General features: G+C 42.2%; 59 protein-coding genes, 1 tRNA gene, 1 riboswitch and 2 other annotated features (2 of these 63 cut by a window edge). Of the genes, 9 read left to right on the top strand and 51 right to left on the bottom strand.

Annotated features, from left to right (window positions below; genetic code table 11):
* Nucleotides 1-351, bottom strand: the 5' portion of a protein-coding gene (locus ACSR9O_RS20320) for a DUF2087 domain-containing protein (protein ID WP_491724980.1). 405 nt of this gene lie to the left of the window's left edge; only the first 351 of its 756 coding nucleotides appear in the window; its start codon is at nt 349-351; its stop codon lies off the left edge, out of view.
* Between the two features lie 281 nt (nt 352-632).
* On the opposite strand from ACSR9O_RS20320, the gene ACSR9O_RS20315 reads away from it, so the two are divergent.
* Entirely contained in the window at nt 633-893 is a 261-nt protein-coding gene (locus ACSR9O_RS20315) for a hypothetical protein (protein WP_491724979.1), read from the top strand.
* A 247-nt stretch (nt 894-1140) separates the two neighbouring features.
* Here the strand turns inward: ACSR9O_RS20315 and ACSR9O_RS20310 are convergent, their stop codons facing one another.
* The 16 genes from ACSR9O_RS20310 to ACSR9O_RS20235 all read right to left on the bottom strand — a co-directional run bounded on the left by ACSR9O_RS20310 (nt 1141) and on the right by ACSR9O_RS20235 (nt 14291).
* Nucleotides 1141-1341 carry a hypothetical protein gene (locus tag ACSR9O_RS20310; protein ID WP_048688856.1) on the bottom strand — a complete coding sequence of 67 codons (201 nt, stop codon included), beginning with the start codon at nt 1339-1341 and terminating at the stop codon, nt 1141-1143.
* Between the two features lie 191 nt (nt 1342-1532).
* A tRNA-Arg gene (locus ACSR9O_RS20305) sits at nt 1533-1606 on the bottom strand.
* Between the two features lie 172 nt (nt 1607-1778).
* The gene (locus ACSR9O_RS20300) at nt 1779-2291 is read right to left on the bottom strand and encodes a metallophosphoesterase (protein ID WP_491724978.1); all 513 of its coding nucleotides are present in this window, start codon (nt 2289-2291) and stop codon (nt 1779-1781) included.
* A 2-nt stretch (nt 2292-2293) separates the two neighbouring features.
* A complete protein-coding gene (locus ACSR9O_RS20295) occupies nt 2294-2905 on the bottom strand; it encodes an XTP/dITP diphosphatase (RefSeq protein ID WP_491724977.1) in 612 nt (203 codons plus the stop codon).
* 213 nt (nt 2906-3118) lie between these two features.
* Nucleotides 3119-4240, bottom strand: coding sequence for a Ger(x)C family spore germination protein (locus ACSR9O_RS20290; RefSeq protein WP_230176781.1), 1122 nt, complete (start codon nt 4238-4240; stop codon nt 3119-3121).
* The gene (locus ACSR9O_RS20285; protein ID WP_491724976.1) at nt 4237-5712 is read right to left on the bottom strand and encodes a spore germination protein; all 1476 of its coding nucleotides are present in this window, start codon (nt 5710-5712) and stop codon (nt 4237-4239) included. Before ACSR9O_RS20285 ends, ACSR9O_RS20290 begins: the two co-directional genes overlap by 4 nt.
* Complete coding sequence (locus ACSR9O_RS20280) at nt 5709-6791, bottom strand: GerAB/ArcD/ProY family transporter (protein ID WP_101222831.1); 1083 nt, start codon at nt 6789-6791, stop codon at nt 5709-5711. Before ACSR9O_RS20280 ends, ACSR9O_RS20285 begins: the two co-directional genes overlap by 4 nt.
* A 225-nt stretch (nt 6792-7016) precedes the next feature.
* Nucleotides 7017-8096 (bottom strand): GerMN domain-containing protein, encoded by a 1080-nt coding sequence (locus ACSR9O_RS20275; RefSeq protein WP_101222832.1) that lies wholly within the window; start codon nt 8094-8096, stop codon nt 7017-7019.
* A gap of 62 nt (nt 8097-8158) precedes the next feature.
* Entirely contained in the window at nt 8159-8401 is a 243-nt protein-coding gene (locus ACSR9O_RS20270) for a dihydrofolate reductase family protein (RefSeq protein WP_491724975.1), read from the bottom strand.
* A 148-nt stretch (nt 8402-8549) separates the two neighbouring features.
* On the bottom strand, nt 8550-9353 hold the full coding sequence (gene racE / locus ACSR9O_RS20265; protein WP_101222834.1) for a glutamate racemase: 804 nt from the start codon (nt 9351-9353) through the stop codon (nt 8550-8552).
* Between the two features lie 10 nt (nt 9354-9363).
* The gene (locus ACSR9O_RS20260) at nt 9364-9807 is read right to left on the bottom strand and encodes a MarR family winged helix-turn-helix transcriptional regulator (RefSeq protein WP_101222835.1); all 444 of its coding nucleotides are present in this window, start codon (nt 9805-9807) and stop codon (nt 9364-9366) included.
* A 221-nt stretch (nt 9808-10028) separates the two neighbouring features.
* Entirely contained in the window at nt 10029-10253 is a 225-nt protein-coding gene (locus tag ACSR9O_RS20255) for a helix-turn-helix domain-containing protein (RefSeq protein ID WP_028392149.1), read from the bottom strand.
* A 122-nt stretch (nt 10254-10375) separates the two neighbouring features.
* Complete coding sequence (locus ACSR9O_RS20250) at nt 10376-10840, bottom strand: acyl-CoA thioesterase (RefSeq protein ID WP_230176778.1); 465 nt, start codon at nt 10838-10840, stop codon at nt 10376-10378.
* A 229-nt stretch (nt 10841-11069) separates the two neighbouring features.
* Nucleotides 11070-11843 carry a succinate dehydrogenase iron-sulfur subunit gene (sdhB, locus tag ACSR9O_RS20245; RefSeq protein WP_048689018.1) on the bottom strand — a complete coding sequence of 258 codons (774 nt, stop codon included), beginning with the start codon at nt 11841-11843 and terminating at the stop codon, nt 11070-11072.
* A 17-nt stretch (nt 11844-11860) separates the two neighbouring features.
* The gene (gene sdhA / locus ACSR9O_RS20240) at nt 11861-13612 is read right to left on the bottom strand and encodes a succinate dehydrogenase flavoprotein subunit (RefSeq protein WP_095390769.1); all 1752 of its coding nucleotides are present in this window, start codon (nt 13610-13612) and stop codon (nt 11861-11863) included.
* 70 nt (nt 13613-13682) lie between these two features.
* Entirely contained in the window at nt 13683-14291 is a 609-nt protein-coding gene (locus tag ACSR9O_RS20235; protein ID WP_034308986.1) for a succinate dehydrogenase cytochrome b558 subunit, read from the bottom strand.
* A 384-nt stretch (nt 14292-14675) separates the two neighbouring features.
* Here ACSR9O_RS20235 and ACSR9O_RS20230 point away from each other — a divergent pair, with 384 nt between their 5' ends.
* Complete coding sequence (locus tag ACSR9O_RS20230) at nt 14676-15146, top strand: YslB family protein (protein WP_101222837.1); 471 nt, start codon at nt 14676-14678, stop codon at nt 15144-15146.
* 63 nt (nt 15147-15209) lie between these two features.
* Here ACSR9O_RS20230 and ACSR9O_RS20225 read toward each other — a convergent pair whose 3' ends face one another.
* The 13 genes from ACSR9O_RS20225 to zapA all read right to left on the bottom strand — a co-directional run bounded on the left by ACSR9O_RS20225 (nt 15210) and on the right by zapA (nt 30596).
* A complete protein-coding gene (locus tag ACSR9O_RS20225) occupies nt 15210-16442 on the bottom strand; it encodes an aspartate kinase (RefSeq protein WP_101222838.1) in 1233 nt (410 codons plus the stop codon).
* A 90-nt stretch (nt 16443-16532) separates the two neighbouring features.
* Nucleotides 16533-16709, bottom strand: a riboswitch (Lysine riboswitch).
* A gap of 61 nt (nt 16710-16770) precedes the next feature.
* Nucleotides 16771-18543: an excinuclease ABC subunit UvrC gene (gene uvrC / locus ACSR9O_RS20220; protein ID WP_230176777.1), complete on the bottom strand. Its 1773-nt coding sequence runs from the start codon at nt 18541-18543 to the stop codon at nt 16771-16773.
* Between the two features lie 103 nt (nt 18544-18646).
* On the bottom strand, nt 18647-18961 hold the full coding sequence (trxA, locus tag ACSR9O_RS20215; RefSeq protein ID WP_101222840.1) for a thioredoxin: 315 nt from the start codon (nt 18959-18961) through the stop codon (nt 18647-18649).
* A 186-nt stretch (nt 18962-19147) separates the two neighbouring features.
* On the bottom strand, nt 19148-20125 hold the full coding sequence (locus ACSR9O_RS20210; protein WP_491724974.1) for an electron transfer flavoprotein subunit alpha/FixB family protein: 978 nt from the start codon (nt 20123-20125) through the stop codon (nt 19148-19150).
* 71 nt (nt 20126-20196) lie between these two features.
* Nucleotides 20197-20970 (bottom strand): electron transfer flavoprotein subunit beta/FixA family protein, encoded by a 774-nt coding sequence (locus ACSR9O_RS20205; protein ID WP_101222842.1) that lies wholly within the window; start codon nt 20968-20970, stop codon nt 20197-20199.
* Nucleotides 20971-21095: 125 nt separating this feature from the next.
* Entirely contained in the window at nt 21096-21869 is a 774-nt protein-coding gene (locus tag ACSR9O_RS20200) for an enoyl-CoA hydratase (RefSeq protein ID WP_427571797.1), read from the bottom strand.
* Nucleotides 21870-21994: 125 nt separating this feature from the next.
* The gene (gene fadR / locus ACSR9O_RS20195; RefSeq protein ID WP_101222845.1) at nt 21995-22582 is read right to left on the bottom strand and encodes a fatty acid metabolism transcriptional regulator FadR; all 588 of its coding nucleotides are present in this window, start codon (nt 22580-22582) and stop codon (nt 21995-21997) included.
* A 201-nt stretch (nt 22583-22783) separates the two neighbouring features.
* On the bottom strand, nt 22784-24481 hold the full coding sequence (locus ACSR9O_RS20190; RefSeq protein ID WP_491724973.1) for a long-chain-fatty-acid--CoA ligase: 1698 nt from the start codon (nt 24479-24481) through the stop codon (nt 22784-22786).
* Nucleotides 24482-25005: 524 nt separating this feature from the next.
* Nucleotides 25006-25413 (bottom strand): DUF350 domain-containing protein, encoded by a 408-nt coding sequence (locus ACSR9O_RS20185; protein WP_034309012.1) that lies wholly within the window; start codon nt 25411-25413, stop codon nt 25006-25008.
* Between the two features lie 65 nt (nt 25414-25478).
* A complete protein-coding gene (locus ACSR9O_RS20180; protein WP_491724972.1) occupies nt 25479-27833 on the bottom strand; it encodes an endonuclease MutS2 in 2355 nt (784 codons plus the stop codon).
* A gap of 35 nt (nt 27834-27868) precedes the next feature.
* Nucleotides 27869-29587, bottom strand: a complete 1719-nt coding sequence (gene polX, locus ACSR9O_RS20175) for a DNA polymerase/3'-5' exonuclease PolX (protein WP_491724971.1) — start codon at nt 29585-29587, stop codon at nt 27869-27871.
* A 198-nt stretch (nt 29588-29785) separates the two neighbouring features.
* A complete protein-coding gene (locus ACSR9O_RS20170; protein WP_101222851.1) occupies nt 29786-30331 on the bottom strand; it encodes a CvpA family protein in 546 nt (181 codons plus the stop codon).
* 4 nt (nt 30332-30335) lie between these two features.
* Nucleotides 30336-30596, bottom strand: a complete 261-nt coding sequence (zapA, locus tag ACSR9O_RS20165; RefSeq protein WP_048678967.1) for a cell division protein ZapA — start codon at nt 30594-30596, stop codon at nt 30336-30338.
* Nucleotides 30597-30769: 173 nt separating this feature from the next.
* On the opposite strand from zapA, the gene rnhC reads away from it, so the two are divergent.
* Complete coding sequence (rnhC, locus tag ACSR9O_RS20160) at nt 30770-31729, top strand: ribonuclease HIII (RefSeq protein ID WP_230176771.1); 960 nt, start codon at nt 30770-30772, stop codon at nt 31727-31729.
* A gap of 239 nt (nt 31730-31968) precedes the next feature.
* Here rnhC and pheT read toward each other — a convergent pair whose 3' ends face one another.
* The 3 genes from pheT to ACSR9O_RS20145 all read right to left on the bottom strand — a co-directional run bounded on the left by pheT (nt 31969) and on the right by ACSR9O_RS20145 (nt 36556).
* A complete protein-coding gene (gene pheT, locus ACSR9O_RS20155; protein WP_491724970.1) occupies nt 31969-34383 on the bottom strand; it encodes a phenylalanine--tRNA ligase subunit beta in 2415 nt (804 codons plus the stop codon).
* Nucleotides 34384-34412: 29 nt separating this feature from the next.
* Entirely contained in the window at nt 34413-35453 is a 1041-nt protein-coding gene (gene pheS, locus ACSR9O_RS20150) for a phenylalanine--tRNA ligase subunit alpha (RefSeq protein WP_098370018.1), read from the bottom strand.
* A 58-nt stretch (nt 35454-35511) separates the two neighbouring features.
* Nucleotides 35512-35754: a binding site (T-box leader), on the bottom strand.
* A 43-nt stretch (nt 35755-35797) separates the two neighbouring features.
* Nucleotides 35798-36556, bottom strand: coding sequence for a TrmH family RNA methyltransferase (locus ACSR9O_RS20145; RefSeq protein WP_101222854.1), 759 nt, complete (start codon nt 36554-36556; stop codon nt 35798-35800).
* Nucleotides 36557-36678: 122 nt separating this feature from the next.
* Between ACSR9O_RS20145 and sspI the strand changes: the two genes are divergently transcribed.
* A complete protein-coding gene (gene sspI, locus ACSR9O_RS20140; protein WP_057911488.1) occupies nt 36679-36888 on the top strand; it encodes a small acid-soluble spore protein SspI in 210 nt (69 codons plus the stop codon).
* A gap of 16 nt (nt 36889-36904) precedes the next feature.
* On the opposite strand, the gene ACSR9O_RS20135 is transcribed toward sspI, so the two are convergent.
* The 7 genes from ACSR9O_RS20135 to ACSR9O_RS20105 all read right to left on the bottom strand — a co-directional run bounded on the left by ACSR9O_RS20135 (nt 36905) and on the right by ACSR9O_RS20105 (nt 45565).
* Nucleotides 36905-37288: a general stress protein gene (locus tag ACSR9O_RS20135; RefSeq protein ID WP_101222856.1), complete on the bottom strand. Its 384-nt coding sequence runs from the start codon at nt 37286-37288 to the stop codon at nt 36905-36907.
* 393 nt (nt 37289-37681) lie between these two features.
* Complete coding sequence (locus tag ACSR9O_RS20130; RefSeq protein WP_491724969.1) at nt 37682-38494, bottom strand: general stress protein; 813 nt, start codon at nt 38492-38494, stop codon at nt 37682-37684.
* A gap of 168 nt (nt 38495-38662) precedes the next feature.
* Nucleotides 38663-39592, bottom strand: a complete 930-nt coding sequence (locus ACSR9O_RS20125) for a YsnF/AvaK domain-containing protein (RefSeq protein WP_230176768.1) — start codon at nt 39590-39592, stop codon at nt 38663-38665.
* Nucleotides 39593-39837: 245 nt separating this feature from the next.
* The gene (locus ACSR9O_RS20120) at nt 39838-41163 is read right to left on the bottom strand and encodes a (Fe-S)-binding protein (RefSeq protein WP_230176767.1); all 1326 of its coding nucleotides are present in this window, start codon (nt 41161-41163) and stop codon (nt 39838-39840) included.
* Nucleotides 41160-42572, bottom strand: a complete 1413-nt coding sequence (gene glcD / locus ACSR9O_RS20115) for a glycolate oxidase subunit GlcD (RefSeq protein WP_230176766.1) — start codon at nt 42570-42572, stop codon at nt 41160-41162. Before glcD ends, ACSR9O_RS20120 begins: the two co-directional genes overlap by 4 nt.
* 117 nt (nt 42573-42689) lie before the next feature.
* A complete protein-coding gene (locus tag ACSR9O_RS20110; RefSeq protein ID WP_491724968.1) occupies nt 42690-43802 on the bottom strand; it encodes a PucR family transcriptional regulator in 1113 nt (370 codons plus the stop codon).
* A 74-nt stretch (nt 43803-43876) separates the two neighbouring features.
* Nucleotides 43877-45565 (bottom strand): L-lactate permease, encoded by a 1689-nt coding sequence (locus tag ACSR9O_RS20105; protein ID WP_491724967.1) that lies wholly within the window; start codon nt 45563-45565, stop codon nt 43877-43879.
* 254 nt (nt 45566-45819) lie between these two features.
* Between ACSR9O_RS20105 and ACSR9O_RS20100 the strand changes: the two genes are divergently transcribed.
* From ACSR9O_RS20100 to ACSR9O_RS20085, 4 genes are all read left to right on the top strand, one after another.
* A complete protein-coding gene (locus ACSR9O_RS20100; protein WP_101222867.1) occupies nt 45820-46539 on the top strand; it encodes a FadR/GntR family transcriptional regulator in 720 nt (239 codons plus the stop codon).
* 191 nt (nt 46540-46730) lie between these two features.
* Nucleotides 46731-47447 carry a (Fe-S)-binding protein gene (locus tag ACSR9O_RS20095; protein WP_101222868.1) on the top strand — a complete coding sequence of 239 codons (717 nt, stop codon included), beginning with the start codon at nt 46731-46733 and terminating at the stop codon, nt 47445-47447.
* A 24-nt stretch (nt 47448-47471) separates the two neighbouring features.
* Entirely contained in the window at nt 47472-48902 is a 1431-nt protein-coding gene (locus ACSR9O_RS20090; RefSeq protein WP_230176764.1) for a LutB/LldF family L-lactate oxidation iron-sulfur protein, read from the top strand.
* Nucleotides 48896-49600, top strand: a complete 705-nt coding sequence (locus ACSR9O_RS20085; protein ID WP_491725493.1) for a LutC/YkgG family protein — start codon at nt 48896-48898, stop codon at nt 49598-49600. The genes ACSR9O_RS20090 and ACSR9O_RS20085 overlap by 7 nt, the downstream gene beginning before the upstream one ends.
* 63 nt (nt 49601-49663) lie before the next feature.
* On the opposite strand, the gene ACSR9O_RS20080 is transcribed toward ACSR9O_RS20085, so the two are convergent.
* Nucleotides 49664-50749 (bottom strand): M42 family metallopeptidase, encoded by a 1086-nt coding sequence (locus tag ACSR9O_RS20080; protein WP_101222873.1) that lies wholly within the window; start codon nt 50747-50749, stop codon nt 49664-49666.
* Nucleotides 50750-50813: 64 nt separating this feature from the next.
* Entirely contained in the window at nt 50814-51302 is a 489-nt protein-coding gene (locus ACSR9O_RS20075; RefSeq protein ID WP_491725492.1) for a dUTP diphosphatase, read from the bottom strand.
* A gap of 108 nt (nt 51303-51410) precedes the next feature.
* Here ACSR9O_RS20075 and ACSR9O_RS20070 point away from each other — a divergent pair, with 108 nt between their 5' ends.
* Nucleotides 51411-51791: a sigma-w pathway protein ysdB gene (locus tag ACSR9O_RS20070; RefSeq protein WP_101222875.1), complete on the top strand. Its 381-nt coding sequence runs from the start codon at nt 51411-51413 to the stop codon at nt 51789-51791.
* A 54-nt stretch (nt 51792-51845) separates the two neighbouring features.
* Here ACSR9O_RS20070 and ACSR9O_RS20065 read toward each other — a convergent pair whose 3' ends face one another.
* The 9 genes from ACSR9O_RS20065 to ytxC form a co-directional block, all read right to left on the bottom strand.
* A complete protein-coding gene (locus ACSR9O_RS20065) occupies nt 51846-52415 on the bottom strand; it encodes a TVP38/TMEM64 family protein (RefSeq protein ID WP_101222877.1) in 570 nt (189 codons plus the stop codon).
* 60 nt (nt 52416-52475) lie between these two features.
* Complete coding sequence (locus ACSR9O_RS20060) at nt 52476-52751, bottom strand: DUF1294 domain-containing protein (RefSeq protein WP_101222879.1); 276 nt, start codon at nt 52749-52751, stop codon at nt 52476-52478.
* A gap of 68 nt (nt 52752-52819) precedes the next feature.
* The gene (gene rplT / locus ACSR9O_RS20055; RefSeq protein WP_101222880.1) at nt 52820-53179 is read right to left on the bottom strand and encodes a 50S ribosomal protein L20; all 360 of its coding nucleotides are present in this window, start codon (nt 53177-53179) and stop codon (nt 52820-52822) included.
* Between the two features lie 35 nt (nt 53180-53214).
* Nucleotides 53215-53415: a 50S ribosomal protein L35 gene (gene rpmI / locus ACSR9O_RS20050; RefSeq protein WP_034309070.1), complete on the bottom strand. Its 201-nt coding sequence runs from the start codon at nt 53413-53415 to the stop codon at nt 53215-53217.
* 34 nt (nt 53416-53449) lie between these two features.
* Nucleotides 53450-53950: a translation initiation factor IF-3 gene (gene infC / locus ACSR9O_RS20045; protein ID WP_034309072.1), complete on the bottom strand. Its 501-nt coding sequence runs from the start codon at nt 53948-53950 to the stop codon at nt 53450-53452.
* Between the two features lie 98 nt (nt 53951-54048).
* Nucleotides 54049-54185 (bottom strand) — a sequence feature (ribosomal protein L20 leader region).
* Between the two features lie 125 nt (nt 54186-54310).
* On the bottom strand, nt 54311-54805 hold the full coding sequence (locus tag ACSR9O_RS20040; protein WP_230176763.1) for a GNAT family N-acetyltransferase: 495 nt from the start codon (nt 54803-54805) through the stop codon (nt 54311-54313).
* Nucleotides 54806-54858: 53 nt separating this feature from the next.
* Nucleotides 54859-55029, bottom strand: coding sequence for a hypothetical protein (locus tag ACSR9O_RS20035; protein WP_157831018.1), 171 nt, complete (start codon nt 55027-55029; stop codon nt 54859-54861).
* 107 nt (nt 55030-55136) lie between these two features.
* The gene (gene thrS, locus ACSR9O_RS20030) at nt 55137-57068 is read right to left on the bottom strand and encodes a threonine--tRNA ligase (protein ID WP_101222884.1); all 1932 of its coding nucleotides are present in this window, start codon (nt 57066-57068) and stop codon (nt 55137-55139) included.
* Nucleotides 57069-57457: 389 nt separating this feature from the next.
* Nucleotides 57458-57671: the 3' end of a sporulation protein YtxC gene (ytxC, locus tag ACSR9O_RS20025; RefSeq protein WP_491724966.1), read on the bottom strand. It continues 647 nt past the right edge of the window; only the last 214 of its 861 coding nucleotides appear in the window; its start codon lies beyond the right edge, outside the window — the gene reads right to left on this strand; the stop codon is at nt 57458-57460.

Genomic DNA, 57671 nt, shown 5'->3' with positions numbered 1-57671 from the left:
CACAAAACGATGGTTCCGAATGGTGGACGGACTGCCTATCCCCATTTCCTCCTGAACCTCAGCATCATTCTTCCCTTGGTAAAATAGGCGAAGAAGGCGGTTTTGATGGTCCGTGAGACCTGTAAGTTTTTTATCGAGATCGATCAAGTATTCAAAAACGGAGTTGTGTGCATGTTCAATATGAATCCGCATATACCTCTTTGCTTCATAAAGAACCCCATCTTTCGGGTATACCACCCCCTTTTCAACTGCATTTCCGCACAGCAAACAAACATATTGGTTCTCACCTTCTATATACCCTTGTTTAAGCTCATCCTGAGATGCGCTCCAAAACATTTCAGCGTCCTTCATAAAACAAACACTTCCCTATAAAGTTTATAATATAATAAACATAATATTAATTCGTTTGCATTATGTCAATGTTTTTTCTAATTTAACTCCAGCAAATTATCCAAAGATGAACTTGATGGCCAGAGGGCTTCATAACATACAATACAGCTGACAGGCGCTACACCATCCATTAAACGAAACGATCCCCATGACACTATGCCGTATAGCACATTGAATAATAAGCTTAATTTCCCCAATAATATGCTATATAAGCGTGAATAAGCTTTAGAGGAGGATATATATTGAAAGATGAAAGCAATGCAATTGTTCCATCAATCCATAACACCGATTTACACAAGGCAATACAACATTTATCTGAACAATTCAAGGTATCACTGCCAGAATTACGCGATACGATTGAATTACTTATACAAAACCAATCAAGTGGGATGCAGCTTAGTTTAGGAGATGAGAAAAGTTCACCCGTCGAAGAATTGAATACGGCAATAATCAAAAACCGTGAAATCATTAAAAAAAATCTCCAAACATTAAATAGAATTTGATATAGAAAAAAGGCATCCGATTATGGATGCCTGAATTTGTAGACAAACTCGATAATAATTGGTTTTTGTAAATCGAACGTTGATTTCCACTCGAGGCACGCGCTTTCCCTGCAGGAGTCTCGCACACCCGCTCCAATCAACTTTGCTTTAAAATTCAGATACAAACTCAGGCATCCAATCATGGATGCCTGAGTTTGTGGAACATATGAAATTCCTAATATAAGTCCTTCGTTGAGCTCTTTAAGTATTAGCTAGGCACAAACTTAAGTATCCCTTCCAGATAAACACCTTGCTCTTTTCGTGTGCATTCCCTCAACTTGATTCTTCCTTCTTTTTCTAACTCCTTGGCTAATTGGACCACTTCTGTTCCATCTTCGGTTATTTCGACTGAGAAGAAATTGCCCCGAGTGGAAGTTTGAATGAACTTGAATAATCTATCTTTATTCATTTAAACATCTCCTTATTTATAACAAGTTCGACATAAAAGGTCATCCACCTGCGATAAATATGAAATAAAAAACTTCTTGTCGTCATACGAACTTTAACAGTTAAAAGGATAGCAAATTTAAATTACCCTCGTTGTCTTAAGCCAAAAGTAAAAAAGCCAAAACCTTTGAAGGTTTTGGCTTTTTTTAGTAGTGTCCCAGGAGAGATTCGAACTCCCGACCGACGCCTTAGAAGGGCGTTGCTCTATCCAGCTGAGCTACTGAGACGTTTATGATATAAGTTGCGGTAAAACTTATGTATTACCTTAACTGTTCCCTTAGGACACTTCTTATTATAGTAGGATATCAAAAGAAAGTCAACGCTTTTTCAAAAAAAGTTTTTTCTTTTTTTAATAACCAGGAAGCGGGGAAAAACGCTTCCTGTTCATTATACATGAAGTCATTCCATTTGATAAGCATTTCTTAGTTCTTCAACGATTTTTCCTTCAAGGTCATAATAGATGATTTCAAGTTGGTCATTTCCGATTTCCAAAATGGCATAGGTTTTTTCTTTTCGTCCACGCGGCTGACGTATGCTTCCCGGGTTGATGAAGAGCTTGCCGTCAATCAATTCAGAGCCTGCAGCGTGGGAATGACCAAAGCAAACAATATCCGCCCCAAGCTCTTCACTTTTATAAGATAGGTTCATCAAGGTCATATTTATGTTATAGAGGTGTCCATGTGTAAGGAAGAAACGCTTGCCTGCGATGTTCTCCACAATGTCATTCGGATATGCCGAATCATAGTCACAATTCCCGCGTACGGCTAAGAACCCCGACATGTGAGGGTCATTTCTTTCCAACTCTGAATCACCGCAATGGATCATGGCTGCAACCTCTTGTTTATGACGGTCGGTAATCATGCTGATTTCATGAGTTAAGCCATGACTGTCACTCATTATTAGCACTTTCATCGTCACATTCCTTCTTCCCTTTTTAGAAATAGATCAAGTTTTTCATCTAGAGCCCTCAATGCATTGGCACGGTGGCTGATTTTGTTTTTTTCCTCTTTTGTCAAATCTGCGTTTGTTTTACCCTGTTCCTCAACAAAAAAGATGGGATCATAACCAAATCCATTCGCTCCTGAAGGCCGTTCTGTAATCAAGCCTTCCATCGTTCCCGATACCGTAATCGTTTCCTGGTTGGGTGACGCTAGTGCCAATGCGCAATAAAACCTCGCCGTTCTATCCTCTTTTGGCACGCCTTCCAGTTCCCGGAGGACTTTTTCCGTGTTCGCTTCATCACTCTTGGACTCTCCAGCATAGCGCGCAGAATATACGCCTGGACGGCCCTCCAATGCATCTACAATCAATCCGGAATCATCAGCAATGACAAAACGGCCTAGCTGATGGGCAATGGCCTCTGCCTTCAGGATCGCATTTTCTTCAAATGTCGTCCCTGTTTCCTCAACATCCGGAGCATCCGGTACATCAAGAAGTGTTTTGACTTCATATCCTTTAGCAGAGAATAAGCTTTCGAACTCCTTTGCTTTCCCTTTATTTTTCGTTGCAATTATTACTGTCTTCATTTTTCATTTCACCCTTTTTCATTTTATCGGCATGTGAGCTCTTTTCGGTCTAAGAAAGAATTTGCTGTACTCATTAATGTTAAGCCGCTTATTCTCCAGTGCCAAACGGACGAATTCAGCGCTGCCTTCCATGATCAATAACGGCCGCTGAATTTTCCAGATAAGTTAAGTCTAACACAACTCCCTCATCTGAAATAACCTGAAACTTATAAACTAACGTTTGTAATTTTCACTATGTTCAATATGGATATTAACTTTTATGTTATTTATTGAAGTCTTATCAAAGGAATTAATAATTCTGTTATCCCACTTATTGACATGGTATCTGTATGCCTTTTCACTTATGTTAAATAGGTCTGTATTGATTTTCTCCCCCGTCTCCAATGTCTTCAAAATATCATGCTTAACTTTTGTTTCTACCTTTTTTTCGATTTTTTCCATATCCAAGTTAGCTATATTTTGTTTCAATATTCCATTTGCTCTAACCTCTAAGTCATATAAGGGTTTCTTTTGTTGTTCCAATACTATGATGTTTGTTTTAGGGTCCATGATTTCAACACTTACCTTTTGTTTGTTCAGGGAAAAAAACATTACTGTCGCCTTGTTTTCAACCCATTTTAAACCTATCAAATCTTGTTTACTTACGTACCCTTTATATTGTTGTTTTGATAAAACATAGCCGCCATTCAACGTTGGTATCTTCTTTTCTTTCCCGCCCTCTGAGTAATGATGCTCATTTATGACCAAAGAGGGAATTAAAATGGAACCAACCGGTTGATAAAACTTCGAAACCAGTTCACTGAATTTTAACGGGGAAATGAAATAGTTCTCGTTAATAACGGTCTCTGGCCTTTGAATGATCGTGAATAAGTTAGGAAGATTAAAGAAACTATCACTGTCAAACACCTTTTTAATATCCTTGTTCGTAACGAACAGCCATGAATTGTATCGCAATAAGGGCTCTTTTCCTACATATTCAATGAAATCCTTCATTTTATTCTTGATTACATTCTCACTTAAAATGAAGGAGTTAATATGCCCGATATAAAGCGGTAATGCGGCATGTTGTTCTAATTCGGTAAATGCTTCCTCGATACTTTCCCCTTTACCTTCCCCAATGACAACAGTAGATCTTTCTTGTAATGCAGTGGCCCCCTCTTGTTTTGCTATATCCGCAAAATTCAACGCTTGAAAGTATAAGATGAATTCACCCTCTTTATAATCGATCCCTAGAGCGGATCCATATGTTTGAGCTTGAATTTCCTTCATTCCCCAGCATCCTGTCGTCAATAAAAGTTGACAGCCAATAACCATGACTGCAATTAGCTTTCTCATTTGTTCGACTCCTTTTGCGGTTCATTATCACTGGACTGTATAGCTTGATTCCGCTGCCTTAACATCCCATACGGAAGCTTGAATAAGACTTTTAACATATCCGATTTACTTGGTTTGGAAAATGGATTCACAAAAGGCTGTCCGAAACTTTCCAAGGAAACCACAACAATCAAGATAAGGAATATTCCCATGAAGAATCCAAACAAGCCTAAAAACGCTGAACAAGCAAATATGAATAACCTTATAAGAACGATATTTCCAGCAATATTCTGATTGATTAAGGTATAGCTTGAGAGAACTGTAACAGCTATTACTACTAACATGGAGGGTGAAGTCAGCCCTGCCCGAATCGCTGCATCACCTATAATCAATCCACCCAACACAGAAACCGTCGGACCTACAGCTTTTGGCAGGCGAAGACCAGCTTCTTTAAATAGTTCAAACAATATGATCATCATGAATGCCTCTAAAGAAGCAGGTATCGGTAATCCTTGTCTCGTGATTGAAATCGTCGCAAGAAGCGAAAAGGGAATTTGGTCGAATTGATAGGAAACTAACGCTATAAAAAAACCCGGTAACGCAACCGTTACAAATAAGGCGACTACACGAATGATGTGCATAAAACTAATGTAAAAAAAGCTTGCATGTGCGTCATCAGCAGAATAAAGTAACTGATTAATACTGGTCGGTCCGATTAAGCATGTGGGATTCCCGTCCACCAGGATGGCAAAGCGTCCTTGATTCAAGGATTCAACAACATAGTCCGGTCGACCGATATAATCCATTAAAGGGAAGATGGAAAGTTGAGTATCATATAGGAGTTCTTCAACTTGGTAACTGCTGACTATGATATCAACATTTAATGAATCCAATCGTTTTTTAATATCCAAAAGAATCGAAGGATTAATAATGTCATCTATATAAAGTAACAATATTTTGGTTTTACTTCTTTTCCCGATTGTATATTCAATGCATTTAAGTGTTGACGTTTTTAACCTTTGGCGAATTAAAGACATGTTATCCGATATATTCTCAATAAATCCATCTCTAGGTCCGCGAATGGAAGATTCTATATTGGACTCTTCCGGACTACGCTTAGGGGAATTAGCTAATGGAGTATAGTAAATTTCATTAGAAGATTCATTAATAATGATTAGGTCTCCTGAAAATAGAATGCTTTCTACTTCCTCTTTTAAATCGGCGTCTTTTTTTAGCGTACTGATCTCCATAATATTGCTTAATTGATCAATTGTTAATTCCCCATTTTCTTGAACCGCTTTTGATATTGTAGGCAGTATCACTTCATTGATAAATTGCATATCGACTAAGTTTGGCGCATATAAAAACCCCAACAAATAACGACCTTCAGGATCAAATGTTTTTTTTCTTAAAACAACATCAGAGGAATGTTCGAACCATTTTTGGATTTGGTCAATGCAAGAAGGAGTTCCATTCAATTTTCCCTTCCTCATAATGTTTCACCTTTTCCTTTTCCCTTTTTTATAATAAGGAATAACAGTATAATTGCAGCACTCAAGAGAAACAGACTACTGATCGGAAAGAAATATTTGTATATAAAATAAAAAAATGAAGTGGCATCCCAATGGATTAGCGTTCCAATAACAATTAATGAATATAGTGAGAGCAGTATCCACTTCTGATGTTTTGAATTTGAGATTAATTTATATCCTATAAATAAACATAAACTTATTCGAATCATGGCACCTGAAAGCCATTGGAAAATGGACAGGAAATCGAGTCGAGTAATATAATAGCCAAACCTTAACAGCTTCCACTGTTCATAAGCTGGATTCCTCATTTTCACTGCTTCCACGGAACCAAATTCTGCAATCGCCCCCATCAGGGGTCCTAACGTAAGCATGATTAAAATTACACTAACTAATAAAAGCCACTTGGCTTTTAGCTTATCTTTCAGGTAAGGAGTCAAAAATAAAAAAACGATAATTTCTAAATATCCTGCACTCGTATACAAAATACCATTTAGAGTATTGCGATACCCGCTTTCAAATATCGGGAACAATAATTCGTAATTCTTATTACTCGTATTCCCCAGCCCCACAAATATCCCAAAAAAAGTGACGAACGGAAGAAACAGGAGAGCCAAAGTACTTATGGTGCGTATTCCTTTATAAGTTGCAAAAATACAAATAAAAGTGAATAGGCTAACGACTACAATGTTCGGTATGTCATGAGTATAATTAGCTTTTGCCCAAATCACTGTAAACTTGACGGTAATGAAGGCGTTAAATATAAAGTACAACCCAAATGCTATTGTGAAAATATATGTAACAAAAGGTGTAGACCATTTTTTTAGAAAAGCGATTATATCTTCTTTATCTAGTTTTTTATAAATATAAAAAATAAATAGGGTCCAAACGATACATGGAACAACACTTATTATGACACTTATCCATGCGTCGCGTTGAGATGCGGTCAATATATTGGGAAGGAGTAGGACATGTACCATGAATCCTGTATTCATGATGATTAAAACATAGATGTGTAAAGCCTGAATGATCTTTTGATCCATAATATCCCCCCATTAATTACACGATTAAAAGTAATTTCCCCTTTTAAAAATTTATTTATGTAAAAACTTTCTCTTGATACTAGAAATGCTTGGCGGCGGTATTAGTATTCAACTAAAAACAATGTATACAACAGGTGCAATAACAGCGTGGTAATTCAATTGTGGAATAAAAAATAGAGGCAGCTGCAGGCTGCCTCATTGTGATTTCCAGATATAAATTGCTCTTTAAAAACTACCTGTGTTGACTTTCTCTGGACGGACCACTGGTTCGGATAATTTCTTGCCTTCTTCATTAAGAACATCTGCGCTGCCCTGCACTTGCACTTCAACGCTTTCAATTCCTTTCTGTTCCGTTAAGGAAAGGACCAAGGCATCAAGGACTTCTTGTGATACCTTTTTCTCTTTAAAGCTTCCAAGGATATTTTCATTAAAATTGAGGCTGACCTTACCTTCTGCGACTTTAGGCTCGTCAAGTAAAGCTACATCACTCATGAACCCTGTTTGCAGGCTTGAACCTGAAGGACTCTTCGTTAATTCCTGAATGACCGCTGTTACATTATCAGACACCGTTTCGCTGATCCTGCGTGTCACCGGAACATAATAGGTGTACTCCTCGTCACCGCCTACATAATAAACGGTCAGTGATTTGGTATTGGAAATGTCGACTACGTCACTCGTATCGATATTGATTCCTGACGACCTTGAGACATTCTCATCTATCGGTGTGCCATTGACAGGCATTTCGGATATATCTTCCCCATTAATTCTCATTTGGATTTTCTCGACCGAGTCGAATTGTGTCAGTGTCCATGTAATGGCTTGGAGGATTTTAAGTTCATCCTCTTTTTGATAATTTTTGAACTCCGGCGAAAAGTCCGCCACAGCCACTCCGTCTTTAATGTTCACGCTTATTTGGGTATCGGCAGGAATGACGGCCCTGAATCCATTCGGAAGTTTATCCGTGACAGGTCCGTTAGTGACAAGGTAATCAAGGGCCTGTTTGGCGACAGCTTCCGATTTAGGAAGTTCCAATGTTTGTGGAACCACATACCCGCTTTTATCAATTAAATATAACTCCGTCTTCACTGTTTTCGTTTCAACAGCGCCCTCTTCTCCATCAGTCGCGGGCTTTTCCTCACCATTCATTTCTGTTTCTTTTAATGAAGATTCATCCTCGACTAATGAAACATCCTTTGGCGGATCTATTTCCTTTTTCTCTTCACCGCCAAATAATCCGCAGCCTGAAAGCCAAAAAGAAGATGCCAGAATGGTCACAGCCATTGTTACTTTTGATTTATTGGACATAAAATCACTCCTAGGACAGTTTGTACTCCTATTTATACGAGCCCTAGGGGAAAATAGACCAATTATATTTCTCTTTGATAATGGGGCTGGGCAATTTGCCCGTTTGTCAGCTTCACTGGGATTTCGGGACTACCTGAATGGAACAATCGAATCCGATTCCCCAATATAACCGGAATGATGGACAGAATCATTTCATCCACCTGCGTTTCCCTTATGAAATCACTCACTAATTCTGCACTGCCGACAAGCCAGATCCTTGAACCTTCTTTCTGTCTTCCGATGAAATCACCTACATCTTCATCCATAACCCTTTCGCACTTCTTGAAAGCAGGCTTTATGTTGATAGGGAAATTCTTGTTCCAAAATATGAATCTGTCATATGTCTCATAATCACCGTATCGATACTAACACCGTCTGTTCAAGACAAGAAAAAAAGACTTCCAAATGGAAGTCTTATAAGTGATCGATTTTAATTGTTTCAATGGTATTGACATGAATACCGAGCCAGCTCGACGCGATGGAACCAAACATGTCTCTGGAACCGGTTGTATAAAAGCGATGAACTGGGCGGAGCTTGCTTTTATTGATTAATTTATAGTAATCCAAAATGACACTTGCCTCACGGGCGGTTTCTTCCCCAGAGGAAATGACTTGTACTTCATCCCCCATATAGGAAGAGATTACAGGCCCCAGCAGTGGATAATGGGTACATCCAAGGATCAATGTATCGATCTTCGTTTTCTTCAACGGGTTCAAGGTTTGTGCCACGACCCTATTGACGATACCCCCTTCAAACTCCCCGCTTTCTACGATTGGGACAAATTTCGGGCATGCTAAACTATCTACTTTCACATCGGAATTGATGGAGGCAAGCGCGTCGTCATATGCTTTGCTTTTCACCGTGCCTTCCGTACCAATCACGCCAATATGCAAGGAATCAGAAACTTTCAATGCCGCCCTTGCCCCTGGATGGATGACACCCAACACCGGAATCGGAAGTGTTGCCCTGATTTCATCCAGTACAGCTGCAGTCGCTGTATTGCAGGCGATGATCAGCATTTTTATTTCCTTCTTCATCAAAAACCTCGTCATTTGCCATGTAAAGGTTTGGACATCTTTTTTGGTCCTCGGCCCATAAGGGCATCTTGCTGTATCACCTAAGTAAATTATATTTTCATTTGGAAGCTGACGCATGACTTCTTTAGCTACTGTCAAACCGCCTACCCCTGAATCAATGATGCCTATCGGTTGTTTCAAAAAACTCGCCTCATTTTTCTTTCATTTCTTGATGTAGTTTTACTAGAATCCCTTTGAGGGACATGATGTCAGATTCGTTAAAATTGACTAACACGCCACTCAAGTACTGCTGCCGCTTATTAATCACTTCTTCGATTATCCGTTCACCTTCTTCAAGAAGGTGAATTCGAACCACACGCCGGTCCTTTTCATCCCTGACACGCTGGACAAGCTGATGTTTCTCCATGCGGTCAATCAGATCCGTCGTTGTGCTGAAGGCGAGAAACATCTTCGTGGACAATTCGCCAATCGTCATGTCACCTGATTCAAAAAGCCATTGCAAAGCCACGAATTGAGGAATGGTAATTTTATAATCATGGAGAATTTCTCTTCCCCTTTGTTTAAGCCATGACGATACATAGCGCAATTCCCTCTCGATATCGGCTACATATGCCGCCTGCTTCTCTTCATCCATACACACAGCTCCCCACTTCATGAAACTTATCATACTACCATTTTGGATGAAAGTGAAATGATTTTCAAGATTGATTACCTGGAATCATAATGAAACGCTCTCATAAAAATAAGCAGCATCCAAAGAAGTCAAAACAACCAAATTGTTTTGCCCTTCCTTATATGCTGCCAATGAACGGGAGAGAAAATATTTATTAGGCTTACGTATTAAGAGTTAACACATTAAAGCTTAAGTTCTCCCATACGAAGGAGTTCTATGACTGCCTGCGAACGTCCTTTAACTCCAAGCTTCTGCATCGCATTCGAAATATGGTTTCGAACTGTTTTTTCGCTAATAAACAATTCACCTGCGATTTCTTTTGTTGTTTTGTCTTGTACTAGTAACTCAAATACTTCTTTTTCTCTTTTGGTGAGTAGTGGCTTATGAGTGAATTCGTTCTCCTTCAAGTAATGTTACCCTCCTTGCCTTCACCAGCATAAAACCCGGAGTGGGTGTCTATTTAGTCAAGATATAGTATGTCGGCTGGGGCAATGGAGTGACTATTTTACTTGTCTAAATGGAAATATTTTTAGGAATGTTCCAGCACAGTTTGCCACATCGAGTGCTTCATCTCTTCCGTCCAAGGTATCGGCTTTCCGGTGGCCTTGGAGACTTGCACAATCGTCCCCCTGCCCGTTAAACAAATTGATCCATCCTGTTTGGTCCCCATATAATGTATGTCCACTGAAGAATTTCCGATATGGTCAGCTTTCACATGGATCGTCAATCGATCATTGAAAAAAACCTGCTTCAGGTAATCACACTGTAAGTTAGCAACAACCGGCATCTCACCGCATTCAGCAGAGGTCCAATCCGACATGAATCCCATGCTATTGAAATACTCAATCCGTGCTTCCTCAAAATAAGTAAAAGGAATCGTGTTATTCATGTGCCCAAACATATCAGTTTCTGAAAAGCGGACCTTAATCTCATGTTTAAAGGAAAAATCATTGATCCACTCCGTTATATTATCGATATATGATATTTTGCCCAACTTGTGCACACCCTTTCTGAAATGAATGACTATTCACTCATTTTATAAGAAAAAAGCCATAATGAAAAGTATTTTATATTGGAAGATGTTTAATTTTATCATTCTCACTTCATTAATTTAGTCATTCAGCATTTGCGGGTGCCACAAATCATTTTACACATCAATCCAAGCTATCAATCGATAAAAAAAGAACCCATATCAAAAGATATAGGTTCTTTCATGTTCATTATTAAACTTCATCGCTGCCGAAGAAGTTACGGAATTGTTGGATCGTAGTATCACGGTTCAACGCTGCAATCGAAGTAGTTAATGGAATGCCTTTAGGGCAAGACTGCACACAGTTTTGTGAGTTACCGCAGTTTGCAAGTCCTCCATCACCCATGATTGTATTTAAACGTTCAGCTTTGTTCATTGCACCTGTTGGATGTGCGTTGAACAACCGAACTTGTGATAATGGTTGTGGCCCCATGAAGTCTGAATTGCTGTTTACGTTCGGACAAGCTTCCAAACAAACACCGCAAGTCATACATTTAGATAACTCGTAAGCCCATTGACGTTTCTTTTCTGGCATACGCGGTCCCGGTCCAAGATTGTACGTTCCATCGATTGGAATCCATGCTTTTACCTTTTTCAATGAGTCGAACATACGGCTGCGATCGACTTGCAGGTCACGAACAACAGGGAATGTACGCATTGGAGCTAGACGAACTGGCTGCTCCAATTGATCGATAAGAGCTGTACATGATTGTCTTGGTTTACCATTGATAACCATTGAACAAGCACCACATACCTCTTCAAGACAGTTCATGTCCCATGCGATTGCTGTAGTGTGCTTGCCTTGTACAGTTACCGGATTACGACGAATTTCCATAAGAGCCGAAATTACGTTCATATTCGGGCGGTATGCTAATTCGAATTCCTCATCATAAGGAGCTGAATCCGGTGTATCTTGACGAGTGATTATAAAACGGACTGTTTTAGTCTCAGATTTAGTTTCAACCATTTTTTTGCTCCCCCTCTTTAGTGTTTCGTAGTGTAGTCACGTTTACGCGGTGCGATCAGTGATACATCAATATCTTCATAATGGAATTCAGGTGCTTGATCCAAGCCTTTGAATGTTGCCATAGTAGTTTTCATGAATTCCTCATCATTACGTTCTGGGAAATCAGGTTTGTAATGCGCTCCGCGGCTTTCGTCACGGTTTAACGCACCAATTGTGATTACACGAGCCAATTGCATCATGTTTTGCAGCTGTCTAGTGAATGCAGCTCCTTGGTTACTCCATTTAGCCGTGTCATTGATGTTAATTTTCTTGTAACGTTCCATCAGTTCAAGAATCTTGTTATCCGTTTCTTTCAGCTTGTCATTGTAACGAACTACAGTAACATGCTGTGTCATCCACTCACCAAGTTCTTTGTGAAGGACGTACGCATTTTCGTTACCATCAAGAGACATGACTTCATTCCATTTCTCTTGTTCTTGTTTTTCGTACCCTTCATACAATGAAGAAGGAATGGATTCTGAAGTTTTATCAAGGCCTTCAATATATTTAACGGCGTTCGGTCCAGCGACTGAACCACCATAGATTGCAGAAAGAAGTGAGTTAGCACCAAGACGGTTACCGCCATGTTGTGAGTAATCACACTCACCTGCAGCGAATAAACCTTTGATGTTTGTCATTTGGTCATAATCCACCCAAAGTCCGCCCATAGAATAGTGAACGGCAGGGAAAATTTTCATTGGAACTTTACGAGGATCTTCACCCATGAATTTCTCGTAGATTTCAATGATTCCGCCAAGTTTAATATCAAGTAATTTCGGATCTTTATGTGATAGATCCAGGTAAACCATGTTTTCTCCATTAATGCCAAGCTTCATGTTCATGCAGACGTCGAAGATTTCACGAGTCGCGATATCACGAGGTACTAGATTACCATAAGCAGGGTATTTTTCTTCAAGGAAATACCAAGGTTTTCCGTCTTTATATGTCCAGATACGTCCACCTTCACCACGAGCGGATTCACTCATTAGACGAAGTTTGTCATCTCCAGGGATTGCTGTCGGGTGAATTTGAATGAACTCACCATTTGCATAATTTACACCTTGTTGATAAACGATGGAAGCTGCTGAACCTGTATTGATCATTGAGTTAGTTGATTTACCGAAAATGATTCCAGGGCCGCCGCTCGCCATGATGACTGCGTCTCCAGGGAATGATTTGATTTCCATTGAAGTCAGGTTTTGAGCTACGATACCGCGTGCTGTTTGCTCATCATCGATTACAGCTCCAAGGAATTCCCAGCCTTCATATTTCGTTACAAGACCTTCAACTTCATAACGGCGAACCTGCTCGTCCAATGCGTAAAGTAATTGCTGACCAGTTGTTGCACCAGCGAATGCTGTACGGCTATGTTGAGTACCACCGAAACGACGGAAATCAAGAAGACCTTCCGGAGTACGGTTGAACATAACACCCATACGGTCAAACATATGGATGATCGATGGTGCTGCTTCGCACATCGCTTTAACCGGCGGTTGGTTAGCCAAGAAATCTCCGCCATAAACTGTATCGTCGAAGTGGATATATGGAGAATCCCCTTCACCTTTTGTATTTACTGCCCCGTTGATTCCGCCTTGGGCACAAACTGAGTGAGAGCGTTTAACAGGCACTAAAGAAAATAAATCAACCTGTTGTCCCAGCTCTGCTGCTTTGATCGTAGCCATTAATCCAGCTAGACCTCCACCAACGATAACTATTTTACCTTTACCCAATTCTGTCACTCCCTTATTTCCATTAGCCAAGCTATGTTTTTCCTAATTCTTATAAATGAACTCTATCTTCTTATACGAAAGCGAAAATTGCGCTGATTCCGATATAAGAAAGAAGAACGAAAACGATCAATGTAAAGTAAGTCATGATTCTTTGCGATCTTGGTGAAACTGTAAGACCCCAGCTAACTGCAAATGACCATAATCCATTAGCAAAGTGGAAGATTGCCGAGATAATACCAACAATATAGAACACAATCATAAATGGACTAGAGAAAATTTCAGCCATCATGTCAAAGTTAACTTCAGCACCCATAGCTGCTTGAATTCTAGTTGCCCATATATGCCAAACAAGGAAAATCAACGTTATGATTCCAGTTAGACGTTGTAGCATGAACATCCAGTTACGGAAGAAACTAAATCTGCCTAAATTGTTTTTTGCTGTAAAGGCAATATAAATTCCGTACACAGCATGGAAAATGAGCGGTAGATAGATGACGACCCATTCTACCAGAATCTTCACGGGCGTATACTCAATTAAATGAACTGCCCCATTAAAAGTCTCTTCTCCTTTTGTTGCCATAAAGTTTACCGATAAATGAAAAATTAGGAATAGACCAATTGGAATTACTCCTAGAAGTGAATGAAGCCTGCGATTCCCAAACTCACGATTTTTTGCCACTAAGTGCCCCCCCTTAATTTGTGAAAAATCATGCAAAGATAAACTGGTGGCTACCTTTTATCTCCGCGTGAAAATACAGTATAGAGTCAAAAAAACTCCTCTATACTTCCTTTACAATTATGTGACATGTCCATTTTACTCCTGACTTCTATATGCGTCAAGAAAACGGATACAAGAAATCTCTTTTTCAGAATAGATTTTATTGGATTAAATTAGCTATTTTTTGTATGTCAAGATGATATTTTGAATAAATTTCTAATTTAACTATTAATATCTCGATATAATTTCTCATTTTTTTCCAATTGTTATTTAAATAAATAAAAAACAGTATAATTTGCAAAAGAAATACGTTTATAATAGATTTACAGAAAGAGGCGATAAATTATGAAAAAAAATATTGCTGCTGCGATAGAAGAAGAGATTCAAACTGAAGAAATTCAAACTGAAGAATTCCTGGTTCCAGCTTTCGGATACGAATTAATCAGAGAAGTTCTATTGAACGATATTCTCGGAAAAGACTCTAATCAAATCCTCTATTGGGCAGGTAAACAATTAGCAAGAAAATTCCCATTGAATGGCGATCAGGAAGTGATTGAATTTTTCCAAAGCGCTGGATGGGGCAATCTGGAAATCTTGAAATATACGAAACACGAGATGGAATTATCCCTGACGGGTGAAATAATCAGCCGCCGCCTGGATTTACACCCTGATTGTCACTTCCAACTTGAAGCCGGTTTCCTTGCCGAGCAGTTTACACTGCAAAAAAAATTCCTCAGCGAATCAACGGAAGAAATTAAACGCCGCGCAAAAAAAGTGATATTCACCATCCAATGGGATCCCAGAGATCCAATCTAATGAGCCCTTAAAACAGACTTACCCTTTTTACCGGAAGTCTGTTTTTTATTGGACTCCTGACACTTAAGCTAGCACATTTGCATGCTGACCTAGTTTAAATGCTTCATGAAGAGATTCGACCGCCTTCACCATTTCCTTTTCATTGACGACAGTCGAAACTTTAATTTCCGATGTGCTGACCATTTTCACCTGGATGCCTGTATTGGCCATCACTTCAAACATCTCGGCAGCCACTCCCGGATTGGATACCATACCAGAACCGACGATGGACACTTTTGCCAATCCGCTCTCCGTTTCGACTCGGTCGAATCCCAATTGTTCTTTATTATTTTCCAGCACGATCAAGGCCGCTTCCGTATCTTCACTTTTTGTGGAAAAAGATAGATTGGTCGTATCCTCGGCAGTCATGCTTTGAATGATGATGTCCACATTAATCCGGTTTTTCGCAAGTGTTGTGAAGATTGTGGATAATGCACCAAGTGATTGGGGCAAACCATATATTGTGACCCTCGTAATACTGTCTTCAAAAGCAATCCCGCGTACAATTAAGTTTTCTTCCATAGTTGCTTCCTCCTCAATGATCGTTCCTGATTCTCTCTCCATGCTTGAACGGACTTCAAGCGGTATTTGATAATTTTTTGCATATTCGACAGCCCTTGGATGAAGGACGCCCGCCCCCAAGTTGGCAAGTTCCAGCATTTCATCATAAGAAATCGATTGGAGTTTTCGTGCGCCTTTTATGTAGCGAGGGTCCGTTGTGAAAACACCCGTTACATCCGTATAAATATCGCATCTATCCGCATTCAGCGCTGCAGCGATGGCAACCGCTGTCGTATCGGAACCGCCTCGCCCTAAGGTAGTGATTTCCCCATTTGCATCGTTCCCCTGGAAACCAGCCACGACCACTATTTTCTTCTCCTGAAGCTGAGCTTGGATCCTCGTGGCATCGATGTTTAAAATCCGGGCATTCCCATGAACGGATTCCGTTTGCATGCCAGCCTGCCAGCCAGTATACGAAATGGCTTCATGTCCTTCTTCAATCAATGCCATCGTTAACAGGGAAATCGTTACCTGTTCCCCCGTAGTCAATAGCATATCCATTTCCCTCTTGCTCGGGGTTCCGGAAATATCCCGGGCCATGGAAACCAATTGATCCGTGGTTTTCCCCATGGCTGAAACAACGACGACTACCTCATTTCCATTCTGCGCTTCCTCGATTACCCGATTGGCAACATTTTTGATTTTTTCTACGCTTCCGACGGATGTTCCGCCAAATTTTTGAACGATTAATGCCATCCTCATGCACCCTCTCTACCTTTTTAGGCAATAAAAAAAGCAATGAGAAATATCTCATTGCTGTGATCACATATCTAAATACTGTAAACACAGTGAGATAGCTCTCCAGGGTATAAACCCTGACAATCCGCCATTTATTAAATGTCGGACCAGGAAAACAAGGTATGAGTCTTGTCTTCCTTCGGCGTCATCCCCTTTCAAAACCTTTCATGGAAGCTCATACTTCTCCAGGTTTTTACTCTTGAATTCCGCACCTCTATCAGCACTTTTAAGTTGTCTAGTTAAAAATTCTTTTTAATCATAGCATAGAGATTTATCGGTAGCAAGATTATTCTTGTAATTTTCTAACGATTCCCTCTGCTACCCCTTTTGGCATGCCAGCTTCCATGATTTCCTCGGCGGTTGCCTCTTTGATTTTCTTCAATGATCCAAAATGCCTTAATAATTGCTTCCTTCGCTTTTCCCCGACTCCTGGAATATCATCAAGCTGGGAGTGAACTGCATTTTTCCCGCGTAGCTGACGATGGAATGTAATCGCGAACCGATGCACTTCATCCTGAATTCTTTGCAATAGGTAAAATTCCTGGCTCCGTGAATCAAGAGGTACGATTTCAAGCGGATTTCCGATCATCAATTGCGAGGTCCTATGCTTTTCATCCTTAATGAGGCCTGAAAGTGGAATATCAAGGCCCAATTCATTTTCCAGAATATCCCGTACAGCTTCCACATGTCCCTTTCCGCCATCAATGATGATCAAGTCCGGAAGCGGCAGCCCTTCTTTCAATACCCGTGAATACCTTCTTCTGACCACTTCACGCATCGATTCATAATCATCAGGCCCTTGGACCGTCTTGATCTTATATTTGCGGTACTCCCTTTTTTCCGGCTTTCCATCAATGAACACGACTAAAGCGGAAACTGGGTCACTTCCCTGGATGTTGGAGTTATCGAAAGCTTCAATTCGATGCGGGGTGTAGATACCCAGTTGCTTCCCGAGGTTTTCCACCGCATTGATCGTTCTTTCTTCATCCCTTTCAATCAAAGAGAATTTTTCCTGAAGCGCGATGGAGGCATTTTTATTCGCCAATTTAAGCATGTCTTTTTTCGCTCCCCGTTTCGGGTGAATCGTTTTGACACCAAGCAGCCCTTCGGCCATTTCGGCATCCACTGATTCAGGCAGCAAGATTTCCTTTGGTTTAAAGTGGTTCGTAATCTCGTAAAACTGACCGAGGAATGTAAGAAGTTCCTGTTCTGGTTCATCGTAGACCGGAAAAAGTGAAACATCCCTTTCTATTAATTTACCCTGCCGGACAAAAAATACCTGAACGCACATCCAGCCTTTATCATAGGCAAAACCAAATACATCCCTGTCGATGAAATCTGTCGTCATCATTTTCTGCTTCTCCATCGTAATATCGATATGGGCAATTTTGTCACGGAACTCCTTGGCCCTCTCGAAATCGAGATCTTCCGATGCCTCCAGCATTTTTTCAGTCAGTTCTTTTTTTATTTCAGTATGCCCGCCGTTCAAGAACCTGTTGATATCATCCACCATTTTTTTATATTCCTGTTCCTCTACATCATATACACATGGGGCCAGGCACTGGCCAAGGTGATAGTAGAGACAAACGCGATCAGGTAAAGTATTGCATTTTCTAAGGGGATAGATGCGGTCGAGCAATTTTTTCGTTTCGTTAGCTGCAAATGCATTCGGATAAGGACCGAAATATTTACCTTTGTCTTTTTTGACTTTTCGCGTAATGATTAGACGTGGGTGGCGTTCCGCAGTCAGCTTTATGAAGGGATACGTCTTATCATCCTTTAGCATGACATTATATTTTGGGTCATGTTTTTTGATTAAGTTCAACTCTAAAATAAGAGCCTCGATATTGGAAGAGGTGACAATATATTCGAAATCCTCAATTTCATTCACGAGCCGGAATGTTTTTCCGTCATGAGATCCCGTGAAATAAGAACGGACACGATTTTTCAACACTTTCGCTTTGCCTACATAAATGATCGTTCCCTGACGATCTTTCATTAAATAACAACCAGGTTGATCGGGAAGAAGGGCAAGTTTATTCTTTATTTGTTGATTCATGCATTCAGCCTCCTGTTCTCCCTTTTTTACAATTATTATATATCAAGATAGCGAAAAAAGCTTCAAGTCCGCAGACTTGAAGCTTTTTTTAGCTAACCTACTATTACGCGTGTTTTGAAATAAGTTCAGCAAGTGCTTCTTTAGGTTGGAAACCAACAACCTTATCAACCACTTCACCGTCTTTAAGCACGATTAATGTCGGGATGCTCATCACACCAAATTTTCCAGCTGTTTCTTGGTTTTCATCCACATCCACTTTTACGATTTTTGCTGTATCGCCAATTTCAGTATCAAGCTCTTGAAGAACAGGAGCGATCATTTTACAAGGTCCGCACCATGGAGCCCAAAAATCTACAAGAACGACACCTTCGCTAGTATCTGTTGTGAACGTTTGGTCAGTTGCATTTATAATTGCCATATATATTTCCTCCTCAAATTTACTCAAATAACTAAAAACAGTATATCATTGTTGCTCGAATCGATGCTAATATTTTGCTTCAGTGGTAGGATGTCCAAAAAAAGAGTAAATATGCAGGCCAAATAAAGGGGCAAGACATGTATCGGCTTATGCCAAATGTCTTGCCCCTCATCTGTATTATTTCTATTACGCGTTAACTTTAAGTTTTTTGAATTCTTCCGTTAATAACGGAACGACTTCGAAAAGGTCTCCGACAATTCCATAATCCGCCACATTGAATATGTTAGCTTCCGGGTCTTTATTGATCGCAACGATAACCTTGGAGTTGGACATCCCAGCTAAATGCTGGATCGCACCGGAAATTCCGCAGGCGATATAAAGGTCAGGTGTTACGACTTTACCCGTTTGCCCGATTTGCAGAGAGTAATCGCAATAATCCGCATCACATGCTCCGCGGGAAGCTCCTACCGCTCCGCCAAGAACTTGTGCCAGTTCCTTTAATGGTTCAAAACCATCTTCACTTTTCACGCCGCGGCCACCAGCGATGATTACTTTCGCTTCTGAAAGGTCGACCCCTTCACTGGCTTTTCTTACAACATCTTTAATGATTGTACGTAGATCCTTGATATCCACACTTAATGTAGAAACATCACCAGAGCGGGACTCATCTTTCGCTAATGGTTCGATATTGTTCGGACGGATTGTCGCGAATATCACGCCATCTGTTACAATTTTCTTTTCAAATGCCTTACCGGAATAGATCGGACGGGTGAAAACGATATTTCCGCCTTCTTCTTCAATGGATGTAACGTCAGAGATCAATCCTGATTCAAGCTTTCCAGCCAATTTTGGTGCAAGGTCTTTTCCTAGGGCCGTATGTCCAAAGAATATTCCTTCTGGTTTTTCCTGATCGATGACGGCAAGCAAGCTTTGCGCATAACCATCTGAAGTATATTGTTTCAATTGATCATTTTCGACTGCAACAACCCGGTCTGCCCCATACTGGATCAATTCATTTCCGAAATCTTGAACACTGTCACCAACCAAGACACCTACTATTTCCCCGCCATCTGCAGCAAGTTTAGCCGCACCGATAGCTTCAAATGATACATTTCTCAGTGAACCGTCACGAACTTCGCCCAATACAAGAAACTTTCTAGCCATTTATAAAAACCTCCTGTGCACTATTTTATCTTTTTGTCGTGTGTTGTTATTTTGAAAAAGTACCGTTTCGATTAAATCACTTTTGCTTCGCTTCGTAATAATTGAACAAGTTCGCTTACTTGATCACCGATTTCGCCGTTTAATACTTTTCCAGCTTCTTTTTTAGCAGGAAGGTAAATTTCAATCGTTTTTGTTTTTGCCTCAACATCTTCTTCTTCCAAATCCAGGTCATCCAATTCCAATTCTTCAAGCGGTTTTTTCTTCGCTTTCATGATTCCCGGCAATGATGGATAACGTGGTTCGTTTAACCCTTGCTGAGCCGTCACCAACAACGGAAGGGATGCTTCGATCGTTTCAGAGTCCCCTTCGACATCACGGATAACGCTTACATTTCCATTTTCGATGTCCAGCTTAGTAATGGTAGTAATATAGGGAATTTCTAAAATTTCGGCCACGCGTGGTCCCACTTGACCAGAACCGCCATCAATTGCAACGTTCCCTGCAATGATTAAATCGGCATTTTTATCTTTTAAGTATTCGCCTATAATTTTGGCAGTCGTGAATTGGTCGCCATTTTCAATATCGTCTTCTATATTTATCAATACGGCTTTGTCAGCACCCATTGCCAGCGCCGTACGTAATTGCTTTTCAGCCTCTTCGGTTCCGACGGAAATAACCGTTACTTCGCCGCCTTGTGCATCACGCACCTGGATTGCTTCTTCAACTGCATACTCATCGTATGGATTAATGATGAATTCTGCTCCATCCTCATTAATTTTCCCGTTGGATAGAGTAATTTTTTCTTCTGTATCAAATGTTCTTTTCAGCAGTACATAAATGTTCACGATAATACCTCCCGAATAATTTGAGTTTTGAAGATTATGAATTTTATTGATATATAGTATTGTATTCTACAGATTTCATCAAAATCCTGCATGATATATAAAAATAGTTATTTATACTCGAATCATCATTTCCCTGTGAATACAGCTTCCCTTTTTTCAATGAAAGCGCCGATTCCTTCTTGTGCATCAGCAGTATCGAAAGCTTGGCCAAAGAGGGCGGCTTCCCTTTCCACACCTTTATGGTAGGCATCATGCTTGGAATAATTTAATAACTCTATGGCCGACTTTAAAGCAAGCGGGCTTTTCTTGGCAATTTTATTGGCTAGTTCTTTAGCTTTCGGAATCAATTCTTCATCCGTGAAGGCATGATTCGCCAATCCGCATTGTACAGCTTGGGTACCTGAAATCGGTTCACTTGTAAACAGCATTTCAGCTGCCTTTGCCATGCCCACATAACGAGGAAGACGTTGGGTCCCAGCAAATCCAGGGATTAAGCCCAACTGCAGCTCAGGCAAACCCAGTTTAGCCCTTTCGGTTACCAAACGGATGTGACAGGCCATGGCCAGCTCCAATCCTCCGCCAAGGGCCGCTCCATGGATGGCTGCAATGACCGGTTTTGGGAAAGATTCGATTTTCTCAAAAACAGATTGCCCGTTCTTGGTCAGCTTCTCGAAAGCTTTCCCGTCTTTCACTTCCGTAAACTCCTTAATGTCTGCTCCTGCAGAGAAGAATCTTCCTTCACCATGAAGAAGGACAACCCGTACGGCGTCATCATTCTCAATTTGGTCGAAGGCCTGTGACAGCTCTCCGATGATAGCCGAAGAAAGTGCATTTGCAGGTGCATGATCAATCGTTATAAAAGCCACATGATTTTCGACAGAAAGCTTAAGATATTCCATTTCAATCCCTCCAGGCATACTAGTCGAACTTTTTAGAAAATTTAATATGTATCACTTCCCGATAAAGCTGGAAGCAGAATTAACCGATTCTTTCGAGGATGGCTCGCCATCCTCTATTTAAATCGTTAACTTTTCAGGCCACAGCCGCCAATCAGAAGGCGGTGAACATCTGGTGCAAGGTCTGGGAGCGAATACTTTTGCTCATTCATGACCCAGGTCGTCACTGTTTCGTCAATCGTTCCAAAAATCATCTGCCTGGCAAGTAAATTATTTAAATCAGGCAGGAATTCGCCGTTTTCTTTTCCTTCTATAATGATTTGATCGATTAAATTTAAATACCCTCTTAACACATCATTAATTCTTAGGCGCAATTCTTTATTCGACTGTCTTAATTCCAACTGAGTGACAATTGCTAAATTCACGTCTTCTGAAAGGTTTTTAAAATGTTTTTGGATGAGCACATGCAGTTTATCCGAAGCAGTGGTCTTTCCTTTTAGCTCTTCTTCGATCTGTTCCACAAAATAGCCCATCTTTTCATGGAATAATGATATTAGGATATCTTCTTTATTTTTAAAATAAAGATATATGGTGCCATCCGCTACCCCTGCCTGCTTGGCGATTTTGGATACTTGGGCTTGATAGTAACCGTTTTGGGCAATGACGATAACGGCCGCATCAATAATTTGATTATACTTAGGTCTGTTGCTTTTCACTGGATGTCCCCTTTCAGAAAATGAATGAACCATCATTCATATTTCTATCATAAAATGTTGACCCTTTACTGTCAAGCAAAACTTCTAAGGGGCCTGACATTCCACTTCTGTCCATTGTACAGTCCCCATCCATAGGTTGTCCAGCCGTTTTGCAAAACACGGAGCTCTCTTCCGCTGCTCCGTTAAAAGGGGGGTGCATGTTTAAGCTTCTTTTCTTTCCTCGGATATTTTTTTCTTTTCCTCCTCGATTAGGACCCTTCTCAGGATCTTTCCTATCGTCGTTTTTGGAAGTTCATCCCTGAATTCATAGCTGCGCGGCACCTTATAGGAAGCCAGGTTCTTTCTGGCAAATTCATTCAATTCCTCTTCTGTGACCCTCGCATTTTTTTTCAGTACGACATAGGCCTTGACGGTTTCCCCGCGATATGGGTCAGGGATGCCTGCCACAACCACTTCCTGTATGGCCTCATGCTCGTATAGCACCTCTTCCACCTCACGTGGATATATATTGAAACCGCCTGCAATGATTGTATCCTTTTTCCTCTCGACGACATAAAAGAACCCCTGCTCATCCATGTAACCCAGATCGCCAGTAAGCAGCCAGCCATTTTTAAAGGTTTTTTCCGTTTCATCCGGACGATTCCAATATCCTTGCATCACCTGTGGTCCTTTTATTGCAATCTCTCCAATTTCATTCGGAGGAAGCTCTTCAAAGTTTTCCAGGGACAGAATCACCGAGTCGGTATCTGGCCAAGGCAGTCCAACGCTTCCTTTTACACGCGGCTGATCCCAAATGAAATTAGCATGTGTCACCGGTGAGGTTTCTGAAAGCCCATAGCCTTCAACAAGCTTTCCGCCGGTAATTTTCTCAAACTGCTCCTGGACCTCTAAGGGCAATGATGCAGAACCGCTTATACAGGCATTGATGGAAGAAAGGTCATATTTGGCGATATCCGGATGGTTCAAGAGGCCAATATACATCGTGGGTGCTCCTGGAAACATGGTCGGTTTCTGTTTTTGAATGGTTTTAAGCGTCGCTTCGACATCAAATTTTGGCATGATGATCATGGTGTTCCCTTCCATGACGGATAAAACCAAAACTGTAGTCATACCGTATACATGGAAGAAAGGCAGAATCGCAAGGATCCTTTCCTCACCGCGCTTATTTTTATAAAGCCATGCATTGCACATTTTCGTATTTGCCAGCATGTTCTTATGGGTAAGCATGACCCCTTTGGGAAAGCCTGTTGTCCCACCTGTATATTGCAAAAGCGCAAGGTCATTATCCACATCGATTGGCACTGTGACTTCTTCAGTGATCTTTCGTTTCATGATTTCGGAAAATAAATGATGATTCCCTTCATGCTCCACATTGATGACAATGCCGTATTGCTTTTTTTGGATAAAAGGATAGATAAGATTTTTCGGGAATGGTAAATATTCCTTGATAGCGGTTACAATTATATGTTCTATATCCGTTCTTGATGCCACTGCTGTGACACGGGGAAATAAAATATCCATCGCTAAAATTATTTTCGCTCCGGAATCTTTCATTTGATATTCTAATTCACGTTCCGTATAGGTTGGATTCGTTTGAACCACGACTCCGCCGGCCATCAAAATCCCAAAAAAGCTTATGACACCCTGAGGGCAGTTTGGAAGCATGACGGCAACGCGTTCACCTTTTTGAAGACCGATACTTTTTAAATAGGCTGCAAACTTTAAAGCCGATTCATGCACTTCCCGGAAAGTTAATTCTTTTCCCTGGAAATGAATCGATACTTTATCAGGGAATTCTTCAGCTGATTCCTTCAAAAAAGAATAAAGAGGTTTATCTTCGTACGACAAAACAGCGGGTATCTGTTCCGGATAAATAGCTTGCCATGGCTTATTGCTCATTTGCCCCCTCCTTCTGAATATTCTCAATACTCTTAATCATTATAATACAATCGGGATTTTCTTACAATTGCCGAATTTCAGAGTATAAAGACCTTATGATGAGAAGTAGACCAGTATATATCCTATGCCAACCACAGGGAACGAAATACATTAAAAGAGAGAAAAAAAAGGAGTGGATCCACTCCTTACAGACTGTAGACAAATTAGGGTAGAACCAGTTCACCTTCAATTCTAGTGAAGGTTTCATCTCATATAAGTTTGCATGCACGGTAAAGCATTAAGCGATAATGCTTCAATCTTTTGTATCAATTTGGAGTGAACCATATTTCTCTTCCTTTGCCGTAAAGTCTATTTGACCAATGTTATTTCTAACTTTTGTAAGAGTTCAAATAAAAGAAGCGGCACAATGGCCGCTTCAATTGAAGAATGTCATATAAATGATTCCAAACAGAAAAAAGATACCGCAACAAACAATTAATACTTTTGCAAGTTTCTCCACAGCTTACTCCCTCTCATGAAGGGCATTAAGAAATTCCGGCGCCGATGACAAAAGATAATGCGATTGATATGATCATCGATAGGAATCCAACTGCCCGATTATCTTTTTGTATTTCTTCATCTATTTTAAATCCAGGAGTCATAAATTCAAAAATGAAATACCCGATTAACAGCAGGACAAATCCGTATACGCCCCAGCCAATCATGGTAAGAAGCGAATTCTGATGGAGAATGGACTGTTGGAATACATAGGCGATCCCAAATATTTTACCACCTGTTGCCAATGCGACAGAAAGGTTTCCCTGTTTGATTTCCTCCCAGTTCTTGTACTTTGTGACAAGTTCAAAAATGGCTAAAAAAACAATCATGCACAAAATAACGACACTGTAACGAGCAGCTATATATACATATTCATTTTCCCACATGTTCTCCATGGTCCAACTCCCGAATGGTAACTAGCCACCCGGCTTGGCTAAATAGCCGGAGTGACCGCTTTCCTTTATTTAAATTCCACCACCGTAACACCTGTTCCGCCTTCACCAGCTTCCCCGAAGCGAATCCTTTTGACAGAGCGGTGATTTTTCAAGTATTCCTGGACTCCGGACCGAAGAGCGCCCGTTCCTTTACCATGAATGATGGAAACACTCGAATAACCGGCCAAAAGAGCATCATCAATGTACTTTTCCACTCTTGAAATTGCATTTTCAAAGCGTTCTCCACGGAGGTCAAGTTCCACGCTAACATGATAATCGCGGCCTTTGATTGTGGTAAGCGGCTTTGTTTCTTTTACTTTTGTGCTCTTGATGAATTCCAGGTCAGACTCCTTCACCTTCATCTTCATGATGCCGATCTGAACCTGCCATTCATTATTTGAGACCTTCTCAATCAAGTGACCTTTTTGACCAAAGCTTACTACCTTAACTTCATCTCCAGGTTTCAAGCTTTTATCCAGCGGCTTAGCAGCTTTATTTGACGTTTTTTTCACTTTAGGCGCTGCTTCTTCAAGCCGCTTTTTGGCATCGATCAGTTCATGCTCTTTAACATCGGCATGCTTTTCCAGTCGCAGTTTACGTAAATCGGCAATGATCGCTTCCGCTTCCTTTTGTGCATTTTCAACGATTGCTGCTGCCTGTTTTGCTGCCTTTTCGACCATCGCATCCCGTTCTTCATGGTACTCATCAATTTGCCTTTGAAGGTCTTTATGAAGAATTTCCGCCTCTTTCAGGTGATTCTTGGCTTCCAGCTCCTCTTCTTCAGCCTTCTTGCGGCTGTCCTCAAGGGATGCTATCATATTTTCAACTTTATTCGTGTCCTCACCAATATGACTGCGGGCGCTGCTTATCACGTTTTCTTCCAAACCAAGACGCTTGGAAATTTCAAAAGCATTACTCCGCCCTGGTACACCGATCAAAAGTTTGTAGGTGGGACTCAAAGTTTCCACATTAAATTCGACGCTTGCATTAATGACGCCTTCCCGATCATATCCATACGCTTTTAATTCCGGGTAATGTGTCGTTGCAATTACACGTGCTCCGCGCTTATACACTTCATCCAAAATGGAAATCGCCAAAGCGGCACCTTCCTGTGGATCTGTTCCCGCTCCAAGCTCATCGAATAAAACAAGGCTGTCATAATCTACATGCTTAAGGATATCGACAATGTTGACCATATGCGAGGAGAATGTACTTAAGCTTTGTTCAATCGACTGTTCATCGCCAATATCGGCATAAACAGAAGAAAACACAGCCGTTTCGGAACCATCCAGCGCAGGGATTTGCAGACCCGACTGGGCCATTAACGTACAGAGGCCTATCGTTTTCAGGGTAACCGTCTTCCCTCCTGTATTCGGACCGGTGATGACGATTGTCGTAAATTCATCACCAAGAAAAATATCATTGGCTACGACAACATCACTCGGAATGAGCGGATGTTTCGCTTTGAATAATTTCACGCGTCCCTCATTATTCAGAATCGGCTTGGATCCTTTTATCGCTTTTGCATATTTTGCCTTGGCAACAAGGAAATCGATTTGTGCAAGCACTTTGACATTATGAAGCAATTCAGGGGTGAACGCACCGACTTTTTCCGATAGTTCAACCAATATCCGTTCTATTTCCTGCGTTTCCTTCACCCGGGTTTCCTGCAGGACATTATTCAGTTGAACAATTGCTTGCGGTTCAATGAACAACGTCTGCCCTGATGATGATTGATCATGAATGATCCCGCCATATACACTGCGGTATTCCTGTTTTACCGGGATGACGAATCGATCATTCCGGATGGTGATGATGGCATCGGATAACATTGTTGATGCATTTGAAGAACGGATCATACTTTCCAGTTTTTCCCTGACGCGGCTTTCGTTCGTCCGAATTTGGTTTCTTAGGGTACGAAGCTTGTCGCTGGCAGAATCCATCACTTCGCCATGTTCGCTTACTGCAAACGTAATTTCCTGTTGCAAATCAATCAACGGATGAAGGGAATCGATATATTCAGCTAATAGCGGAACATCAATTTCCTGCTCTGCGAGTTCTTCGAAAAAACGGCTGAGGATCCTGCCGGCACGAATCGTACTCGCAAGTTCCATCAGTTCCATCGGCGAGAGCATTCCGCCAATCTGTGCCCTTTTTGCATGTGGACGGATATCGAAAATCCCGCCCAATGGCAGGTTACCTTTCAACCGGACGATTTTGGCTGACTCATCTGTTTCTTCCTGCCATCTCGACACTTCTTCAAAATCCGTGGAAGGCATTAATTGCTCTGCCTTCTCTTTTCCTATGGATGAGGATGCGTGTGAGATTAATTGTTCTTTTATTTTATGAAATTCCAATGTCTTTAAAGCTTTTTTATGCATGGAGTTAAAGCTCCTCCTTATTTATGGGCAAATAGTTAATCATTTCTCTTTAAAAACGCCAATAATCCATCCGTATCCCTTGCATTAAGAACCGTTGATTCTTTAATCCAGCCCTTTTTGGCTGACGAGACCCCAACAGGCATATGTTCAAGCATGTCGATGCTGTGGGCATCCGTATTGATTATGATAGGAACTCCCGCTTCTTGCGCCTTGCGCAGATGGGGAGGTGCCAAATCCAATCGGTTCGGATTCGCATTCAATTCCAAGGCGGTATTCGTTTCACGAGCCAGTTCGATCAGCATCTCTATATCCACATCATATCCGGCGCGTCTGCCAATGATCCTTCCCGTTGGATGGGCGATGATATCTACATGCGGATTATTCAGAGCCGTTTTTAAGCGCTCCATGATCGTTTCCCGCGGCTGTGAAAAGCTTGAGTGAATCGATGCGATCACCAAATCCATCTCTGCAAGCAGCTCATCGTCATAATCAAGTGTCCCATCAGGAAGTATATCCATTTCAATCCCTGAAAGAACGGTAAAGTCAGCGTATTTTTCATTAAGTTCATGGATGATTCGTTTTTGTTCTCGTAAACGTTCCGCGGTCAAGCCGTTCGCCACTTTCAGATATTGCGAATGATCGGTGATGGCCATATATCGATACCCTTTTGCACGGCATGCTTCAATCATTTCTTCAATCGTATGAGCCCCATCACTCCATGTGGTATGCATATGCAGATCACCTTTAATGGCCTCTAAAGATATGAGAGGTTCATTAGCATCATAATGCTCGACTTCCGTTCCATCTTCACGTATTTCTGGCGGAATGAAAGGAAGGCCAAAATGGTTATAAAATTGTTCTTCCGTTTCAAACGTCAAAACATCACCGGTTTCAGTCACTTCCACCCCATATTCGCTGATTTTCTCTCCGCGATCTTTAGCAAGCTGGCGCATCCGCACATTGTGATCCTTCGAACCTGTAAAATGATGGAGTGTCGTGATGAATTCCTTATCCTTAACGATTCGGAAATCAACAGAAATATCATATTCATAATCAAGCACGACCGATACTTTTGTATCACCGGCCGCAATTACCTGCTTTATCCCTTGTATTGCTAGCAGTTGATTTTTAACCTCTTCGGGATGATCTGTCGAAATGATGAAATCTAGGTCCTTGATCGTTTCCCTCATGCGCCGGATGCTGCCGGCCCTGGAAGAACGGATGATGTATTCCATGTTAGCAAGGGCCGTTTCAATATCAGCCGCGATCGGCCTCATGAAGGCAAGGGGGAGTCGATCGGGCCTTGAACCCGCCTCGGCAATTGCAGACAGGATCTTCTCTTCCGTTTTTTTGCCGAAACCGGCAAGCGCCGCGACCCTGCCTTCTTCACAGGCGATTTTAAGATCATTCACATCTTTGACATGCAGCTCTTTATGAAGCTTGGCAATTTTCTTCCCGCCCAAACCTTGAAGCTGCAAGAGCGGAATCAATCCTTTTGGCACCTGCTCCTGAAGCTCTTCAAGTACAGTCGATTTCCCCTCATTTATATACTCTTCGATGACGGATGCCGTTCCTTTCCCGATTCCATTTAAAGCGGTAAAATCTTCGATCTCCGACAGGCTCCGGTCATCCGTTTCCAAGGCGCCTGCTGCCTTTCGGAAAGCTGAAACCTTGAACGGGTTCTCTCCTTTTAATTCCATATATATTGCAATTTTTTCTAATAATTTAATGATATCTTTTTTATTAATTGTCATTTAATTCACCGCCGGAAAAATTAGTAGGGTCTCCCATGTTCACTTTCTTAAAGATACCTTTCTTGGAGGTAAAGTACAAGCAGTCCGATTCTTACCTTAGGGGGAATTACATGCTGCTACATAAAAAGGGGCCTCCCCCGTTCAAAGTATAGGAATCCAGGACTTTGAGAAAGGGAGGCAGGCCCACTTATACTGACATTAAGATTGTTTTAGATCATGAAACCAAAGTTCCTTCACCTGCTCGGATAGGAACGGCGTATGTTTCACGATCGATTCTGCCAGAAACGAGCCCGTTAATGGTTTCTGGATTGAATCCATTGGCAGCATGGCAGCTATATATAATATAATAAACATGATAAGATAGACTTCGAGAAAGCCCAATATCCCTCCACCCCAGCGATTAAGCTGCTTTAATATCGGAAGATGGGTAATGAAGTTGAGCATGGATCCTATCATTTGCCAAAGAATCTTGGCAGCAAAGAAAATGATTGCAAAGGCAATTGCATTGTAATACGCCGTATCAAGCCCGACTGTATCGAAAAACATATTAAGGGTCGAGGAATCTCCCATCGTTGGAAAAGGAATCCACAATTTCAAATTGGGAGCAAGATCTCCGTAAAATACATAGGCGACGATGAAGGCTACTATGAACCCTGTCATATGAACCGTTTGTAAAATGAAGCCACGCTTTAAACCGATTAATAAACCGATTAAAAGAATGGCCAGAATTGCTAAATCAAGCATGTACTCAGTCCTTCTCTCTCTTTAATTCCAGTTGAAGCTGGTCTAATTCATCTTTTAATTTAATATATTCGTGGATGGTATTCACGGCCGTTAGCACCGCTAGCTTACTTGTATCCAAGTATGGATTTTTCATCCTGATCTCTCTCATTTTTTCGTCAACCATCGAAGCGACCAGGCGCATATGACTTGCGCTTTCTGTGCCGACGATTGTATATGGTTGTCCGTATATATCAACTGTTGTTTTATTTCGTTTATCGTCTGACAAAATGATGCCCCCAATCTAAACAATCCTAATTCTATCATATCACGAAGTTTTTCGTCATGAAAGAGAGTACATCGTCATTTCTCGCATAAAAATTTCAATAATTTGTCAAACGAAAACGAATTTTAGGAAGAGGATTACCTAATAAACAAAATGAAGTTAGGAGCTTACCCATTATGTCCCATGTTGTTTTACTTATCAGCCCTGAACAAATAAAGGCTATGAAGTCCCACTATTCTTCATCCTTGGCCGCCAAGCTGCCGCCCGGGAGCATCTTTTCCGCCAAACCGCCGTTATGTACGGTGACCGCCTATAAATCTGGAAAGGTGCTTTTTCAGGGTAAAAATGCCGAGCTAGAAGCAGTAAAATGGCAAAATGGCACCACTGCTGCTGCTCCAAAGAAAAAAACGACATCCTCTGCATCAGTCAATGTCCATCGATATTCGCCGCCTGCAAATATCGGAACCATGTCTGTGATTGGATCCGATGAGGTCGGAACAGGAGACTATTTCGGCCCGATCACCGTCGTAGCCGTATATGCAAAAAAGGAACAACTAGCCCTATTAAAGGAGCTTGGTGTCCAGGATTCCAAAAATCTCAAAGATCCACAGATCATCGAAATCGCCAAACAGATTAAGGATGTAGTGCCATTCAGCCTGCTCACATGCGACAACCCGAAATATAATGCGCTCCAGGCAAAGGGAATGTCACAAGGAAAAATGAAGGCACTCCTCCATAACCAAGCAATCAAGAATCTCATGCAAAAAATCCACCCGGAACAAGCGGAAGCGGTCCTTATTGATCAATTCGCCCAACCAGAGGTATTTTTCAATTACCTTAAAGGGCAAGAACTATTTCAAGCCAACGCCACCTATCTATGCACAAAAGCGGAAGGCATACACCTTGGAGTAGCAGCCGCATCCATCCTGGCCCGATATGCATTCGTGAAACGCTTTGACTTGCTGAGTGAAAAGGCCGGATTCAAAATCCCTAAAGGAGCCGGATTTGCAGTCGATGAAGCGGCCGCAAGATTGATTCATGAAAAAGGAATCGATTCATTAAACGAATTCACGAAAACCCACTTCGCCAATACAGAAAAAGCGAAGCGACTATATCAACAGAAATATCATAAATAGAAGAAAGCGGCTGACCTTTTGGAAAAGCCGCCTTTTTCTCGTGAGTTCGCGCTTTTTACTCGTGAGTTCGCTCCATTTACTCGTGAGTTCACGCTATTTACTCGTGAATTCACGTCATTTACTCGTGAGTTCGCTCCATTTACTCGTGAATTATCGCAATTTACTCGTGAATTTGCACTATTTACTCGTAAAATCCTAAAAGACAGCTCCCCAAGATTCAGGGAGCTGTCTTTTTGGTTTTATCCTCTTAGCTCTGCGCCAGCTTTTTCTTTAACGGCTTCAAGCACTTTATCATGTGCTTTTGTAATGTCCTCGTCCGTTAGAGTACGTTCCGGGTCGAAGTATTTCAGTGAGTAGGCAATGGATTTCTTGCCTTCCTCCATTCTTTCACCTTCGTATAAGTCGAAGATGCTTACTTCTTTCAGCAATTTGCCACCGGCTTCTTCAATAATTTCCTGAATGTCCCCGGCTTTCGTAGCTTGATCCACAACGAGCGCGATATCGCGTGTGGTTGATGGATAGCGCGGAATGGTTTGGTAAGCAATCGGCGCGACTTCGGCTTCTGCCAATGCTTTTAAGGAAAGTTCGAAAATGTATGTTTCTTTAATATCCAAGTCTTTTTGGACAGTTGGGTGCACTTGGCCGATAAAGCCAATCACTTCACCATTCAATAGTACTTCCGCTGTCCGTCCTGGATGCATGTCGTTGATTTCCGCTTGGCGATAACTGATTTGATCAGCTAATCCAAGTGTGTCGAATAATGCTTCGATCACGCCTTTGGCTACAAAGAAATCCACTGGTTTCTTTTCACCTTGCCATAGATGTGACTCCCATAGGCCTGTGATTGCTCCAGCAATATGTTCTTTTTCTTCAGGCAGCTCTTGTTCGTCACGCTTAAAGAATACCGAACCGATTTCATACAGTGCCAGTGAATCAATTTGGCGGGCATTGTTATATTTCACGACTTCCAGCAATTGAGGCACGATGCTTAAACGCAGCTGGCTCCGTTCTTCACTCATTGGCATTGCTAATCGTATGGATTCTCTTGCTTCCAATGCAAATTGGGACGCTTTTTCCTGGCTTGTCAGTGAATAGGTCACCGCTTGATAAAGGCCTGCGCCTTCAAGTGTACGGCGTGCCTTCCGCCGTTTAATTTGATAGTCAGTCAATTGGCCTGGGGTAGCAGAGCCGATTGGAAGTGTAGCGGGAATGTTATCATATCCATATAAACGTGCAGCCTCTTCGACTAAATCAGCTTCAATCGTAATATCACCACGGCGCGTCGGGACTGTGATTGTGAATGTTTCATTGTCAAGTTCAACGCCGAATTGCAGACGTTTGAAGATTGATTCCACAACTGATACGGTCATGCTTGTGCCAAGAAGTGTGTTGATTTTTTCAAGAGTGATGCTAATGACTGCAGGTTCCATTGTCAATTCGTCAACTTCTGCTGCTCCTTGTAAGACTGTTCCGCCTGCATATTGCGCAATCAATTGTGCAGCACGTTCTCCAGCTTCACGTACACGTGCTGGGTCTACGCCTTTTTCAAAGCGGGCACTGGCTTCACTGCGTAAACCATGGTCCTTTGATGCTTTACGAACTACTGTACCTGCAAAATATGCACTTTCAATAATGATGTTCGTCGTATCATTTTTAACTTCGGAATCAGCTCCGCCCATCACACCAGCTATCGCAACAGGCTCGCTGCCATTTGTGATCACTAAATGGTCAGGTGTCAAAGTGCGTTCAGTTTCATCCAATGTTACGATTTTTTCAGCATCCTTCGCTCTGCGGATGACGATCTCCTTTGAACCAAAGCGGTCATAATCAAAGGCATGGAGCGGTTGGCCGTATTCAAGTAAAATGTAGTTCGTGATATCCACGACATTATTATGAGGTCGGATACCTGCAGACATCAACCTAGTCTGCATCCAAAGCGGTGAAGGGCCGACCTTTACATCCTTGATGATTTTAGCCATGTATATCGGGTTATCTTCTTTCGCTTCCACTTTGACACTGATATAATCAGTTGCTTTTTCAGGTGCCTCTTCTTTCTCGACAACCGGCCATTTCACTTCCCGGCCTAGAATGGCTCCCACTTCGTATGCAACACCAAGCATGCTCAAAGCGTCGGAACGGTTTGGAGTCAGCCCAAGTTCCAGCACTTCATCACTTAAACCAAGTTCCTCCAATGCATCTTTCCCTACTTCCACATCATTAGGGAAGACGAAGATACCTGTAGCATAATCCTTGGAAACGAGCTTGGATTCGAAGCCCAATTCCTGAAGCGAGCAAATCATCCCGTGCGATTCCTCTCCGCGAAGTTTCGCTTTCTTGATTTTGAAGTTACCTGGAAGGACCGCGCCAACAGTAGCGACTGCGACTTTTTGGCCTTTATCGACATTCGGTGCTCCACAGATGATCTGAACGGGATTTTCAGCCCCGATATCAACTTGGCATTTATTCAATTTATCTGCATTTGGATGCTGTTCACGTTCTAGGACATGCCCGATGACGACCCCTTTTAGCCCTTCACTTTTCTTTTCTACCCCTTCAACCTCAATGCCGCTTTTCGTGATTTTGTCAGCTAGCTCCGTCGCATTGATGCCTGAAAGGTCAACATAATCTTGTAACCATTTATATGACACAAACATGGTAGGTCCTCCTTTTTAAAATAAAAAATTTATGCTTCGTGATGGTTGAATTGTTTTAAGAATCGAACATCATTCGTATAGAAATGACGGATATCGTCCACGCCGTACTTCAACATGGCAATCCGTTCCACACCGATTCCAAATGCGAATCCAGAGTATTTCTTGGAATCGAAGCCAGCCATTTCAAGGACGTTCGGATGAACGATTCCACCGCCAAGCACTTCGATCCAGCCTGTTTGTTTACAAACGCTGCAGCCTTTACCGCCGCAGATTTTACAAGAAATATCGACTTCGACGGAAGGCTCGGTAAATGGGAAGAAACTAGGACGAAGACGGATTTCACGGTCTTGCCCGAATACTTTTTTCGCAAATACGTCTAGTGTTCCTTTCAGATCGCTCATGCTGATGTTCTCATCGATGACCAAGCCCTCAATTTGCTGGAATTGATGGGAGTGTGTCGCATCATCGTTATCACGGCGGTATACTTTTCCTGGGCAAATGATTTTAACAGGACCTTGACCTTTATGTTTTTCCATCGTTCTTGCTTGAACAGGTGACGTATGCGTACGCATCAGGATTTCATCCGTGATATAGAAGGAATCCTGCATATCACGTGCCGGATGGCTTTTTGGCAAGTTAAGTGCCTCGAAGTTGTAATAGTCGCTTTCAACTTCAGGACCTTCCGCGACGGTATAACCCATACCAATGAATAAGTCTTCGATTTCTTCCACGACACGTGTTAATGGATGAAGGTTCCCCTTGTTTACTGGACGTCCTGGAAGTGTGACGTCAATCGTTTCAGTTGCTAGCTTTGCATTGACTGCCGCAGTTTCAAGTGCTTTTTGTTTCTCCTCGATCTTTGTTGCGATCGCTTCCCGTACATCATTGGCAAGTGCCCCGATTTTCGGGCGTTCTTCGGCAGATAATTTACCCATGCCGCGCAATACCTCAGTGATTGGCCCTTTTTTCCCTAAATAAGCAACACGGACTTCATTCAGTTCTTTTAATTCGGAAGCGGCGGCAACTTTTTGCAACGCTTCTTCCTGCAGTTCTAATAAACGTTCCTGCATCATGTCTTCCTCCTTTATTTTCCTTTTGTAAAAATGAACACAAAAAAACCCCAATCCCTAAAGGGACGAGGTTTATGTATCGCGGTACCACCCTTATTAGTGCACAAAACAAAAAAACTTCTGCACTCACTTCATTAAAAATAACGGCTCTTCACCGGAACATTTTTCAGACATCCTGTCTTCCCAATGCCAACTCGAAAGGTGAATTCACTTAAGCAGTGCCATAAAAATGCTTTCAGTCAAGGCATTTTCTCCCTGGATATGGTTAACTAAAGCTACTAGTCTTTGTCATCGTCGTTTCATTATAAAATTCTGTTTTATTATATTATAATTCTTCGGCCGTTTCAAATCGATTTTCGTAAATGGTACATTAAAATCCCGGCAGCGATACCCACATTCAATGATTCGCTTTTTCCGTAGATGGGAATATAAAGGTTTTTAGTCGTTTTCACCAATAATTCCTTCGATACCCCTTGGCCTTCATTACCGACCAGGAGGGCAAATCGGGAAGACTTTTCCACTTCCTCAAATGGCGATGCGCCTTCTAATGCCGTGCCATAAACCGGTGTGCCGCCTTGCTTCAGCTCATCGATGATTTCGGAAAGGTTCCCTTTAATGACAGGCATATGAAAGAGGCTTCCTTGCGTCGAACGGACCACTTTGGGATTATACAAGTCGGCACACCCTTCGCCAAGTATGACCGCATCGATTCCAGCAGCATCCGCTGTCCTGATCATCGTTCCAATATTACCCGGATCTTGAACGGCATCGATCAACAATAGCTTATCCGGATTGATGGACGCCATGCTCGTTGATTTCTGTTCACAAACCGCGGCAATTCCCTGCGGGGCTTCGGTATCGCATATCGCCTTCATAATATCATTTTTCACATAAATGAGTTCTGTGCCTTCCACCTTAAAATGGGCAGGCATTTCAGTTTCTTCATTTATTATCACTTCCAAGACGATTTCTTCTTTTAAGGCTTCTTCAACTAAGTGAAAACCCTCGATTAAATATTTACCTGTTTTATCGCGTTCTTTTTTGGTCAAAAGTTTTTTCCAATGCTTAACTTGCGGATTTTTTACGGATTCGATATATTTCAAGGGTAAACGCTCCTTTAACTTCACACTGATTTTCCTATTATAACGCAATTCGCATACATATTGCATGCGAGTTTGTGAAATGCTATTAATGTCAGTCATTATGTGTTAGAGGAGGAATAATTATGAATTTAAACTTACGTAATGCGATCATCCAAAATGTATCTGGAAATTCGCAAGAGCAGCTGGAAGACACGATTGTCGATGCCATACAAAATGGCGAGGAAAAAATGCTTCCTGGATTGGGAGTATTATTCGAGGTCATCTGGCAAAATTCATCCGAGCAGGAAAAACAGGAAATGATCACTGCCCTCGAAGCAGGATTAAAAAAATAACAGCCTTAGCAGGCTGTTATTTTTTTGATTTCGCTTCGCCAGCCTTAAGTTTTTCGATGGAGACTTCTTCATCAAGCAGCAAGATGAGTTTTTTTGAGCTCACTTCTTCAAGCATCGCTTTTGTCTCAGCAAAAGAGTAGCCATATTTCGTGAAAAAGCTGCGTAAATCTCCAGATCCTTCATCTGTGAAGTAATGGAAAATTTTCAAGAAAAGAGTGTCCTCCTTATCCTGATTGGCAATGATCAGTATATCCGTATGTTCATTTCCAAGCTGCACGTGATTTTTTATATCAGCTGCCACTGTCATTTGGGTGCCAGATATGCCTTTAGCTTTTAAGTCTTGAATTGCAGCAAGTATTTCCGGATTAGAGTCAAAAACACCATATACGTTTTTTTCCATGTTTCTCCCTCTCCTTGTTACTCTACTAAAAATAAAATTCCTTAGTCATTATACCTTGCGGCTTTAACATTAAACAAGCAAATAGTATAGCGGAAATTCGCAACTAATGAACGGGAAAACCCTTTGCCTAAAGGATTTAAAAAAAAAAGCCTGTAGACAAACTAGATGAAGAATCGAGTTTGCCTGCAATTTCTTTATGGCTTGTACAACTTGGACGTTGATTTCCATTCCAGGCACCGACTCGCTCCAATCAACTATATCAAATCGGAGGATATAAGATGTTGCTTTGGGTCAGATTTTTCGGGAACATAATTTGATGAAAGATATATTTTCCGAAACCCTCTTTATCCACAAACTGAAGAACAGCCTTGTGCAGGCTGTTCTTTTTGCGTATTACAGATTGTCGGTATTGATTCGATTTTTGATGTATTCTTCTTGCAAGCCTTCCTCTTGCTGTCCGCTCGCATTCGGGCTCAGAGTCTGATCCAGTGATCCTCGGGCATCGAGGGCTTTGTCAGTATCGGCAGAAAACGGGTCTGCATGAGGGTCGCTTGCCAGTGTTCCTTCATGATTACCTGGTTTTTGCTTCTTGAATTTTTCCGTGGAGTTCCCCCAGATTTCCCTTTCTTGAGCTCGCTTCGTACCCAGTTCTTCATTTTCAAAGATGTTAGCTGAATTCCCGTGAAGCTCTTCACTTCTTCCTGGCTGTGCTTCCACTTCTCCTGATTGATAGGCATTCGCTGTTGTTTCAGGAAAAAGGTTAGGGTCCGGATTGTTCACCACTCCTGTTTTAATCGGATTCTCTGCAGGTTCGTCCGTATCCTCGATACGGTTGGAAGTTATGTTCTCTCGTGCTGATACGGTTTTCGATTCATCTAAAAGAATCAGGAATTTTCCAGCCTCCACTTCATTTATATAAGCAGTGGCTTCACTATCGGCAAGCCCTAACTCACCTAGTCGGTTCCTTATATCTTCAGAACTCTCGTTCAGGAAAAAATGTTTCATCTTATCAATGAAGGAATCCTCATTTGAGTTAGTAACGACTTCGACATCCGGATCACGCTTTTCATTGACGAAATCCAAATCTTCTTTCCTATCAGCCATTACCGTTATTTCTCCTTCATGGACCCCCTTTCCCTTGAGGGATTGTATAGCCTGGATTAGTTCTCTTTCCGTATTAAAAACACCATAAAATGTTTTTCCCATGCTTCTTCCTCCTCCTATTATTCCGATATTTCTTCTTATGTGTATTTATACCCTGATGGGTGCTAATTAAACAAAAAGGTTTGCCTTCCCTAGGCTCGAACCTTTAATAAGTCTCTAAAATCAAAAAGAAGCCTGCAGTTTTAAAACTGCAGGCTTTTTCCTTCAAGCTTAGAAGCGGTCGGTTCTATGTTCAGTTGCCTTTTTCTCATTCACGATCGAATCATCTGTACTATCAAGCTGAATATCTTCCTTTTTAAGAGTATCCTGAACTTGTTCCGTTTCTTGTACAGCATGTTTCTTGATGACAATTTCATCAGAGACGACCGGTTTTTTCGAAACTTCCAATTTTTCTTCAACAACAGGGATCCTGATTGTTTCCCCATCTTCAATGCTCCCGGTTTCCAGATTCGCTTCACGTCCTGAAACTGATCTATGCTCGACTGTCACTTCTTCGTGTTCAACAGGGACATTTATCGTTTTATGCTGTTCATTGACTTCTTTGTTAATGACGACTTCACCTGTCTGAACTTTTTCTTTATCGATGTTCAGCTGTTCTTCGCGTAGTGTAAGCGTCCTTTCATCCTCTGGCAATTCACGGCCGTGTCCGTTGACTCCATATACATCTTCTTTATTTAATGCATCGGTTTTTTCAGTGCCGTTAAATAGTTGGTTGGTGGAGTTTGTATCAAGCCTTGTACCGGCAGTGTCCATTGTTCCGGTCGTGAATTTATCTTTTGCCGTTCCAAGATGGCCTTCACCTTCTTCAACCAGAACCAGGACTTTTCCGTTCTCTACATCAAAGACATGTTCAGCCGCTTCATTATTCGAAAGGCCTGCATTCGCCAATCTTGTTGAAAGATCTGCCGTATCTTCCGGCATGAAGAAACGTGCCACCTTGTCCATAAACGATTCGTCGTTAGGAACATTCGTCATTGTATGAACATCCGTTTCGCGTTTGTGGTTCGTGAAATCCAATGTTTCTTCCTTGTCCGCGACGACAGTAATATCGTCCCCTTCAAAACCCTTTGCCTTAAGTGCATTAATTGCTTGGATCACTTCTGCGTTTGATTCATAAACTCCATATACTGTTTTATTCATTTTACATTCCTCCTTAGGTTTTGTTGTTTCGTTTAGTGGATGCTATATATAAACACTACCCGCCATGGTCCTAAGTAAACGAGGAATCAATATTTCTTTTTTGTTATAACTTTTACAATTCGTTCTCAGCACAGAACGCATTTTTTTCTAAAATCCAGACTTTACAAGGGATTCCTCATTTATTAAAATGTAATGTTTAACCAAATAATTACATTTATTTTCTATTTACATTCTTTTTTCTTCTATTATAAAGCCACAGCCTTTATTAGCAGGTCTGCAATATGCACTGCTTTCGTACAATCCCCCAAGTTTTCCCTCTCGATCCCCAATTGCATTTGTAACAAACAGCCAGGGTTTGCCGTTACAACAATATCGGCCTGTGTCGATTTCGTGTGCTCCATTTTAGAGTCAAGAATATTCATGGACATCTCTGATTCAACAATATTATAAATCCCTGCGGAGCCGCAGCACCGATCCGCATCCTTCATTTCCCTGAAGTCGATTCCTTCTATCGATTGAAGGAGAACTCGCGGAGCCAATGAGGTGTTCATCACATTCCGTAAGTGACAGGAATCCTGAAAAGTTACCGATTGAGCCGGCAATTTCAAGCGAACCTTTTCCTGGAAACGCAAATCAACAAGTATCTCGCTGATATCTTTCAACTTATTTTTAAATGCGATTGCACGGTCGTGCCATTCTGGTTCAGCTTGGAGCAGATGGTCATAATCTATGAGAAAAGCTCCACATCCGCCGGCATTCGTAATAATATAATCAACTTCCTCTGCTTCAAAAGCTTCTATATTACGCTTGGCCAGTTGCTTAGCACCTTCTTTTTCGCCACTATGTCCGTGCAGCGCCCCGCAACATGCCTGGGATTTCGGAATCACGATTTCACATCCGGCCAGCTGAAGAAGCTTTAATGTGGCCTTGTTCGTCTCCAAAAACATCGTATCCATCAAGCAGCCGGAAAAGAAAGCCACCTTTTTGAGCGGCGTTCCGGTTGCAGGCAGCTTGGTCGGCCTATTTTTCATTTCTGATTTTTTCGGGACTTTCGGCAGCACTTTTTCCATGGTTGCCAAATTATCCGGAAGCAGGCTGAGGACTCCCGTTTTACGGGCAATGTATTGCAGTCCTGATTTCTGATAGAAGCCAAGCAAACTCGTCATGGCCTGCATTCGCTCCTGGTGTGGGAATAACCCACTAAAGACGGCCTTGCGAATCGTTTTTACAGGGTAACTGTGTTTTTTATTCTGATGGATGATATCCCTTGCTTCTTCAAGAAGATGTCCATATTTGACACCTGAAGGACACACAGGCTCACAAGCCCTGCAGCCGAGGCAAAGACTCAACGAACGTTCTACATCCTCATCAGGCTCAATCACACCATCCGCCACCGCTTTCATAAGTGCGATCCGGCCCCTTGGTGAATGGGATTCCTTTAGCCCCGATTCTATGTATGTCGGGCAATGGGGTAAGCAAAAGCCGCAGCGCATACAATTCAACAATTCATCTTCATTCATTTTTTCCGCGAATTGAATGGCAATGGTTTTCCTTTCCTGAACTGTCGTCATGAAGTAACCACCACTCTTTTCCTGGTTTCCTTGGCAAATACTTTGCCGGGATTCATGATGTTATTGGGATCGAAAGCTTGTTTAATCGCCCTCATTGCGTCAATCCCTTCTTTCTTCAGCTTCCATTCAAGATACGGGGCCTTCATCGCTCCTACACCATGTTCACCGGTAATCGTCCCGCCAAGGTCGATAGCCGCGGCAAAAATGTCGGCAAAAGCGAGCTCCACCCTCTCCATTTCCTCATGATCACGAGCGTCGGTAATGCACGTTGGATGCAGGTTCCCATCCCCAGCATGACCAAAAGTGCAAATATCCACGTCATGCTTGTCTGCGATTTCATTAATTGCTTTAACCATTTTGGCAATTTCCGAGCGGGGAACGGTGGCATCTTCCAAAATGGTTGTCGGCTTTAGGCGTGCCAGTGCGGAAAGGGCTGTCCGTCTTGCTGTTTTCAAGGCGACAGCGTCAGATTCCGTTTCGGCAATTTCCACTGAAACCGCCTTCTCCTCTAGACAGATATCGGCCATCCTTTTCATATCACGTTCCACCACTTCAGGCGGCCCATCCTGTTCAATCAGCAGGACCGCTTCCACATTGGTGGGCAAACCGATTTTCGCGAAGTCTTCAACAACTATCAAAGTCGGCCGATCCAGAAATTCCAATGTAACAGGAATGATTTTATTTGAAATGATCTTGGCCACTGACTGGGCTGCAGCATCCAGATCTTGATATAAGGCAAGCATCGTCTTTGTCGTTTCCGGCATGGGGATCAGCTTTAGGATCGCTTCCGTAACGATTCCCAAGGTCCCTTCCGATCCGACAAATAGTTTCGTTAAATCATATCCGGCTACGTCTTTGGCAAGCTTGCCCCCTGTTCGAATGATGTCCCCGTTCGGAAGGACAACTTCAAGCCCGATGACATAATCACGGGTGACTCCGTACTTTAATCCTCGCAGTCCGCCAGAGTTCTCATTAATGTTGCCGCCAATCGTGGAGATTTTCATCGAACTCGGATCCGGCGGATAAAACAATCCCTTCTCTTCAACTGCTGAAATCAAGTCCAATGTGATGAGCCCAGGCTGTACGGTAGCCGTTAAGTTCTCCTCATCTATTTCAAGTAATGAATTCATTCGATTGAATAAAAGGACAAGCCCACCCTCTGTCGGGCAGGTGCCTCCGCTCAAATTCGTCCCAGACCCGCGTGGAACGATCGGAACATTATATTCGTTACAAACTTTGACGATGGCTGCGACTTCAGCTGTGCTGCCCGGTTTAATGACAGCATCCGGCATCGCTTGAAAGCCTGGCGTTGCATCATATGAATAGACTAGACATTCCACTTTCGAGTCATCGTAATTCTCCTGACCGACGATGGTAAGAAGTAGCTGCTTAACCTGTTTTGTTAACATGTACATCCTCCTCATAAACATAGGAAATTTCGAGATTTTTTATATGTTGTAAGTATAAGAAAAAAAACACTTGGCCTTCTATGTATGAATATATAGAATTTAGTGCTTTCCAGAGAATTATTTTGTATGTTTATCCAATACTCTTACCGCTAGATACATAGTGACTAAATCGGCTAGCTTCCTAGGGTTCAGTCGGGTCAAATCTTCTATGCGCTTAAGCCTGTAATGAAGGGTATTGATATGGATGTGCAGGGCTGCGGCTGTTTCCTTCAAAGATAGATCACATGCAAAATACATGGAGAGGGTTTTAAGCAGCTCCTCATTAGGAAGCAGCTCCTGAATTGTCCTGGATAAATATTCCTGTTTTGTTTCAGCGGTAACTTCATCAAACAGGACCTCAAGCTTCAAGTCCTCGTCAAATATGATCCCTGATGAAGGACACGCGATTTTCAAGGAACGTTCCGCTTTAAAAAACGCCGACCTGAAAGCGGATCCTGATGCACGCGAACTTACTCCTGCACACACTTTATAACCCGAACTCTCCTCTAGCTTTTTTTGCAGTTTACTTAGTTTCTTATATTGCTGGTTTTTTGAACCGATGAAATCGGCTATTGAAAGAATGACGAATTGGTTCCTCCCCCAACGGACTGCGATGTCATTGGGATGCTGCTGGCTTATGTAAATCTGAAGCGTTCTCCATACATAAGGTTCAATGATTTCCTCAGTCTTGAATTCCCCAAGAGTGATGATTCGGTCTGCATGAACATCGACCCCAAGCAACTTGGCCTTCTGAAGGAAATGTTCATTGAACGTCTGCAGCTGATGCCATTCAAATACAAAGAATTCCATCAGACGTGATTGGGATTCTGCTTGTTCGAAATGATAGCTTTCCTGAATGAACATCTCCGTCATCTTTTTTAATAGTTCCGCATAAGGGGAAACATGTTTGGGGTCACCTGTAATTCCAATGACACAAACGGCTTCCTGGTTGAAGAAAATAGGTAGGTTTATACCTGCCTTCACTCCTTTCCAACTACGTTCATCCTGTTTGTTGATGATCAATTTCTCACGATTGTTGAAAGCGTGGATGGCTCCTTCATGATAAGATCCAATACGGCTGCTGTCGGTGCTGGCGATAATTGTGCCAGCATGATCAATAATGATGATTTCCTCTTCAATCAGTTTCCGAACCTCATGAACCAATTTCCCTGCCACAGCTGCCAATTGCATTATATGTCCTCCTTTTTTGTATGGGCTTGAAAAATATTTCGAGGCACCCCTATGAAAAGGGAGCCTCATTCTACTTATGGAATCATCCAGGAAAGGACGCCATTTTGCAAGAAGGTAATCACACAAACAAGCAGCAATAAGAAAAGACTATGTTTGAGCGTGAATCTCAATAATTCCGATTCCCTGCCCGCCAAGCCAACGGCAGCACATGCAATCGCTATCGATTGTGGTGAGATCATCTTTCCGGTGACCCCTCCGGAAGAGTTCGCCGCCAGCGCCAGCACCGGTTCCATCCCAACTTTAAGAGCGGTCACTTTCTGCAGACTGCCAAATAAGAGGTTTGCTGATGTATCCGATCCGGTAATGAACACCCCTAGCCAGCCGAGAACCGGTGCGAAGAACGGAAATAAATCACCCGATTTTGCAAGGGTCATCCCTAATGTTGTCGACATTCCTGAAGAATTCGTCACGTAGGCAAAGGCCACCACGGTAGAAATCATCAAGATGGGCTTTGCCAACTCTTTCATCGCTTCAACAAAGGTGCTATAAAAGTCTTTTGCAGACATGTGTGCGATGAACTTCGTTACGATTGCAGCCAGTAAAATGGCAGTCCCGGCTGCCCCGAGCAGTTCTATTTTATAGAAAGCCGCAATCTGCAATCCATTGCTTCCGATTATCTCATTATGCAGACCCGGGACTTCGATTTGGAAGGTTAATAGCTTCCCGATTTCATTGATTGCGCCAAGCAGCACATTGTTGCCTTCATAATGTCCGGAGAGTGCCGGCTTTATTGGGTTCATCCCCCATATTGTTATGAAAAGCGTTAACAGAAGGAATGGTGACCAAGCATGGAATATCTGCCATTTCGAGTATTTTGTCTCCGCTTCGGCTGTATATAAAGGTTCGACAGTGGCTGCCGTTTCCTCGGAGGCAAAGCGAAAGATCGTTTTAGGTTTCCAGAATTTAAGGAAGATTGCCAATGCAAATAGTGACACTAACGCGGAAAGGATGTCCGGTAGTTCGGGCCCAAGAAAATTTGAACTTAAGTACTGTGTGATGGCAAAGGAAAATCCGGAAACCAAAATTGCCGGCAGGACTTCAAGCGACCTTTTCCACCCAGTCATTATTAAAATGAGATAAAGCGGAATGAAAGCCGAAAGGAATGGCAATTGGCGGCCGACCATTTTTGAGATCTCCATGGCGGCTATGCCAGTAGGGCCTTCCATGGCGATAATCGGTATTCCAACTGCCCCGAATGCTACCGGAGCGGTATTCGCGATCAAACAAATTCCGGCTGCATATAGCGGGTTAAATCCGAGACCGACCAAAAGCGCAGCCGAAATGGCAACAGGTGCTCCAAATCCCGCGGCACCTTCTAAAAATGCCCCGAAAGAAAATGCCACCAATAATGCCTGGAGACGGCGGTCTTCCGTAAGCGAAAGCACTGAAGAACGAATGATATTGAATTGTCCGCTTTTAACAGTCATTTTGTACAAAAATACGGAAGTGATGATTATCCATCCGATTGGGAGCAGCCCATATACGGCTCCCTGTGAAGCAGACATCACTGCTTTTCCTGCAGGCATTCCGTATATCAATACAGCCACTGCAAGAGCTACAAGCAAAGTGGTTATACCTGCAATGTAACCTTTCATACGTTTGATGGTAAGTGCCCAGAAAAAGTAAAGAATTGGAATGAGTGCGGCAAGAGATGATAAAACTAAATTATCGGTGATCGGCGTAAAGTTTTGTGTCCATGTCATTCATTTCGACTCCATTTTCTATAGATTTTTTAAAAAATTCAGAAATCAATCGCTAATTGAAACCCCTTACATACCGAAATATTCAAAGTCATCAGATGACTTGATGAGTACTCATTAAAATTAAATGATTGAAAATATAAAATCAAGATTTTTTTTATTTTTTGTTGATTTTTCACCCTTCTGGAAGTGTCATATAGCATTTGTGTTATATAATATTAATCAGAGAAACTCATAGAAAATAGAGGTGCTACTACTTGGTATATAAAAAAATAAAGCCGAAAAAAATTTATGAAGAAGTCAGCGATGAACTTTATGAAATGATTCGGTCAGGCAGCCTGAAACCAGGTGAACAATTGGATTCGATTCAGCAGCTTGCGGAAAATTTCCAAGTCGGGCGCCCGGCCATCCGTGAAGCATTAAGTGCATTGAGTTCAATGGGTCTTATTGAAATAAAACAAGGTGAAGGAACATTCGTTAAAACCTTCGACCCCGCCATCATGAACCACCCCTTGTCTGCCGCCCTTTTGATGGATCAAGACAATATCAAGCATTTACTGGAAGTTCGGAAAATACTTGAGTCCGGTACGGCAGAAGTGGCAGCGAAAAAAAGAACGGAAGAAAACCTTATCGAACTCAAGGACAGGCTTTTTAATATGGAAAAGGTATCAGATGATGAAGAACTCAGTGATAAAGCGGATATCGCCTTCCATGTTGCAGTGGCAAACGCATCACAAAATGAGCTGCTGATTACATTGATGAACCATGTTTCAGAATTAATGACGGAAAAGATGCGTGATATCCGTCGGGTTGCGCTTTATTCCGAAGAGATGACACTTAAGCAGCTTTATCAGCAGCATGTCAGGATTTATGATGCAATCTTGGCACAGGATGAAGACGGAGCCCGCAGTGCCATGCTGTTTCACCTTCAAAGCGTCGAGGAATCACTGGACCGGGTCATCCAAAAAAATCAGTAAAAGCATAGTTGACCTTTCATTAATTTCAAAAATACCCTATACAAAAAAGGATAAAATTGATATATTATTTTGAAAACGATTATCTTATTTAAAAAATCATGGAAATTGGTATATTCTCTAAACCATTTCCTTTTTCCATTTTCTAGTCATCAGATGACCTGTTAACTTATTTGAAATAGGAGGAGTTCAGATTGAAAGTTACTCTCTTTGCAACATGTTTAGTCGATTTGTTTCAATCCAATGTCGGCAAAGCGACAGTGGAGCTACTCGAGAGATTAGGCTGTGAGATCGATTTCCCGGAATCCCAGATATGCTGCGGACAGCCGGCATATAATAGCGGGTATACGAAGGAATCGAAGGAAGCCATGAAAAAGATGATTAAAACGTTCGCGGATGCTGAATACATCGTAACCCCTTCCGGTTCCTGTGCAGCGATGTTCAAGGAATATCCAGCCCTATTCAAAGGGGATGCCGAATGGGAAAAGAAAGCGGCATCATTAGCGGCTAAAACATATGAATTGACCCAATTCATCGTGGATGTCTTAAAAGTGACCGACGTCGGGGCGACCCTTAAGGGAAAGGCCACTTATCATACTTCATGCCATATGACACGGCTGCTTAAGGTCAAGGAAGCACCTGCCATTTTGTTAAGCCATGTCAGGGGGCTGGAAATGACACCACTTCCGGATGCCCAAAACTGCTGCGGGTTCGGGGGAACCTTTTCGGTCAAGATGGGTGACATTTCCGGGCAAATGGTCGAGGAGAAAGTCTGCAATATTGAAGATACCGGGGCAGATTTTTTAATCGGCGGGGATGCAGGATGTTTGATGAATATCGGCGGGCGGATCCAAAGGAAGGGGCAACCGGTGCAAGTGCTTCATATTGCGGAAGTCCTGAATAGTATTTAAAGAAAGCGAGGAGGGGAAAAAATTATGGCTATGAAAACCAGCTCTGCCAAGTTTAAAGACCGGGTGGATGAAGGAATACATAATGATTTTATGCGATTGGCCGTATCGAGTGCCCAAGAACGATTACACGGACGGCGGCTGACTGCCGTTGATGAATTGGGAAGCTGGGAGGATTGGCGTTCCCTTGGGGAAGAAATCAGGCAGCATGTGCTTAGTAACCTTGATTTCTATTTGCACCAGCTCGCAGAAAATGTTTCGAAAAGAGGCGGTCATGTCTTCTTCGCTCAAACGGCTGAAGAAGCAAGCGGTTACATCAAGGATGTTATTGTAAAAAAGAATGCCAAAAAGGTCGTGAAATCCAAATCGATGGTCACGGAAGAGATCAATTTGAATGCCACTCTTGAGGCAGTTGGCCTCGATGTCGTTGAAACGGACCTTGGTGAATACATTTTACAAGTGGATGATCATGATCCCCCTTCCCATATCGTCGCACCTGCTCTCCATAAAAATAAGGAGCAGATTAGGGATGTTTTTAAAGAAAAGCTTGCATATACGCAAACTGAAAAGCCGGAAGAGCTTACCGCCCATGTCCGGGGCATTCTGCGGAAAGATTTCTTAAGCGCCGATGTGGGCATTACCGGCTGTAATTTTGCGATTGCTGAAACGGGCTCGATCGGTTTGGTGACGAATGAAGGAAATGCAGATTTGGTCACCGCCCTCCCAAAAACGCAAATCACCGTGATGGGAATGGAACGGCTTGTACCTACATTCGATGAATTCGAAGTCCTTGTCAGCTTATTGACAAGAAGCGCTGTCGGCCAAAGATTGACCAGTTACATCACCGCACTTACCGGTCCGCGTGATGAAGGTGATGTAGACGGACCCGAGGAGTTTCACCTTGTGATCGTGGATAATGGACGCTCCTCCATCTTGGGAACTGAGTTTCAATCCGTTCTTCAATGCATTCGCTGTGCTGCCTGTATAAATGTCTGCCCAGTCTATCGCCAGGTTGGCGGTCATTCATATGGTTCAATATACCCCGGACCAATCGGTGCTGTGCTTTCACCTTTACTCGGAGGTTATGATGATTTCAAGGAACTTCCATATGCCTCCACTCTTTGTGCCGCCTGTACAGATGCCTGTCCGGTAAAGATTCCTCTCCATGATTTACTGAGGAAGCATCGGGAAGTCATCGTTGAAAAGGAAAAAATGGCGCCGTTTTCAGAAAAGATGGCCATGAAGGCCTTCGGAATTGGTGCGGCATCGCCTATGCTTTATAAATTCGGCTCCAAAATCGCACCATCAGCGATGTCCCCTTTTAAAACGGGGGATATCATCTCGAAAGGACCGGGACCGCTCAAAACTTGGACAGAAAGCCGCGAGTTCCCTGCTCCAGGGAAAGAGAGCTTTCGGGACTGGTTCAAAAATCGGGAAAAAGGAGGGAAACCATCATGAATGGAACCATCCATAATGAAGGGACATTTTTAAACAATATAGCCAAAAACCTGGGAAGGGGTCCTATTTCGGAAGGCATCTCCGTTCCGGAATGGAAGCACGCCCCCCAAAAAGAAGTTTTGAAACATGCGACACCAAATGAGCTTGTCGCGGAATTGGAGGAGCAATGTAAACGGGTGCATACTCAATTTCACGTTACCGACTCCAAGAAAGTGATGCATTGTTTAACACAGGTGATCGAGGAGCTTGGAAACGGACCCTTGATCATCCCTAAGGACGATCGGTTTTCCGACTATGGGTTAGAGGGTATCTTAAAGGAAAAAGATGTCCATATATGGGATCACCAAGCCGGCAAAGAAAATATCGAAAAAGCCGAAAGTGCTAACATCGGAATCACATTCAGTGAGATGACATTAGCAGAATCGGCGACCGTCGTCTTGTTCAGCGACAAGGATCACGGCCGTTCCATCAGCTTCCTTCCTTCTTGCCATGTTTCCATCATTCCAAAAAGCACCATCGTACCGCGAATGACCCAGGCTGCTGCGGCCATCCGTTCAAAAGTTAAACGGGGCGAGGTCGTTCCTTCCTGCATCAATTTCATAACAGGCCCGAGCAACTCTGCTGATATCGAAATGGACCTTGTCGTCGGAGTCCATGGCCCCATCAAAGCGGTCTATATAATCGTCGAAGATAAGTAGAAATAAGAAATAGAAAATGGAGAGGACCTAAATTAGGCCTCTCCATTTTTTACTTTCACTATATTATTCGTAAATGATCCGATCAACCGCTTCGCGATCGAGGCGTTTAATCACTTCGACAATGAGCTTAACTGCATTCTCATAATCATCCCTGTGAAGCATTGCTGCGTGTGAATGAATGTAGCGTGTGGCAATCGTGATCGCCAGAGCGGGAACACCATTTGCCGTTAAATGGATGGAGCCGGCATCCGTCCCGCCGCCTGGAATCGATTCATATTGATAAGGAATATTCATTTCATCAGCCGTGTCGGTGACGAAATCGCGCAATCCCTTATGTGCCACCATCGATGAATCATAGATGACGATTTGCGGGCCTTCCCCCATCTTACTCATCGCTTCTTTTTCGGAAACCCCCGGTGTATCACCAGCAATGCCGACATCGACGGCAAAGCCGATATCCGGCTGAATTTTGAATGTGGATGTTTTGGAGCCACGCAGGCCGACCTCTTCTTGCACTGCGCCAATTCCATATACTACATTAGGATGGTCGCTTTCTTTCAGCTGTTTAAGCACATCAATGGCGATTGCACAGCCAATTCGATTGTCCCAGGCTTTGGCGAGAAGCATCTTTTCATTATTCATGACTGTGAATTCAAAATATGGCACAACCATATCCCCTGGCTTGACGCCCCATTCCTTAACCTCTTTTTTGCTGGATGCACCAATATCAATAAACATATCTTTAATATCAATCGGCTTCTTCCTTGCATCGGCTGACAGGATATGTGGCGGCTTGGAACCGATAATGCCAGTTATATCACCTTTACCTGTAACGATCGTCACGCGCTGGGCCAGCATTACCTGTGACCACCAGCCCCCTACCGGCTGAAAACGCAAAAATCCTTTATCATCAATTTGGGTGATCATGAAACCGACTTCGTCCATATGCCCGGTAACGACGATTTTCGGTCCGTTTTCATCTCCCGTTTTCTTGGCAATCAAACTCCCCAGACCATCTGTCGATATTTCATCCGCAAATGGTGTTATGTATTCGGTCATCACTTTTCTTACTTCACTTTCATTTCCTGCAATGCCTTTAGCATCCGTTAAGTCCCGAAGCATCTTTAACGTTTCATCCAATTGAGCCATTCTTTTACCTCCCTATAACTTACATTACAAGAATAATTATACAGACAATCGATTACATAAACAATCAGTAGCCTTGCTTTTGCCTTTCGTAATTCACTTCATTTTTGCTTACATAAGCTTTTTCCACATCCATTGCCGAAAATCCAAGCAACTCCCCTAATTGTAAATACGCAGCAAATACCTTTTGGAAGGATGACTCTGTCAACTGTGTGCGAAATTCACTGATGTAGCCGTAAATAGCAGTAAATTGAACAGTAAAATCCTCCTGATGCATGGTTGGGGCAGATGGAACTTCCGGTACAAATCCCCGTTCGATCCCGAGTGACAAAATGAAATGAATGCCATCCACGTATTCAGCCAAAATCGTTTCTTTATCAGAGGGGCCTTTAAGACTCCAGAATTTAAAACATCTCGTTTCATTGGCTAGCTCACCAAGCTCCACTAAAAGAGCAAGTATCTTCCGTTCCACCAAGTCTTCAGAACCCAATTCATGCTTTGATTGTATATGCTCATCCAAAGCTGCCTGCATTTCCATTAATTTACCTATGTTCATTTTCATCACTTCTTTCCTTGTCTTCCCCTAAATTATATCAAATAAATGAAACTTATTAAAAACCCATACGTAAATGAAGGGAATCACTCTGTTTAAGGAGGTAGCTCCATGGTATTGATCATGCGGTTCATTCTTTTGGCTCTCATCATTTTCTTAATATATACAGTCATCAAATATCTATTTAATCCGAAAAGAAAATTAGAGCTGGCACATGAACAGAAAAAGTTCTTTCTGCTCGACGATACAGCCAATATACGAAAGAATTTTTTATTGACGTACAACGGGGTGATGTTTGAAGGGGAAAAGTATCTAGGGACGACGGAACGCTCCTTTGAGGTCATCTCCATCTTCATATGGCCCAAGAAAGTGGCCGGCCTAAAAGGCTTGAAGCGAAATGACTTTTTAAAAATCGAGGAAGCCATAAAAAAACAATATCCGGATGCCGTTATTGATTGGAAAAGCCCTGTTAAGGAATTTTTACAAAAATGAAAAAAAATCACACGTAATGAAGAGCCTTGAGAAAAATGTACTCAAGGCTCTATATTAATCATCTGAACGAAAAAATTCCTTCCAGGGAACGACCGTCTGTTTCTCTCTCAATAAATAGAGCAATAAGGTTAAGGATAATAAAATGATGACGATCAGGGTTGGACTGAAATCTGCAATATAGTGGCCAAAAACCGTATATACGAATGCTACAGGGAGATTAGTCATGAAGGATAGATAAAAATAATTTTTCAGCCCTTTATTGGATTCCAATAAGCAAAGCGACAGCAAGTAAAAGTGAATGAATGGTATTAGCCTCAGTACTGCAATTTGCCGGCTGTTTAGCTTTCGGTTTCCAAAAAGCTTATTCTTAAGCCGCAGCAACCTATCCTTTGTTTTCGGAAATTTGCCTATCACGAAATAAAAGGCCATACTGGACAACGTCAAACCGATTACCGAATAGATGGTTCCAAAAGCTGCCCCGAATAATACTCCTCCAGACATGCAAACCACAATGACGGGAATGAATAAAAATTGCCTTAATAAATGAAAAGTGATAAAAATCAACGGTGCAAACACGCTTCCTGATTGAACGTAGCTCATCACAAGTGTCAGTTTATCATTCATGCTCTCCCTCCAGCTACTCTTTGCTGCTTCTACAAGCATATACATTATAGCGGCTACATATTACAATTGAATGAATATCTTAATCAATAAGCCTATCTGAAGAATCATCAATATCGGCAGGCCCCACTTAAAAGCGGCATGCTTCGTCTTATGGCGGAATTGCTTCATCCCCAAAAAGGACCCAGTCCCTCCGCCTATAACCGCCCAAAACCAAAGTGTCTTTTCACTGATCCGGTACTCCCCATTACGCGCTTTCCTTTTGTCGATTCCCATTAAGGCAAACCCGATGATGTTTGTGATGATCATATAAGCAGCAATGAACCATACTCCTTGCATCCTTATTCCCTCCTTTAAATATGTAAAAAGCCACCCTCTTGAAAAGAGAGTGGCTGTATCAGTCAGACTTATTTGTCTAATTGTTGTTTAGCAGCAGTTGCTAATTGAGCAAAAGCTTGATCGTCAGCAACAGCAAGATCAGCAAGCATTTTGCGGTTCACTTCGATACCAGCAAGCTTTAGACCATGCATTAAACGGCTGTAAGAAAGACCGTTGATGCGTGCTGCAGCGTTGATACGAGTGATCCAAAGTTTGCGGAAATCACGTTTCTTTTGACGACGGTCACGGAAAGCATAGTTTCCTGACTTCATTACTTGTTGGTTAGCTACTTTGAAAAGAATATGTTTCGCGCCATAGTAACCTTTAGCTAATTTTATTACCTTTTTACGACGTTTGCGAGTAACAGTACCGCCTTTTACACGTGGCATGTTATTTCCCTCCTATTTAACTCGATAAATCGAACTTATTTAATGTTGTCTAGCATATGACGAATACGTTTGAAGTCACCTTTGCTTACAAGGCTAGCTTTGCGAAGCTTACGCTTTTGCTTAGTAGATTTGTTAGCAAATAAATGGCTTGTGTAAGCGTTAGAACGCTTAAGTTTGCCGGATCCAGTCTTTTTGAAACGTTTAGCAGATCCGCGGTGAGTTTTCATTTTAGGCATAAGGTATTCCTCCTCATTACAAATTACTTTACAATTACTTTTCGTTTTTCGGTGCTAAGATAATGAACATGCTGCGCCCGTCCATTTTTGGGTGTTGCTCGATTGTAGCCACTTCTTTACATGCTTCAGAAAAACGAACGAGTACACGTTGACCAATTTCCTTATGCGTAATGGCACGTCCTTTGAATCGGATAGAAGCTTTTACTTTATCGCCTTTTTCAAGGAATTTAATACCGTTGCGAAGCTTCGTATTGAAATCGTGTTCTTCAATCGTCGGGCTCAAACGAACCTCTTTCAGACTGATGACTTTTTGATTTTTACGTGCTTCCTTGTCTTTCTTTTGCTGCTCGAAGCGGTGTTTTCCGTAGTCCATGATCCGGGCTACCGGAGGCTTTGCATTTGCAGCAACTAAAACTAGATCAAGATTTACACGAGCGGCAATTTCCAATGCTTCGAATTTCGTTTTAATTCCAAGTTGTTCTCCGTTTTGGTCAATAAGACGAACTTCACGGGCTCGGATGCCCTCGTTTACCATCGCGTCTTTACTAATAGTTAGCCACCTCCAAAGATATTGGCGAATACGAATATTTGAATAAATTCGGTCACGCTCACAACTCGCTTACAGGATATAATCATAATAAAAAAGTGTGGATGCATGCTGCACCCACACTGATAGACTCATTCAGAAAGATCCAAATAATCAAATCATGACCTGTTAACTGCATTGTTTGCGTCAACCAGGTGAGAAGCGGGTGCTTCTTCTTTTCATCAAACACGTATTCAATTCACTTTAGAAATATATCATAAACACTGATGACTTGTCAAATGCTAATTTATTCGTTTTTCACAACAAAATTAATATTATCAGACATTCAGTTATTTGACAATACGTTTTTTAAAGTAATTTGGACAAAAAATATTCATCATGATACTTCCCATCAAAAAACAATGATTCCCGCTTTATTCCTTCCTTTTCAAAACCCATCTTTCGATATAAGGAAAGCGCAGGGGCGTTGTTTGCAATCACGGACAATTCCAGGCGCCGGATTCCGTTTGTCCGTGCATGCTCCTCCATTTTTTGAAATAGCTTCGTACCAATGCCTTTTCCCCGGTCAGTTTCATTGATGCCGATGACGATTTTGGCTGAATGCCTCGTTCGGCCCATTTGATTGCCCAATAAGATCAGGTAACCATACAGTTCATGGCCGCTAGCAGCAACGAGGAAAACGGAAAGGGGATTTTTTTCGATTTGCTCCATTTGCTTCTCCATTTGTTTCGCTGTCGCTTTTCTTTCTCCAGGGTTGAACAGCATATACCCGGAATCTTCAACATGATTGAACAGAGCAGCCAAGTTATCCGCGTCTTCCCTTGAAGCCTTTCTAATCTCCATTTATCCCCACTCCCCCTTTGGTTACAGTCCATACTGACAGAAGCCATCAAATGTTAAGAGTTTTCTTTCGCCTTTTTCTTTTTCTCAATGGCGTCCCAAGAAAATAGGGCTATCCAAAATAACAGGACCGGGACGATGGCATATTGTCGATAACCATCCAATAACAATAAGATGATGATGACAAGGAATGTCGGTCCGAATAGATAAGTAAATTTCTTTTTCATGCTGCCCCTCCTTTTCATTGCTGTACATATTTTCACATGATGGTTTCATTTTTATCATGCCATAATTAAAAAGAGGGACACAACTATATGTGCCCCTCTTTTTGATGTTAACGGCTTACTTCAGCCTTAATCGCTGAAACGAAATCTTCAAAAGCGATCGTTTCGGATTTTTGTTCACCGTACTTACGTACATTCACGCTGCCTTCTTTGGCTTCATTGTCTCCAACAACCAGCATGTACGGGATTTTTTGCATTTGCGCTTCACGGATTTTGTAACCGATTTTCTCGTCACGTGTATCCAGGTCGACACGAATGCCTTGCGCCTTAAGTTTTTCCTGTACTTCTTTCGCATAATCCAAGTGCACTTCAGGTGAGACCGGGATCACTTGTGCTTGGATAGGTGCAAGCCAAGTCGGGAATGCCCCCTTGTATTCTTCGATCAAGTAAGCGACAAAACGTTCCATTGTGGAAACGACACCGCGGTGGATAACAACCGGACGATGCTGCTTGCCGTCCTCACCGACGTAATTAAGATCAAAACGTTCAGGAAGCAAGAAATCAAGCTGAACAGTGGAAAGCGTTTCATCTTTCCCTAAAGCAGTACGTACCTGAACATCAAGCTTAGGACCGTAGAATGCCGCCTCACCTTCCGCTTCAAAGTAATCCAGACCAAGTTCATCCATGGCGCCTTTTAACATGCTTTGCGCTTTTTCCCACATGTCATCATCATCGAAGTATTTTTCTGTATCCTGCGGATCGCGATATGACAGACGGAATGAATAATCCTTGATATCGAAATCTTTATATACTTCCAGAACCAGGTTCACAACGCGCTTGAACTCTTCTTTGATTTGGTCGGGGCGGACAAAAATGTGTGCATCATTCAATGTCATCCCACGTACACGCTGAAGGCCTGAAAGGGCACCTGACATTTCATAGCGGTGCATCAAGCCTAGCTCGGCAATCCGGATTGGCAGTTCCCGGTAGCTGTGGATGCTGTTTTTATAGACCATCATGTGATGCGGGCAGTTCATCGGACGCAGGACAAGCTGTTCGTTTTCCATCTCCATGACAGGGAACATGCCGTCCTGGTAATGATCCCAGTGTCCAGAAGTTTTATAAAGGTCCACGCTACCCATTACAGGTGTGTAGACATGGTCATAACCCAACCGTTCTTCCTTGTCCACGATATACCTTTCGATTGTCCGGCGGATGGTCGCTCCTTTTGGCAACCACATCGGCAGCCCTTGCCCCACTTTCTGTGAGCTCATGAACAAGTTCAATTCTTTACCGATTTTACGATGGTCACGTTCCTTTGCTTCTTCAAGGAAACGCAGGTGTTCGGCCAAATCTTCTTTTTTATAGAAAGCCGTACCGTAAATGCGTTGCAGCATTTTGTTTTTGCTATCGCCTCTCCAGTATGCTCCAGCGATGCTCAATAGCTTGAATTCTTTGATTTTCCCAGTTGATGGAACATGAATTCCACGACAAAGGTCAAAAAATTCACCCTGCTCATAAAGCGTTACCTGCTGATCGGCAGGAATTGCATCGATCAACTCCAATTTATACTCGTCGCCTATTTCTTTAAAACGGGAAATCGCTTCATCACGACTTACTTCGATGCGGGAAATTTCCAAGTTCTCGTTGACGATTTTCTTCATTTCTTTTTCAATCAATGGAAGGTCTTCGGGAGTCAATGATTCCTCCAGATCCATATCATAGTAAAAGCCGCCCTCGATGACTGGACCTACGCCGAATTTAGCGTTTTTGTACAAACGTTTGATCGCCTGTGCCATCAAGTGCGCTGTGCTGTGACGCAATACTTCAAGAGCATCCGCTGTGTCCTGTGTGACGATTTCGATTGAACCATCTTGTTCAATCGGCCGTTTCAAATCATATAATTCACCATTGAATTTTCCGGCAATGGATTTTTTCCTTAAACCAGGACTGATGGATGCAGCGATGTCTTCAGTTGTTGTGCCTTTAGCAAACTCCTTAACCGCTCCGTCAGGAAAAGATATTTTCAGTAATTCTGACATTGAGTTTCACTCCTTCTTATTGTTCGAACAAATTACAGGTATTTGATTCCATTACAACACAAAAAAGCCCGTCCCTGTATAAAACAGGGACGAGCTTAGTAATAAATATCATTAACCCGCGGTTCCACCCTCGTTCCAGCTTGCTTTTCACGGCAAAATGGCACTTGTAACTTGGTAACGGCAGCTTCCCGTCAGCTCATATTCACAGGATGCCTGCTTTCCGAGCCGAAGTTTAAAGGTGGTAAGTGTTCCATGCGAATAGGAAGCTTACAGCCTGTTGGCTCCCCTCTCTGATAATCGGCGACTAGAATACCCTTGTCCTCATCATAACTTTTAGTTTTTTAATAGTATGTAGGAAATTATAATTTGTTATACGGTGAAAATCAAGGTTAATTTTCTTTTTTCCACGAAAGATCATTCAAATGGATAGAAAATGACGAAAGTGGCAGGATAGTGGCCCGTTCTTCGAAAATCCTTGAAATGGTCTGGATCAGCCCCTCATCCTTGTCATCGGTATAGATACACAAGTTTTCAGGAGCAATCGATAAAAGCGGGGCAAGTATCACCGTATCGAGAAATAGTGAACTTTTGGCAAGAAGCCTC

The organism is Peribacillus sp. B65, assembly GCF_058513295.1.
Note: the sequence above shows the minus strand (reverse complement) of the source record. Positions and strands in the feature narration are given on the sequence as shown.

Bases quoted from the DNA above. Each gene is read 5' to 3' on its own strand.
- ACSR9O_RS20260 (WP_101222835.1), bottom strand. From the start codon at position 9,807: ATGGATGAAGAGAAGCAGGCGGCATATGTAGCCGATATCGAGAGGGAA.
- ACSR9O_RS20170 (WP_101222851.1), bottom strand. From the start codon at position 30,331: ATGCTTGATTTAGCAATTCTGGCCATTCTTTTAATCGGTTTATTAATC.
- ACSR9O_RS20180 (WP_491724972.1), bottom strand. From the start codon at position 27,833: ATGCATAAAAAAGCTTTAAAGACATTGGAATTTCATAAAATAAAAGAA.
- ACSR9O_RS20310 (WP_048688856.1), bottom strand. From the start codon at position 1,341: ATGAATAAAGATAGATTATTCAAGTTCATTCAAACTTCCACTCGGGGC.
- ACSR9O_RS20125 (WP_230176768.1), bottom strand. From the start codon at position 39,592: ATGAATAAAACAGTATATGGAGTTTATGAATCAAACGCAGAAGTGATC.
- rnhC (WP_230176771.1), top strand. From the start codon at position 30,770: ATGTCCCATGTTGTTTTACTTATCAGCCCTGAACAAATAAAGGCTATG.
- ACSR9O_RS20070 (WP_101222875.1), top strand. From the start codon at position 51,411: ATGGTATTGATCATGCGGTTCATTCTTTTGGCTCTCATCATTTTCTTA.
- rpmI (WP_034309070.1), bottom strand. From the start codon at position 53,415: ATGCCTAAAATGAAAACTCACCGCGGATCTGCTAAACGTTTCAAAAAG.
- ACSR9O_RS20090 (WP_230176764.1), top strand. From the start codon at position 47,472: ATGGCTATGAAAACCAGCTCTGCCAAGTTTAAAGACCGGGTGGATGAA.
- ACSR9O_RS20105 (WP_491724967.1), bottom strand. From the start codon at position 45,565: ATGACATGGACACAAAACTTTACGCCGATCACCGATAATTTAGTTTTA.
- pheT (WP_491724970.1), bottom strand. From the start codon at position 34,383: ATGTTTGTGTCATATAAATGGTTACAAGATTATGTTGACCTTTCAGGC.
- ACSR9O_RS20130 (WP_491724969.1), bottom strand. From the start codon at position 38,494: ATGGGAAAAACATTTTATGGTGTTTTTAATACGGAAAGAGAACTAATC.
- ACSR9O_RS20080 (WP_101222873.1), bottom strand. From the start codon at position 50,749: ATGGCTCAATTGGATGAAACGTTAAAGATGCTTCGGGACTTAACGGAT.
- ACSR9O_RS20040 (WP_230176763.1), bottom strand. From the start codon at position 54,805: ATGGAGATTAGAAAGGCTTCAAGGGAAGACGCGGATAACTTGGCTGCT.
- ACSR9O_RS20075 (WP_491725492.1), bottom strand. From the start codon at position 51,302: ATGAACATAGGTAAATTAATGGAAATGCAGGCAGCTTTGGATGAGCAT.
- infC (WP_034309072.1), bottom strand. From the start codon at position 53,950: ATGGTAAACGAGGGCATCCGAGCCCGTGAAGTTCGTCTTATTGACCAA.
- ACSR9O_RS20185 (WP_034309012.1), bottom strand. From the start codon at position 25,413: ATGGAGAACATGTGGGAAAATGAATATGTATATATAGCTGCTCGTTAC.
- ACSR9O_RS20035 (WP_157831018.1), bottom strand. From the start codon at position 55,029: ATGAAAAAGAAATTTACTTATCTATTCGGACCGACATTCCTTGTCATC.
- thrS (WP_101222884.1), bottom strand. From the start codon at position 57,068: ATGTCAGAATTACTGAAAATATCTTTTCCTGACGGAGCGGTTAAGGAG.
- rplT (WP_101222880.1), bottom strand. From the start codon at position 53,179: ATGCCACGTGTAAAAGGCGGTACTGTTACTCGCAAACGTCGTAAAAAG.
- ACSR9O_RS20135 (WP_101222856.1), bottom strand. From the start codon at position 37,288: ATGGAAAAAAACGTATATGGTGTTTTTGACTCTAATCCGGAAATACTT.
- ACSR9O_RS20210 (WP_491724974.1), bottom strand. From the start codon at position 20,125: ATGGCTAGAAAGTTTCTTGTATTGGGCGAAGTTCGTGACGGTTCACTG.
- ACSR9O_RS20295 (WP_491724977.1), bottom strand. From the start codon at position 2,905: ATGAAGACAGTAATAATTGCAACGAAAAATAAAGGGAAAGCAAAGGAG.
- ACSR9O_RS20200 (WP_427571797.1), bottom strand. From the start codon at position 21,869: ATGGAATATCTTAAGCTTTCTGTCGAAAATCATGTGGCTTTTATAACG.
- ACSR9O_RS20230 (WP_101222837.1), top strand. From the start codon at position 14,676: ATGAAAAAAAATATTGCTGCTGCGATAGAAGAAGAGATTCAAACTGAA.
- ACSR9O_RS20110 (WP_491724968.1), bottom strand. From the start codon at position 43,802: ATGCAATTGGCAGCTGTGGCAGGGAAATTGGTTCATGAGGTTCGGAAA.
- ACSR9O_RS20285 (WP_491724976.1), bottom strand. From the start codon at position 5,712: ATGAGGAAGGGAAAATTGAATGGAACTCCTTCTTGCATTGACCAAATC.
- ACSR9O_RS20280 (WP_101222831.1), bottom strand. From the start codon at position 6,791: ATGGATCAAAAGATCATTCAGGCTTTACACATCTATGTTTTAATCATC.
- ACSR9O_RS20225 (WP_101222838.1), bottom strand. From the start codon at position 16,442: ATGGCATTAATCGTTCAAAAATTTGGCGGAACATCCGTCGGAAGCGTA.
- ACSR9O_RS20270 (WP_491724975.1), bottom strand. From the start codon at position 8,401: ATGGATGAAGATGTAGGTGATTTCATCGGAAGACAGAAAGAAGGTTCA.
- ACSR9O_RS20300 (WP_491724978.1), bottom strand. From the start codon at position 2,291: ATGAAAGTGCTAATAATGAGTGACAGTCATGGCTTAACTCATGAAATC.
- polX (WP_491724971.1), bottom strand. From the start codon at position 29,587: ATGACAATTAATAAAAAAGATATCATTAAATTATTAGAAAAAATTGCA.
- ACSR9O_RS20060 (WP_101222879.1), bottom strand. From the start codon at position 52,751: ATGCAAGGAGTATGGTTCATTGCTGCTTATATGATCATCACAAACATC.
- trxA (WP_101222840.1), bottom strand. From the start codon at position 18,961: ATGGCAATTATAAATGCAACTGACCAAACGTTCACAACAGATACTAGC.
- ACSR9O_RS20120 (WP_230176767.1), bottom strand. From the start codon at position 41,163: ATGACGACAGTTCAGGAAAGGAAAACCATTGCCATTCAATTCGCGGAA.
- ACSR9O_RS20275 (WP_101222832.1), bottom strand. From the start codon at position 8,096: ATGTCCAATAAATCAAAAGTAACAATGGCTGTGACCATTCTGGCATCT.
- ACSR9O_RS20190 (WP_491724973.1), bottom strand. From the start codon at position 24,481: ATGAGCAATAAGCCATGGCAAGCTATTTATCCGGAACAGATACCCGCT.
- ACSR9O_RS20290 (WP_230176781.1), bottom strand. From the start codon at position 4,240: ATGAGAAAGCTAATTGCAGTCATGGTTATTGGCTGTCAACTTTTATTG.
- ACSR9O_RS20065 (WP_101222877.1), bottom strand. From the start codon at position 52,415: ATGAATGATAAACTGACACTTGTGATGAGCTACGTTCAATCAGGAAGC.
- sspI (WP_057911488.1), top strand. From the start codon at position 36,679: ATGAATTTAAACTTACGTAATGCGATCATCCAAAATGTATCTGGAAAT.
- sdhB (WP_048689018.1), bottom strand. From the start codon at position 11,843: ATGGTTGAAACTAAATCTGAGACTAAAACAGTCCGTTTTATAATCACT.
- glcD (WP_230176766.1), bottom strand. From the start codon at position 42,572: ATGTTAACAAAACAGGTTAAGCAGCTACTTCTTACCATCGTCGGTCAG.
- pheS (WP_098370018.1), bottom strand. From the start codon at position 35,453: ATGCAGGAACGTTTATTAGAACTGCAGGAAGAAGCGTTGCAAAAAGTT.
- uvrC (WP_230176777.1), bottom strand. From the start codon at position 18,543: ATGAATCAACAAATAAAGAATAAACTTGCCCTTCTTCCCGATCAACCT.